This window comes from Streptomyces kunmingensis (genome assembly GCF_039533535.1).
GTDB lineage: Bacteria > Actinomycetota > Actinomycetes > Streptomycetales > Streptomycetaceae > Streptomyces > Streptomyces kunmingensis.
Genome location: NZ_BAAATS010000030.1, coordinates 416033 through 470939, shown reverse-complemented (window position 1 = coordinate 470939; position 54907 = coordinate 416033). Strand labels below are relative to the sequence as shown.

Genomic DNA, 54907 nt, shown 5'->3' with positions numbered 1-54907 from the left:
TCGACGGACCCCTCAGTCCCGCTCCCCACCCGCTTCCCGACCGCCAGCGCGGAGGTTCCGGCTCTTATGAAGCTCACCGTCGTCGGCTGCTCGGGGTCGTTCCCGTCCGCGGATTCGGCCTGTTCGAGCTACCTCGTCGAGGCCGACGGCTTCCGGCTGCTTCTCGACATGGGCAATGGCGCCCTCGGCGAGCTGCAGCGCCACTGCGGTCTCTACGACCTCGACGCGATCTTCCTCAGTCATCTGCACGCGGATCACTGCATCGACATGTGCGCGTACTTCGTCGTCCGCTACTACCGCCACGACGGCGGCCGTTGCGAGCCCATCCCGGTCTACGGACCCGAGGGCACCGAACAGCGGCTGACCACCGCGCACGCCGACACCCCCTCGGCCTCCGCCTTCAGCGAGGTCTTCGACTTCCACACCGTGAAGCCGGGCTCGTACGACATCGGGCCCTTCTCCGTCCGCATGGAGAAGGTCTGCCACCCCGTCGAGTCGTACGCGATCCGCATCGAGCACGGCGGCCGCACCCTGACGTACTCCGGTGACACCGGGCCGTGCGCCGCGCTGGACGAACTGGCCGCGGACAGCGATCTGTTCCTGTGCGAGGCGGCGTTCACGCACGGCAAGGAGAACATCCCGGCGCTGCACCTGAACGGGCGCGAGGCGGGTGACGCGGCGCAGCGCGCCGGCGCCCGCAAGCTGGTCCTCACGCACATCCCGCCGTGGACGGATCCGCAGGTGAACCTGGCGGACGCGCGGGACGTGTACGACGGCCCGGTCGAGCTGGCCGTGGCCGGAGCGACGTACGAACTCTGAGCCTGCCGGTGTGACACGGCGAAGGCCCCGGCGACCGGTGTGGTCGTCGGGGCCTTCGCCGTACGTGCGAACGCTACGGGGCTACTTGCCCTCGGCCTTCAGCAGTTCGGCCAGCTCCTCGTCGGACTCGCGGCCCGGCGTCGGCAGGTTGAACTTGGTGATCGCGAACCGGAAGATCACGTAGTAGAGGACGGCGAAGCAGAGGCCGACCAGGACCAGCATCCACGGCTTGGACGCGATGCCCAGGTTGAGGAAGAAGTCGACCGCGCCGGCCGAGAAGCCGAAACCGTCCTTCATGCCGAGGGCCCAGGTCAGGGCCATCGAGACACCGGTGAGGACCGCGTGGATCGCGTACAGGACCGGCGCGATGAACATGAACGTGAACTCGATCGGCTCGGTCACGCCCGTGACGAACGCGGTGGCCGCGAGGGAGAACATCATGCCGCCGACGACCTTGCGGCGCTCGGGGCGGGCGCAGTGCACGATCGCGAGGCAGGCCGCGGGCAGCGCGAACATCATGATCGGGAAGAAGCCGGTCATGAACTGTCCGGCGGTCGGGTCACCGGCCAGGAAGCGGTTGATGTCGCCGCTCTTGCCCTCGTACGAGCCCGCCTGGAACCACGGGAAGGAGTTGAGTAGGTGGTGCATGCCGACCGGGATCAGCGCACGGTTGGCGACACCGAAGATGCCCGCGCCCACGGCGCCCGAACCGACCAGCCACTCACCGAAGTTGTGCAGGCCCGTGCCGAGGATCGGCCAGATGTAGCCGAAGACGATGCCGAGGATCAGGCCCGCGAAGGCGGAGAGGATCGGCACGAGACGGCGGCCGCCGAAGAAGCCCGCCCAGGCGGGCAGCTTGGTCCGGTAGAACTTCTGGTACAGCAGGGCGACGACTATGCCCATCACGACACCGCCGAGGACCTTGGCGTCCACCGGGGCATCGACCATGACGACCTTGCCGTCGACGGCCGTGGCCACCTTCGGCAGGTTCTTGTCGGTGAACGTGGCCAGCACGTTCTTGAAGACCAGGTAGCCGGTCACGGCCGCGAGGGCGGTGGAGCCGTCCGACTTCTTGGCGAAGCCGATCGCGATGCCCACGGCGAACAGCAGCGCCATGTTGTCGAGGATCGCGTTGCCGCCGGCCGCCATGAAGCTCGCGATCTTCGTCACGAACGCGGGGAACGAGTCGCGGCCGAGCATGTCGTCATTGCCGAGGCGGACGAGCAGCGCGCCTGCGGGCAGCACGGCGACCGGCAGCATGAGGCTGCGGCCGATGCGCTGCATGACAGCCATCGCGCCGGCGCCCTTCTTCTTCTTGTCGGCCGCGGGCGCGGCACTAGCCGTGGACACAACTTCCTCCAGTAGGCAGGCGCCGCCTGGAGATAAGGGGGGGACGGCGGCGTCTCGGAAACGCGGCTCAGACGCACGCGTGGTCTACACCACCCAGTGGTGTAGACCTGTTGTAGCACGGTGAAGGCGAGATAAGGAACCCGCGGAATCTGTGGTGTGGAACATATGCGTCCGCTTCGGCTCATACGTGCCGAAGGGCCCCCGGACCTGTGGTCCAGGGGCCCTTCGGGCCGACGCACCTTCGAATACGAGGGGCGCGGCGGAGTGCTTGGGCCTACTTGGTGACGTCCTCGATCTCGTCCTCGGGCTCGCGCCCCGGCGTCTTCAGATCGAACTTCGTGATCGCGAACCGGAAGACCGCGTAATAGACGACGGCGAAACACAGCCCGATCGGAATGATCATCCAGGGCTTCGTCGCCAGGCTCCAGTTGATCAGGTAGTCGATGAGCCCGGCCGAGAAACTGAACCCGTCCTTGACGCCCAGCCCCCACGTCACCGCCATCGAGACACCGGTCAGCACCGCGTGGACCGCGTACAGCGCCGGCGCGATGAAGACGAAGGAGTACTCGATCGGCTCGGTGATCCCCGTGACGAACGACGTCAGCGCCAGCGACAGCATCATGCCGCCGACCGCCTTGCGCCGCTCCGGCCGCGCGCAGTGGTACATCGCGAGGCACGCCGCGGGCAGGGCGAACATCATGATCGGGAAGAAGCCGGTCTGGTAGATACCGGCGCTCGGGTCCCCGCTCAGGAACATGTTGATGTCACCGTGCACGGTCGTACCGTCCGGCTTGGTGTACGAGCCGAACTGGAACCACAGCGGCACGTTCAGGAACTGGTGCAGCCCGATCACCAGCAGCGCCCGGTTGGCGACACCGAAGATGCCCGACCCGATGGCACCCAGATCCTGCAGCCAGTTGGAGAAGTGCTCCAGGCCGTCACCGATCGGCGGCCAGATCCACAGGCACACCACCGCGAAGACGATGCCGACGAACGCCATGATGATCGGGACGAGCCGGCGGCCGTTGAAGAAGCCGAGCCAGGACACCAGCTTCGTCCGGTGGTAGCGGACCCAGAAGAACGACGCCAGGAAGCCCATGATGATGCCGCCGAAGACACCCGGGTTCTGGAACTCGAAGGCGGAGACCGTGTTGTCCGCCGCCTGACAGCCCACCACCACGGCCTTGGCCCCGTCGGCACAGTCCATGGGGAACGCGTGCAGCACACCCCGGTAGACGAGGAACCCGGCCACCGCCGCGAGCGCCGTCGACCCGTCGGCCTTCTTCGCCATACCGATCGCGACACCGATACAGAACAGCAGCGGCAGACCGAGGTCGGCGTCGAGCAACGCGCCGCCCGCGCCCGCGAAGACCTTCGCCACGTTCGTCCAGCCGAGACCGTCGTCGCCGAAGACGTCGGGCTGGCCGAGACGGTTGACGATGCCCGCCGCGGGAAGCACGGCGATGGGCAGCTGAAGGCTGCGCCCCATCTTCTGAAGCCCCTGGAAGAAGTTCCCCCAGGGGCTCTGCCGAGGTGTCGCGGCAGCGTTCGCGCTCATGGGCGTCCTCCGGAACAAGCCTCGTTTGGCGGTCGTTGGAAACTGGTGTAGACCAGTCGCGGGACGGTTCGGTCCACGTGCCGGTCATTGCTCGTCATCTTTCGTCACGGGTGGTGTCACCGCTCGCGAAGATGGGCCAACCGTGGGTTACCGTGACAAAGCGGCCCACACGGCGGGCCAGGGAACAACAGGGAGAACGAAATGGCCACCAAGGCTGAGAAGATCGTTGCCGGGCTCGGCGGCATCGACAACATCGAAGAGGTCGAGGGCTGCATCACCCGCCTGCGCACCGAGGTCAAGGACCCGGCGCTGGTCGACGAGGCCGCCCTGAAGGCCGCCGGCGCCCACGGCGTCGTGAAGATGGGCACCGCCATCCAGGTCGTCATCGGCACCGACGCGGACCCCATCGCCGCCGACATCGAAGACTTGATGTGAGCCGACGCCTCTGAGAAGGCCGCCGCCCTGGCAACCGGGGCAGGCGGCCTTCTGCGTTCTCTGGGCTGTCGGCCTTCCCGGCCTCCGCTCTTCCCGGCCTCCGGCCTTCCCAGCCTCCGGTCTTCTCGGCCCCCGCTCTTCCCGGCCTCCGGTCTTCTCGGGCTCCGGTCTTCTCGGGCTCCGGTCTTCTCGGCCCCCGCTCTTCCCGGCCTCCGGTCTTCTCGGGCCATCCCGTCGCCAGGCTCGCCAGCTCCGGGTTCTACGCGCCGCAGGCGCTACGCCCCGCACGGGTACATCGCCCTCGCGCGCTCCGGATAGGCTCGGACCCATGTCTCGCATCGACGGCCGCACGCCCGAACAGCTCCGCCCGATCACCATCGAACGCGGCTGGAGCAAGCACGCCGAAGGCTCCGTACTCGTCTCCTTCGGCGACACCAAAGTCTTCTGCACCGCCTCCTTCACCGAGGGCGTCCCCCGCTGGCGCAAGGGCAGCGGCGAGGGCTGGGTCACCGCCGAGTACTCGATGCTGCCCCGCTCCACCAACACCCGCGGCGACCGCGAAGCCGTCCGCGGCAAGATCGGCGGCCGCACCCACGAGATCAGCCGCCTCATCGGCCGCTCGCTGCGCGCCGTCATCGACTACAAGGCGCTCGGCGAGAACACCATCGTCCTCGACTGCGACGTCCTCCAGGCCGACGGCGGCACCCGCACCGCCGCCATCACCGGCGCGTACGTGGCCCTCGCCGACGCCATCGCCTGGGCCCAGGGCAAGAAGCTGATCAAAGCCGGCCGCAAGCCCCTCACCGGCACGGTCAGCGCCGTCTCCGTCGGCATCGTCGGCGGCGTACCGCTCCTCGACCTCTGCTACGAGGAGGACGTGCGGGCCGACACCGACATGAACGTCGTCTGCACCGGCGACAGCCGCTTCGTCGAGATCCAGGGCACCGCCGAGGCCGAGCCGTTCGACCGCGCCGAGCTCAACTCCATCCTGGACCTCGCCGTTTCGGGCTGCGACGAGCTGGCCGCCGCGCAGCGCAAGGCACTTGAGGACGCGCTCTCCTAAAAGGGTGCGCTCTTAAAAGCGGGAGCCGGGTAAAGAACTCCCCAAGTGCGGTGGCAACCACCAGGCCACCGCCTGCGTCACTACGGATGGGTGGACGGCACGCGCAAGCAACCGCCGCCCGCCCGTCCGTACTTCAGGGGAGGACCGTTCCATGGCCGCGCGCCGCCACCGCCGTATCGCCGTACTCGCGGCAGCCGTCGCACTGACCGCCGTCCCGGCCGTCGTCGGCTGCTCCGCCGTCGACAAGGCCCTCGACTGCGTCCAGACCGCCGACGCCATCGCCGACAGCGTCACCGACCTCCAGCAGGCCGTCGAGAACGCGGCGAACGATCCGGGCCAGGCGGACGAGGCCCTCGCCTCCATCGACAAGAACCTCGACAAGATCGGCGACAAGACCGACAACGCCGACGTGTCCAAGGCGGTCGGCGACCTCAACACGGCCGTGGACAACGTCCGTACGGCCATCAAGAACGGCGACGAGACCCCCGACGTCACCCCCGTCACCGACGCGGCGGGCGAACTGACCAAGGTCTGCACGCCGTAACGGGGGCTCCGGCGAGGGCGTGAATACTGGAGGCATGACCCGCCTCATCCTCGCCACCCGTAACAACGGCAAGATCGTCGAACTCCGCTCCATCCTCGCCGACGCAGGTCTGCCCCACGACCTCGTCGGCGCGGACGCCTACCCCGACATCCCCGACGTCCGGGAGACCGGCGTCACCTTCGCCGAGAACGCCCTCCTCAAGGCCCACGCCCTCGCCAAGGCCACCGGCCTGCCCGCCGTCGCCGACGACTCCGGCCTCTGCGTCGACGTCCTCGGCGGCGCGCCCGGCATCTTCTCCGCGCGCTGGGCCGGCCGCCACGGCGACGACAAGGCGAACCTGGACCTTCTCCTGGCCCAGCTCGGCGACATCGACGAGGACCGCCACCGCACGGCCCACTTCGCGTGCGCCGCGGCGCTGGCGCTGCCCGACGGCACGGAGCGCGTGGTCGAGGGCCAGCTCCGCGGCGTCCTGCGGCACGCGCCCGCGGGCACGGGCGGCTTCGGCTACGACCCGATCCTCCAGGTCGAGGGCGACACCCGCACATGCGCCGAGCTGTCATCGGCCGAGAAGAACGCGATCTCCCACCGGGGGAAGGCGTTCCGGGCGCTGGTGCCGGTGGTGCGGGAGCTGGTGGGCTGAGGTGCGGCCACGTACGACGAAGGGCGCTCCCGGTGGGAGCGCCCTTCCAAGTGCGGCTGGAGGGACTCGAACCCTCACGGGATTTCTCCCACGGGCACCTAAAGCCCGGGCGTCTGCCAAATTCCGCCACAACCGCAACAAAGCGGACATTCGCCCTTCTTGGTCGGGCCCGCATCGTCAGTCTACGGGGCGCCGTCCCGCAGGGGAGCGTGCGTACTGCCACGGCACCAAGTTCTGGTCAGTGCATGGCAGTTTGGGCACAGATAGCGCAGGTTCTCAGGCCGGTTGTCCAAACGGTCGGCGTTGATGTGGTCGACCTCCAGCACCAGCCGCTTCCCTTCCCAGAGGTCGCCCACTCCGCACCTGGCGCATACGTGCGGGACTCCGACCTCGTCGAGGGCGCGCCGGAGCAGGGCGGTGCGGGTTGGCTAGGAGCCTGCCGGGAGGCGTACGAGGACGTCCTGAGCGGTCTTGCGTTTCGGCGATGGGACCCCCACGCAGTGGCCCTGGCCGGTGAAGTGCTCGGTCGACAGGCCGTACTCGTCGATACTGCGCCGCGCCTTGGCGCGGGCCGCCTCGTTGAACGGCGGCAGGCCCAGGCGTCGCATCAGATCCGCCAGGCCGTGTGACGCGGCCACGGCCCGCGTGAACTCCACCTCTGGAAAGAACCCGCGATCGGCGGGCGCTCGTGGCGGAACGAAGTGGGTGGTGTCGATGGCGAACCGCTTCAGGCGCCGCTTCACGTGCTCGTACGGACCGTCCTCCGGAGGGATGCCCATGTGCAGGAACATGTCGCGAATGCTGGTGGAGCAGGCCGCCGCTTCGGTCAGGACCTCCTTGGAGTACGACCGCTTGGGACGTTCGGGCAGCGGCTCGTCCTGGAAGTGAGATGTATCGATGCCGCAATGGGCGAGTCGGTTCCGGAGGTAGCGACGGGGTTTGCTGCCCATGGGGGCACCGATCCGGCGCATGAGGTCGACCAGGCTGGTGGAGGTGGCCGCGGTCTCGGCGAGGAGCGTGCGCGGGTATTTGTTCACGCCTTCCTCCGCTTCCGGCCGCGGTAGGTGTCTGTCGTGGCATGGCAGTTCGGGCACAGCAGGCGCAGGTTCTCCCGCCGGTTGTCCCACCACTCGCCATTGACGTGATCAACTTCCAGCGGGATCGGCTCCCCTTGCCAGTTCGAGCGCTTGCATGCGGCGCACTGCTCTGGCGTACGCAGCCGTAGGAGTTCCTGGCGGAGGCGTGATCCGGGTACGCGCCCATCGGCCGGGGAGCGAAGGGACAGCGGGTTTCCGAGGGTGCCCTTGGGGCGTCGTTCCGGCTGTGCGAAGTGCGAGATGTCGATTCCGAGCACTGCAATCCGGCGGCTGATGTGTGCCTGGTTGCCGCCCACGTTATGGATGCCCAGGTGGCGTACGACGTCGTTGATGCTGCGTGATTCCGCGACGGCGGCGATCAGCCGTTCTCTGGTGTGCCGTACGCGCGGCTCCGCGAAGTGAGACGTGTCGATGCACGCCTCGTCCATCTTTCGGCGCAGATAGCGCCGACTCCCCACCGTCGGCTCACCCCCACACCACCGAACCGCCTCATCCCACGTCCGCGCGTTCCGAGCCGCCTCCTCCAGCAACTCCCGCGTGTACCTCTGCTCCGCCATCGGACCCCCTGATCGACCGCCAGTTCCGTTCTCGTACGGGCTAACGAACCGAAAATCGGACCGTCACGCATGAAATGCGGAACGGTCCGATCCGGGAAGCGGAGGGGAGGGGAGGGAGATGCAGGAAAGGAGTGAGAGGAGAAGGGGGGTCAGAACCTCGGGGCCGGGGCCTGGGACTCCACCATTTCTGCTGCTTCTTCCTGCGTCTCCACCGAGGGAGGGGAGCCGGCCAGGGGCTTCTGGGCCGTTTCCTTCATGCAGGCGACCGCGATGACGCCGACGAGGGCCGCCGCCATGGCGTAGTACGCGGGCATCATGTCGGTGCCCGTCCACGAGATGAGGGCCGTGACGACCAGCGGGGTCGTGCCGCCGAAGATCGACGCGGAGAGGTTGTAGCCGACCGAGAGGGACCCGTAGCGGACCTGGGTCGGGAAGAGCGCGGGGAGCGCCGCCGACATGGTGCCGAGCAGGCAGACCAGGGACAGGCCCAGCATCAGCATGCCGAGCGAGACCGCCCACAGGGCGCCGTTCTTCACCAGGAGGAACGAGGGGATCGAGGTGACGAAGAAGCCGAGCATGCCCGCCATCAGCAGCGGCTTGCGGCCGAAGTGGTCGGAGAGCTTGCCGACCTGGCTGATGATGCACATCAGGACGATCATCGTCGCGATGAGGATGAGGAGGCCGTGCGCCTCGGAGTAGCCCATCTCGTCCGACAGGTAGGTCGGCATGTAGGAGAGAAGCATGTAGTCGGTGATGTTGTACGCGCCGACCAGGCAGATGCAGAGGACCAGCGTCGGCCAGTAGTCGCGGAAGATCTTGGCGAGGTCTCCCTTGGCCGTCGTCTCGACCGTGGAGGCCGCCTCCGTCGCCTTGTGGGCCGACTCGTCCGCCAGCTTCTGGAAGGCCGGGGTCTCGTCCAGCTTCAGTCGCAGGTAGAGGCCGACGAGGCCGATCGGGCCGGCGACGAGGAACGGGACGCGCCAGCCCCAGGACTCCATGCCGTCGCTGCCGAGGACGGAGGTCAGGATCGTGACGAGGCCCGCCGCGCCGACGTATCCGGCGAGCGTGCCGAACTCCAGGAAGCTGCCGAAGTAGCCGCGCCGCTTGTCGGGCGCGTACTCGGCGATGAAGGTCGACGCGCCGCCGTACTCGCCGCCCGTGGAGAAGCCCTGGACGAGGCGGAAGAGGATCAGCAGGACCGGCGCCCAGAAGCCGATCGTGGCGTAGGAGGGGATGAGACCGATGGCGAACGTGCCTACCGCCATCAGGATCATGGTCATCGCCAGGACCTTCTTGCGGCCGATCTTGTCACCCATCGGGCCGAAGACCATGCCGCCGATCGGCCGGACGAGGAAGGACACGGCGAAGGTCGCGAACGACGAGATCAGCTGGACCGTGTCGTTCCCGGACGGGAAGAAGACGTGGCCGATCGTCACCGCGAGGTAGGAGTAGATGCCGAAGTCGAACCACTCCATGGCGTTGCCGAGCGAGGCCGCCTTGACCGCCCTCTTCACCGCCGCGTCATCGGTGACGGTGATGTCGGTGCGGCGCAGGGGCGGGTTCTTGCGCCGTCTGACGGCGCGGAACAGCGCCCGGTGACGCTTGACCGCCTCCGGGTCGGGCGACTGGAGCCCTTCCTCGGTGTCGGTGGACATGGCGATCCCTTCTCTGGACATACATCGCTTCCAAGGGGATCACTTGCTCGATGATGGCGCTCGCAAACGAAAGTCCCCGGGAGAGGGGACTTTCGTCACAGTGAAGCGGGGTACCCGGGCGGGCTGGAGTGGGTACCCGGGCGGGCTGTCCGGATGCCCGCGCGGATCGGATCGGCCGGCCGGGTCGGATACCGCGTCAGATACCGAGGTCCTTGATGATCTTCGCGACGTGGCCCGTCGCCTTCACGTTGTAGAAGGCGTGCTCGACCTCGCCGTCCGCGTCGACGACCACCGTGGAGCGGATGACCCCGGTGACGACCTTCCCGTACAGCTTCTTCTCGCCGAAGGCCCCGTACGCCTCCAGGACCTTCTTCTCCGGGTCGCCGACCAGCGTGACCTTGAGGTTCTCCTGCTCGCGGAACTTGGCGAGCTTCGCCGGCTTGTCGGGGGAGACGCCGATGACGTCGTAGCCGGCGGCCGCGAGCAGGTCGAGGTTGTCGGTGAAGTCGCAGGCCTGCTTGGTGCAACCGGGGGTAAGGGCGGCGGGGTAGAAGTAGACGATCGTCTTGCGGCCCTTGTGGTCGGCGAGGGAGACCTCGTTGCCGTCGGCGTCGGGCAGGGTGAAGGCGGGGGCGGTGTCGCCGGGCTGCAGTCGCTCGCTCATGTCGCTCGTGTTCTCCTCGCGGGTGGGTGGTTCCACGTGACTCCGGACGAGCGTAATAGGGGTGCCGTGGGGTGGTGACGGCCCTGAGCTGACAGACTGTCCCTCAGCCGTAACGCAGGACAGCGAGCGGATACGAAGCGACCACGGAGGCAGCGCGGTGTCGGACACGTCCAGCACGTCGGATTCGCCGGATACGCGGACGTCGGCGCAGATCGAGGCGGACATCAAGCGCCGCCGGGAGACCTTGGCCGAGACGCTCGACGAGATCGGGGTGCGTGTGCACCCGAAGACGATCGTCGGCGACGCGAAGGCCAAGCTCGCGTCGAACGTCGATCACACCCTCGGACGGGCGTACGTCGGTGCCAACCGGCTCGTCTCCGATGTGAAGGGGCAGTTCGTGGACGAGGACGGCGCGCCGCGCCTCGGACGGATCGTGCCGGCCGCGCTCGTCGTGGTCGGTGTCGTCGGGCTGCTCACGGTGGCCTCCAGGCGGCGCAAGAGCTGACCCGGGGGCGCCCGGACGGCGGCGGGGCAGGTAGGTTCGTCGCCGTGAGCCAGAAGAACCGTCACGACGATCATGACGACAAGTTGCCCATCCGCATGCTGCACGACCGCGTGCTCGTCCGGCAGGACACCGCGGAGGGCGAGCGGCGCAGCGGCGGCGGCATCCTGATCCCCGCGACGGCGGCGGTCGGCAAACGCCTGGCCTGGGCCGAGGTGGTCGCGGTCGGGCAGAACGTGCGGGCGGTGGAGCCCGGTGACCGGGTTCTGTACGACCCGGAGGACCGGGCGGAGGTCGAGGTGCGCGGTGTCGCGTACGTGCTGATGCGCGAGCGGGATCTGCACGCGGTGGCCGCCGACCGTTTCGAGGGCTCGGAGGATTCGACGGGTCTGTACCTGTAGCGCCCCGGACACTCCGTAGCGAGGGCTGGTGACCGTTGTCACCAGCCCTTTTGCGTGTCCTTTGCTACCTTGGAGGGACCCCGACGAGACGCGCCGTACCGGGACCTGGAAAAGACGACGCACCCCTGTTGAGAACCACTGACGGAGGTGCCAGTCATGGCCTGGATCCTGATCGTGATCGCCGGACTTCTCGAGGTCGCCTGGTCGATCGGCATGAAATACACCGAAGGCTTCACCCGGCTGTGGCCGAGCGTCTTCACCGGCGCGGGGATCGTCGCCAGCATGGTGCTGCTGTCCTACGCGGCCAAGTCCCTGCCCATCGGTACGGCGTACGGCGTATGGGTGGGGATCGGGGCCGCGGGCGCGGCGATCGTCGGGATGCTGGTTCTCGGTGAGCCGGCGACCGCCGCGCGGATCTTCTTCATCGCTCTGCTGCTTGTGGCCATCGTCGGCCTGAAGGCGACGTCAGGCCATTGAACGGGTCGATGGCGCCCTCGTCGCCGGTGACGCCGCCGGTGTCGGTGCCGCCGTTGTCCGTCCCGCCGTCGACGGTGCCGCCGTCCGTCGCGCCGCCGTCGGTGGTCGTTCCGCCGTCGCTCTGACCCTGGGTCGGGCTCTGCGTGTCTCCTTCCGTCGTGCCCTGGTCCTGGCCCTCGTCGGTGCCGCTGCCGGTCGTGCCGGTTCCGGTGCTGGTGCTGGGGCTGTCGGTGCCGGGTTCGTCGGGTGAGGTGGGCGCGGAGCCGGTGGCCGAGGGCCGGGTCGTCGAGGGGACCGGCGCCTGCTCGCTGACATCCCCTTCGAGGTCGAAGTCGGTGACCTCGGTACCGGCGAGGGCCGTCCTGGTGAACTGGGCCCAGATCTGGGCCGGGAACCCGCCGCCGTTCACCCGTGGCAGGCCCGCTGCGCCGTACAGCGAGGTGTGGGCGCCGGTTTCCGGGTCCTGGCCCATGACGGAGACGACGGTCGCCAGGTCCGGGGTGTAGCCCGCGAACCAGGCGGCCTGGTCCTCCTCCGCGGTGCCGGTCTTGCCGGCGGCGGGGCGGCCCGCGGCCTGGGCGGCGGTGCCGGTGCCGCCGTCGACGACGGAGCGCAGGACGGAGGTGGTGGTGTCGGCGGACTCGCGGCTGACGGCCTGCCGGACCCGCTGCTCGGGCAGGTCGAGTTCGGTGCCGTCCTTGCTGATGGAGGCGATGAGCGTGTACGTGCCGTGCCGGCCGTGGTTGGCGAGCGTGGCGTACGCCTCGGTCATGTCCAGGACGCTGGCGGTGGCCGGTCCGAGCGCGATCGAGGGGTAGGCGTTGAGGTCGGGGGTGTTCTCCGGCAGGCCCAGATCGATCGCGGTCCGCTTCACCTCGGCGGGTCCCACGTCGACGGCCATCTGGGCGTACACCGCGTTCACGGACTTGTCGGTGGCGGTGCCCACGGTGATGGGGCCGTACGAGACGTCGTCCTCGTTCGCCGGGGCGTAGTAGCCGCCGTTCCAGCCTTGTACGGGCCGCTTGTTCGTGCCGTCGTAGACGGTGTCCGGGGTGATGGCGCGGCCGTCCTGTGTCGTCGAGCCGTTCTCCACGGCGGAGGTGAACACGAACGGCTTGAAGGTGGAGCCGACCTGGTAGTCGCGGCGCGTGGCGTTGTTGACGTACTGCTTCGTGTAGTCGATGCCGCCGTACATGGCGAGGACCTTGCCGGTGGCCGGGTCGATGGCGGCGCCGCCCGCGCGGACGTTGCGGTCGGCCTTGCGGGTCTTCTTGTCGATGTGCGCCATCAGCTGGTCGTCGACGGCGTCCACGAACGCGTCCTGCTTCTTCTTCTGCAGGGTCGTGGTGATGCGGTAGCCGCCGGTGGCGAGGGTGTCCTCGTCGAGGATGCCGCCGCTGGTGATGGCGTCCTTCACGGCCTGGACGAGGTAGCCGCGCTGGCCGGACAGGCCCGCGGCCCCCTTGGCCTCGTCGGGGACGGGGAACTTCATCGTGGCCCGGTCGGCGGCGCTCAGCCACTTCTCCTTGACCATGCCGTCCATGACGTAGTTCCAGCGGGCCACGGCGCGTGCCTTGTTCTCCGGGTGTGCGACGACGTCGTACGCGCTCGGGGCGTTCAACAGGGCTGCGAGGTAGGCGCTCTGAGCGGCTGTCAGCTTCTCGACGTCGACGCCGTAGTACGCCTGGGCGGCGGCCTGGATCCCGTACGCGTTGCGGCCGAAGTAGCTCGTGTTGAGGTATCCCTCCAGGATGTCGTCCTTGGACTCCTCCCGGTCGAGCTTGATGGAGATGAAGAACTCCTTCACCTTCCGGGTGACCGTCTGCTCCTGGGCCAGGTAGTAGTTCTTCACGTACTGCTGGGTGATCGTCGAACCGGACTGCTTGCCCTTGCCGATGACCGTGTTCCAGGCCGCGCGCAGCATCGCCTTCGGGTCGATGGCGGACTCGCTGTAGAAGTCGCGGTCCTCGGCGGCGAGCACCGCGTGCTGCGTGATCTTGGGGACCTGGGCCAGTTGCACGTTCTCCCGGTTGACCTCGCCGTCGCGGGCGATCTGGGTGCCGCCGGCGTACAGGAACACGTTCGACTGGGCGGTCGCCGCCTGGTTTGCGGGCGGGATGTGCACCAGGAAGTAGCCGAGGGCGAACAGGCCGATGCAGAGCAGGACGAAACCGATCAACGTGCCGAGCAGCATCCGCCAGGTCGGGATCAGACGCCGCCATCCCTTGCGCTTGGGACGCTTGGCCTTGGCCTTGGTCTTGCCCTTGGCCTTGGTCCCCTTCGTGTCGGGTGCGGGCTCGGTCTCCGGCCCCGGTGCGGGGCCGGGTTGCGCAGGCTGGGGCGGCTCGTCGCTGCTCATGTCCTGGGGAACTCCTGATTCGCGTCGTACGTCACGAACGCCTCGTATGACACATAAGCCTCCTACATCACCCCGAAAATGCCTCGCAGGCGGAGCCCGCACTGACTAGGCTCCTGCGCTCGGGCCGATCGAGGGGGCGTACGTGCGAGTAATACGGCTCTACGCGGCTGTCGCCGCCGGAGCCTTCCGGCGTTATGCCACCTACCGCGGGGCCACCTTCGCGGGCGTCTTCACCAACACCGTCTTCGGCCTGATCATCGCCTGCACCTACATCGCGCTCTGGGACGAGCGGCCCCACCTGGGCGGATACGACCAGGCGCAGGCCCTCACCTTCGTCTGGGTCGGCCAGGCGATGTTCTCCGTGATGATGCTCGGCGTGCCCTCCGGCTTCGAGGCCGAGCTCGCGGCGCGGATCCGAACAGGCGACATCGCCGTCGACCTGTACCGCCCCGCCGACCTCCAGTGCTGGTGGCTCGCGCAGGACCTGGGCCGAGCCGTCTTCCAGCTCCTCGGACGCGGCGTCATCCCCATGGCTCTCGGTGCTCTCCTCTTCCAACTGGCGCTGCCCACCGACCTGTTGACCTGGATCGCTTTCCTCGTCGCGGTGTTCCTCGGGATGCTCGTCAGCTTCGCGCTGCGCTACCTCGTCGCGATGTCCGCGTTCTGGCTCATGGACGTGAGCGGCGTCGCCCAGATGTACGGCATCACCGCCACGTTCTTCTGCGGCATGCTGCTGCCGCTGAACGTCTTCCCGGGCGCCATCGGCGACATCGCCCGCCTCCTGCCCTGGTCGGCGCTGCTCCAGGTACCCGCGGACGTACTGATGGGCACCCACGGCGGCCGCGGAGTGCTCGGCAGCTACCTCTTCCAGGCCACCTGGGCAGCCGGACTGCTCGCCGTCGGCCGCCTCCTGCAAGCCACAGCGACACGAAGGGTGGTGGTGCAGGGTGGCTGACCACCTCGCACACATCGCCGGGGGAGCGCGCGCCTTCCGGCTGATCAGCGCCATGTGGATCCGCTCCACCCTCGCCTACCGCGCCTCCTTCGTCATGACGGCGTTCGGCAACTTCGCCCTCACCGGCCTCGAATTCGTCGGCATCCTGCTGATGTTCTCCCAGGTCGACCGGCTCGGCGGCTACACCCTCCCCGAGATCGCCTTCCTCTACGGGACCGCGGGCGCCGCCTTCGGACTCGCGGACCTCTTCGCCGGTTCACTGGGCCGGCTCGGCGACCGGGTACGGGACGGCACCCTCGACGCGTTCCTGGTCCGGCCCGCACCGGTACTCGCGCAGGTCGGCGCCGACCGGTTCGCGCTGCGCCGCCTCGGCCGGGTCACCCAGGGCCTGGCCGTCATGGTGTGGTCGCTGCTCGCCCTGGACATCACCTGGACCCCGCTGAAGGCGCTCCTCGTGCCGGTGCTCCTGGTCAGCGGCGCCGGGATCTTCTCGGCCGTGTTCATGGCGGGCGCGTCCTTCCAGATCGTGGCGCAGGACGCGGCCGAGGTGCAGAACGCGGCGACGTTCGGCGGCAACGCCATGCTCGCGTACCCGCCGACCGTCTTCGGCGACAACCTGCTGCGCGGCGTCACCTTCGTCCTGCCGCTGGCCTTCGTGAACTGGCTGCCGGCGCTCTACATCCTCGGCCGCCCCTACCCGCTCGACCTGCCGCAGTGGGTCGCTTTCACGCCGCCCCTCGTGGCAGCGGCGTGCCTGGGTGCGGCGGGCCTCGCGTGGCGGGGGGCGCTGCGCGCGTACCGCAGTACGGGAAGCTGAACTCCGAACTCGTGAAGGGATCCTGGTGGTTGAGGGCGAGACGTTCATCGAGGTGGACGGTGTCGAGAAGGTCTTCGACGTGCGGCGCAAGGTGGGCTTCATGCGGCGCGAGCGGCGTACGGTACGGGCCGTCGACTCGCTGAGTTTTACCGTTCCGCGCGGCGAGATGGTCGGGTACATCGGGCCGAACGGAGCGGGCAAGTCGACGACGATCAAGATGCTGACCGGCATCCTGACGCCGAGCGCGGGCCGCCTGAGGGTGGCGGGCATCGACCCCTCCCGCGAACGTACGCGGCTCGCGCACCGGATCGGGGTGGTGTTCGGGCAGCGGACGACCCTGTGGTGGGACCTGCCGCTGATCGACTCGTACCGGCTGATGCGGCGCATGTACCGGATCCCCGACCGGCGCTACGAGGAGAACCTCGCCCGCTGCGTCGAACTCCTCGAACTGGGCGAGCTGTTGGACGTTCCCGTACGCCAGCTGTCGCTCGGGCAGCGGATGCGCGGCGACATCGCGGCGGCGCTGCTGCACGACCCGGAGGTGCTGTACCTGGACGAGCCGACGATCGGCCTCGACGTCGTCTCGAAGGTCAAGGTACGGGGCTTCCTGCGGGACCTGAACGCGGAGAAGGGCACGACGGTCCTGCTGACGACGCACGACCTGACCGACATCGAGCAGTTGTGCCGCCGCGTCATGGTCATCGACCACGGGCGGCTGATGTACGACGGCGAACTGGACGGGCTGCACCAGGTCGGCGGCGGCGCCGTCGAACGCACCCTCGTCGTCGACCTGGAACGTGAACTGCCGCCGCTGGAAATCGAGTTCGCGCGGGTCGTGAAGGTGGAGGGGGCGCGGCAGTGGCTGGCGTTCCCGGCGGACCGGTCGGCGGCGCCGCTCGTCGCCGCGATCGCGCAGCGCTGCCCGCTGGTGGACCTCTCCGTCCGGGAGCCGGACATCGAGGCCGTGATCGCGCGGATGTACGTTCGGGACGCTTCCGTCCCGGGCCCGCGCCCGTAGGCTGAGTTGTATGACGGATGAATCGCTGCCCGAGCGCTCCGATGTGCCTGCCACACCCGATCTGCGGGCCTCCGACGCCGACCGCGAGCAGGTCGCGGAGCGGTTGCGGGACGCGCTCGCCGAGGGCCGGCTCGACATGGAGGAGTTCGGGGAGCGGCTCGAGGCCACGTACAAGGCGCGTACGTACCGCGAGCTGGCGCCGCTGACCCGGGATCTGCCCGGCGCCGGGGTGAGCGCTCCGGTGAACCTGGTGAAGGAGCCGCTGCCGGACGGGGCCGTCGACTGGCAGGCGCGGATCGGGGGCCGGGAGGCCACCTCGACGTGGGGTGTCGGCATCCTCTCCGGGTTCCAGCGCAAGGGGCGGTGGACGGCGCCGCGGCGCTTCAACTGCTTCGCGTTCTGGGGCGGCGGCGAGATCGATCTGCGCGACGCGAACTTCGAGGACCGGGAGGTCGTCGTCAACTGCGTCGCGATCATGGGCGGGATGAACGTGGTGGTGCCGCCCGGCGTCGAGGTCGTCGTGCGCGGCATCGGCATCATGGGCGGCTTCGACCAGAGCGAGGAGGGCGTGCCCGGGGACCCGGGGGCGCCGCGGGTCGTGGTGACCGGGTTCGCGTTCTGGGGCGGGGTCGGCGTGGAGCGCAAGGTCACCCGGGCGGAGCGGCAGCGGCTCAGGGAGGAGCGCCGCCGCGACAAGCTGGAGCGCAGGGCCGAGCGGCGCGGCGAACTGGAGGGCCGGCACGACCGGCACCACCAGCTGCACGCGGACCGCCTCGAGCGCCACCGGGAGCGCGTGGAGGACCACCTGGACCGTATGGAACAGAGGCGGGAGCGCCGCCGGGACCGTGACTGACGGGGTCCTGGCGGGCGCGGCGGGAAGGCTGTAGCGGGCCGGGGGCCGAAGGCCGGAGTTCGACCCCGGGGCCCGATCCGCCGCCCGGGCGCCGGAGGCTAGAGCTCGGCGCCCGTGGAGCCCTTCAGGGAGGTCAGGTCGAAGGACTCCGCCATCCGCTCGTACCCCGCGTCGCTGGGGTGCAGATGGTCGCCGGAGTCGTAGCGCGGGAGCAGCTTGCGCGGGTTGTAGGGGTCGCGGAGCGCCTTGTCGAAGTCGACGTAGCTGTCGTAGACCTCGCCGCCGCGGATCGCCGCGTTCACTCCCTGGCGGACGGCCTCGAGGTGCGGCTTGTACCCGCGGTGCCCCTGGAACGGCATGAGCGTCGCGCCGATCACGCGCAGCCCGCGGGTGTGCGCCTGCCGGACCAGCTCGCGCAGGCCCGTCGCTATCTGGTCGGGGTCGGTCTGCTGCGGGTTGCGCAGGATGTCGTTGATCCCGAGGTCGATGACGACGGCGCGGACCCCGGAGCGGCCGAGCACGTCCCGGTCGAAGCGGGACAGGCCGCTCGGGTTGTTGGCGGGCCGGCCGAGACCGTCGGACAGGACGCGGTTGCCGCTGATGCCCTGGTTCACGACGCCGTAGCGCGGGGCACCCGACTCCGTGCGCAGCCGGTCGGCCAGGAGGTCCGGCCACCGGACGTTGGCGCCCATCGTGGAGGTGATCCCGTCGGTCAGCGAGTCACCGAGAACGACGACGGTGCCCTCCGCCTCGTGGCTCAGCACGTCGAGCGCGGTCAGGTACCGCCAGTACGGGCTCTGCTCCGTGTACTGCGCGCCGCTCGGGTCCTCGGTGCGGTCGCCCTGGGCCACGTAGGACATCTGCCGGGCCTGCGGGTGGTAGGTGACCGGTCCGGACGGTGTCGGCGAGTACGTGGTGACGAGCATGTCCGCGTCGCGGGGGACCGCGAGGCGCGCGGCGTCGCTGATGACCTGCTGGCCGGCCGGGATGACGACCGAGGTGTTCCCGGAGAACGTCAGCCGGCGGACCGTCCCGGCCAGCGCCGTCGGGTTGTTGGGCGCCGAGGCGACGGCGACGGAGGCGTGCGTGATGCTGAGGGGCTGCTGCCCGTACAGGTTGGAGAGGGTGATGCGGGCACCGGTGCCGCCGATGCTGGTGTGCACGATGTTGCGGATGGAGCGGCCGAAGAATCCGCCCCCGGACTCCGTCCCGGAGGTGCCCCCGGCTTCCGTGCCGGGTTCGGCGCCCGCCGGGGACGCGGACCAGCTGCCCACCCAGGTACCGGTGGACGCGGGAGCGGCGGAGCCGTGCGGGTGGGCGCCGCCCGCCTGGACGGAGCTTTCGTCGTCGCGCAGAACGCCGGAGAAACCGACGTAGATGGCGGCCGAGATCACTACGACGATCGCGACGAGCGCGGCCAACAAGGCATAACCGTGACGCCTGGCCATGCGGTGTGTGTCTCCTCGGGCAGGGGGAGCCCGAGGCTCCGATGTGATGAACCCATGATGCGGCATGGGTCAGGACCGTCGAACAAGGGGGCCGACACTGCCCCCCTCCGCTCCATCAGACGCCGGGAACTTGTCGAACGTTCCGGGAGTAGGTCGTAAAGGGACAATGTGTGAGGGGAATGACAGTGACGGGCGTACGACGACGTACGGACGCGGAGCGGACGACGACCGGGACGGAGCAGGCCGGATGGCCGGTGGCGTAGAGAACGGCGCGGAGAGCGGCGCGGGGCGCGGCGCGGTGAGCGGTGCGGGTGAGACGGGCGGTTCGTCCGTGGCGGGTGGATCGGGTGAGCCGGCGTCGACATCGGCCGGATCGGGTGCGTCGGGGTCGCCGGGGCCGGGCGTGTCGGCGGGATCCGGCCCCGGGTCCGGGAAAGCGGGTGCGTCGGCCGCCGGGCGGTTCGCCCGGGCGGCCGCGGCGCAACCCCGTCCCGCCCGCCGCTTCACGGGTGAGTTCAGCCCGGCCGACGAGGAGAAGCAGCGCGGTGTGCGCCGGATGAAGCTGACGGCGACCGGCCTCCTGGTCCTGGTCGCGCTCATCTACGTACTGGCGACATGGGCGGGGCACTCCGGCGCGGGCGCCTGGGCCGGTTATGTCGCGGCGGCCGCGGAGGCCGGCATGGTGGGAGCGCTCGCGGACTGGTTCGCGGTCACGGCACTGTTCCGCCGACCCCTGGGCCTGCCCATCCCGCACACCGCGATCATCCCGACGAAGAAGGACCAACTCGGCGTATCTCTCGGCGAGTTCGTCGGGGAGAACTTCCTCTCCGGCGACGTCGTACGCGACCGGCTGCGCGCCGTCGGCATCGGCTCCCGGCTCGGCGCCTGGCTGGCGGAGCCCGAACACGCGGACCGCGTTACGGCGGAACTGGCGACGGCCCTGCGCGGCGCGCTCACCGTCCTGCGCGACTCCGACGTCCAGGCGGTGGTCGGCGAGGCCATCACGCGCCGCGCCGACAACGCCGAGATCGCCCCCGGCATCGGCAAGATGCTGGAGAAGGTCGTCGCCGACGGCGGCCACAAGCGCGTCGTCGACCTCGTCTGCACGCGCGCCCACGACTGGCTGGTCCTGCACTCCGACTCCATCACGGACGCGGTGCAGGGCGGCGCCCCCGGCTGGACCCCCCGTTTCGTCGACAAGCGGGTCGGGGAGCGCGTCTACAAGGAGCTGCTCCGCTTCGTCACCGAGATGCGGGACATGCCGGAGCACCCGGCGCGCGGCGCGGTCGACCGTTTCCTGCGGGACTTCGCGGGCGACCTCCAGTCCGACACCGACACGCGGGCCCGGGTGGAGCGCCTGAAGTCCGAGGTCATCGGCCGCTCCGAGGTACAGGACCTGATCGCCTCGACCTGGTCCGCGGTCCGCTCGATGATCGTGGCGGCCGCCGAGGACGAGCGCAGCGAGCTGCGGATGCGCGTACGGGCGTCGCTGCTCTCACTCGGACAGCGGATGGCGACCGACCCCAAGGTGCAGGCCAAGGTCGACGGCTGGGTGGAGGGTGCGGCGGTGTATGTCGTGACGACGTACCGCGCCGAGATCACGTCCCTGATCACGGACACCGTCGCCGGCTGGGACGCCGAGCACACCTCCCGCAAGATCGAGGCCCACATCGGCCGCGACCTGCAGTTCATCCGGATCAACGGAACGGTGGTGGGGTCGCTGGCGGGTCTGCTGATCTACACGGTTTCGAGGGGCTTCGGGGCGTAGGTGCCTGGCCGGCGGCGCGGTGGCCCTAGGTGGCCGGCCTTTTCCGTGAGCGCGGCCTCTCGATGGCCGAGTGCGGGGGCGTGGTCGAGTGCCGGTGCGTCGCGGCTGGTCGCGCAGTTCCCCGAGCCCCTTACGGGGCACACGTACGACGTCCATTTCCCTCAAAGAGGAGGGCGCTCATGTCCGTGCAGCACCAAAGGCCCCGCCCACCAGCCCCCGGCACGATCAGCACAGCCGTCCCCGCCCGCCTGGACCGCCTCCCCTGGTCCCGCTGGCACTGGACGGTCGTCATCGGACTGGGCACCGTCTGGATCCTGGACGGCCTCGAAGTCACGGTCGTCGGCAACATCGCGGGCCGCCTCTCCGAGTCCGGCAGCGGCCTGCCGATCTCGTCCGCGCAGGTCACAGGCGCGGCCGCCGCGCTGTACGTGGCCGGTGCCTGCATCGGAGCGCTCTTCTTCGGCTGGCTCACCGACCGGTTCGGCCGCAAGAAGCTCTTCCTCCTGACCCTGGCGGTCTACCTCGCGGCGACGGCCCTGACCGCGTTCTCCTTCTCCACCTGGTGGTTCTTCGTCTTCCGGTTCTTCACGGGCTTCGGCATCGGCGGCGAGTACGCGGCCATCAACTCCGCGATCGACGAACTCATCCCCTCCCGCTTCCGCGGCCGCGTCGACCTGATCATCAACGGCAGCTTCTGGCTCGGCGCGATCGGCGGTTCGCTGCTGTCGATCGTCGCGCTGGACACGAGCCTGTTCGCGAAGGACGTCGGCTGGCGCCTCACCTTCGGCCTCGGCGTCGTCCTCGGTCTGGTGATCCTCCTCGTACGGCGCAACGTCCCGGAGAGCCCCCGCTGGCTGTTCATCCACGGCAGGGGAGAGGAGGCCGAATCGCTGGTCACGGACGTCGAGGAGAAGGTACGTAGCGAACACGGCGGCCGCGAACTCCCGCCACCCGCCGGGAAGATCACCATCCGGCAGCGCAAGAGCATCGGCTTCGGCGAGATCGCGCGTACCGTCTTCCGCCAGTACCCGCGCCGCACCACCCTCGGCCTCGCGCTCTTCATCGGGCAGGCGTTCCTCTACAACGCGGTCACGTTCGGCTTCGGCGCCATCCTCACCACGTTCTTCGACGTGCCGACCGGCTCGACCGGCTACTACTTCGCGATCATCGCCGCCGGTAACTTCATGGGCCCGCTGCTGCTCGGCAAGCTCTTCGACACGGTCGGCCGCCGGGTCATGATCTCGTCGACGTACCTGCTCTCCGGACTGCTGCTGTTCGGTACGGCCTGGCTCTTCGACCGCGGGTCGCTGACGGCGACGACGCTGACGGCCTGCTGGTCGGTCGTCCTGTTCTTCGCGTCGGCGGGCGCCTCCAGCGCGTACCTGACCGTCTCGGAGATCTTCCCGATGGAGACGCGCGCGATGGCGATCGCCTTCTTCTACGCGGTCGGGACGGCGGCCGGCGGCATCAGCGGACCGCTGCTCTTCGCCGACCTCACCGCGAGCGGCAAGGTCGGCGACACGGTCCTCGCGTTCCAGGTGGGCGCCGCGCTGATGTGCCTGGCGGGCCTGGTCGCGGTGGCGTTCGCGGTGCGGGCGGAGCAGAAGTCCCTGGAGGACGTGGCGCGACCGCTGTCGGAGGTGTCGCCCAGCTCCCCCTAGACCCGGTCGATCACTTGGGCGGTAGCGGGCCGAGTGCTCCCGTGATCGATGCGCCCGCGGTCGATGCTCCCCCGGTCGATGACGAGCGAGAGCAGCGCCGCCACCGCGCACAGCACCCCCGCCCCCACCCACACCAGGTCGTACGAGCCGAAGACGTCCCGCACGGCGCCCCCGACGTACGCCACCGAGCCCGCCCCCACCTGGTGCGCGGCGCTGACCCAGCCGAAGACGACCGGGGCGCCGGTGCCGTAGTGCGCGCGGCACAGGGCGATCGTCGGCGGCACCGTGGCGACGTCGAGCAGTCCGAACGCGACGGTGAACGCGACGAGCGGCGGATCGACGGTCGCGCTCAGCAGCAACGGCAGCGCGAGCAGGCTGAGGCCGCGCAGCGCGTAGTACGCGGCGAGCAGCCGGCGCGGGTCGAGGCGGTCGGTCGCCCAGCCGGATCCGACGGTCCCGGCGATGTTGAAGATCCCGATGAGGGAGAGCAGCGACGCGGCGACCGTCGTCGGCATGCCGTGGTCGTGCGCGGCGGGCGCGAAGTGGGTCCACATGACGCCGTTGGTGGAGGCACCACAGACGGCGAAGGTACCGGCGAGCAGCCAAAAGGGGCCGGAGCGCAGGAAGTTGACGTTCCTGAGACTGTGGAGGGCTACGGGTGCCGCTCGCGGCTCGGGGTCGCGTACGGCCGCGTACACGAGAGGCAGTGCGCCCGCGACGGCGAACACGAGCCCGTAGGCGGCGGCCCGCCACCCCCACGCGTCGATCACCCACGACAGCAGCGGCAGGAACACGAACTGCCCCACCACACTCGCCGCCGTGAGCAGCCCCGCGACGAGCCCGCGCCGCGCCACGAACCACCGCTCGGTGACGGTCGCCGCGAACGTGGTGGCTGTCGCCCCCGTCCCGAGCCCGACCAACACCCCCCAGTAGAGGATGAACTGCCAGGGCGCGGTCATGGTCGTGGCGAGCAGCGCCCCGCCGCCGACGAGCCCGAGCGCGCCGACAGCGACCTTCCGCATGCCGACCCGGTCCATCAGCGCTGCCGCGAACGGTGCGGTGGCCCCGTACACCACCATGTTCACCAGCGACCCGAGCCCGACGGCCGAACGCGACCACCCGAGTTCCTCGTGCAACGGGCCCACGAGCAGCCCCGCCAGCGTGCTGAACGCACCGGCGACGACTATGGCGAGAGCGGCCCCGGCGGCGACGACCCACTTCGTGCTGTTCATGCCTACGACGATCCGCCGGAGGGCTCGGCCGGGACGACTGGCCAGACGGACACGATGTGAAAGAATCTGGCCATGAGCAGTCGTGGGCGTGGGAAGAAGACGTCGGCCTCGGGCTCGGCTTCGGTGGCGGTCCTGGTCAGGGACGGTGTCCTGCCCATGGAACTGGGCCTGGTCCACCAGCTCTTCGGCACGGCCCGCGATCCCGCGACGGGGGAGCGCCTCTACGATGTCCGCACCTGCGCCCCGCGCCCCGGCCGCATCCGCACGGACGCCGACTTCCCGATCTATGCGGAGCACGGCCTGGAGACGGTACGGCGTGCGGACACGGTCCTGGTCCCGGCCTCGCACGAGACGGACGAAGGACTCCGACCGGGCTCCCTGGACCCCGACTTGGCGGATGCCCTCCGGTCGGCGCGCGGCCGGGTGGCGTCGATCTGCACGGGTTCGTTCGTGCTGGCGGCGGCGGGTCTGCTGGACGGGCGCAGGGCGACGACGCACTGGATGTCGTCGGACCGGTTCGCCCGTTCGTTTCCGCAGGTGGCGGTCGACGCGGACGTCCTCTACGTGGACGAGGGCCCGGTGCTGACCTCGGCGGGCGAGGCGGCCGGCATCGATCTGTGCCTGCACATGATCCGCGCGGACCATGGTGCGGCGGTCGCGGCGGAGGTGGCGCGCCGCACGGTGGTTCCGCCGCACCGGGAGGGCGGGCAGGCGCAGTACATCCGGCGCCCGGTGGAGGAGCCCGGCGTGACGTCGACCTCCGGCTCGCGCGCCTGGGCCCTGGAGCGGCTGGCCGAGCCGCTGACCCTCGCCGAGCTGGCGGCGCGGGACGCGATGTCGGTCCGTACGTACAACCGCCGCTTCCGGGAGGAGACGGGCCTGACGCCGATGACCTGGCTGGCCCGCCAACGCGTCGACCGGGCCAGGGAATTGCTGGAGCGGACGGATCACACGGTGGACCGCGTCGCGGCGGAGACCGGTTTCGGCACGGGCACGTCGTTGCGCCAGCACTTCCAGACGGCGGTGGGTGTGTCGCCGAGGGCGTACCGGGCGACGTTCCGGGGACGATGAACCGCATGACTGAGATGAACGAAGCCCGCAGGGCCGTACCGAACGTGGCAGTGGACGGGGAGGAGTCCCTGGCGGCGAACCGTGCCTTCTACGGCGCGCTCGGCTTCGAGGAGGTCATGGATCTCGGCTGGGTGATGACGATGGCGTCGCCCACCCGGCCCACGGTCCAGATCAACTTCATCGAGCAGGGCGGCCCCGCCTTGGTCGTGCCGGACATGAGCGTGGAGGTGAGCGACGTCGACGCGGCGTACGCGGCCATGCTGGCGGCGGGCGCGGAGATCGTCCGTGACCTGCGGGACGAGGAGTGGGGCGTACGCCGCTTCTTCGTACGGGACCCGCAGGGGAAGGTGGTGAACGTGGTGGCGCATGCGGCTGCGCCGGGCGGTTCCTGACCGGGCCGGGACCGGGGCCGGGGCCGAGTTCAGGCGGCCCGGCGGTCCACCAGCACGTAGGAGGCGGCGGCCACGACCCCGGCCGCACCGAACACGGCCGGCCAGGCTCCGACCTTCTTGGCCAGCGGGTGCGACCCGGCGAACGCGGCGACGTACGCCCCGGTCAGCACCCCCGCGACCGTCCCGCCCGCGGTCCGCTTCCACTGGTGGCGGCGGCCGCTCCGGCGGCGGCGAGCACGACGCCGCCCAGCTGCCGCTTCTTGGTGAACCGTGCGGTCGCGTACCCGCCGACGAGACCGGCGGCGGCGATGGGGGCGGTAGGTATACGTGTGGCGGCCATGGAATCCTCCGGGCAGGTCGGCAATGTCGCCGCGGGCGTCCTTCGACGCCATTTGAGCGGCTATGAGACTACGGCGCTACGAGGCTACGCCGCGGGCCGCGGCACATGGCCGCGGCCCCACCCCTGCCCGCTGACGGTTGATGTTCGGCGTCCGCCGATCCGGTACTCAGCCGAACATGCCGGGCTCGTAGTCACCGGCGGGCGTCTGCGCGATGACGTTGAGCCGGTTGTAGGCGTTGATGACGGCGATCAGCCCGGCGAGCGCGACGAGCTGGTCCTCGTCGTAGTGCTTCGTGGCGTTGGCCCACGCCTCGTCGCTGATGCCACCGGCGGCGTCGGCGATCCGGGTGCCCTGCTCGGCCAGCTCGAGGGCGGCCCGCTCGGCGTCGGTGAAGACCTTGGCCTCGCGCCAGGCGGCGATGAGGTTGAGGCGCTGCGTGGTCTCCCCGGCGTGGGCGGCGTCCTTGGTGTGCATGTCGGTGCAGAACCCGCACCCGTTGATCTGGCTGGCCCGGATCTTCACGAGCTCCTGCGTGGCGTGCGGCACCCCGGCGTCGGAGACGACCTTCCCGGCGGAGTTGATGTGCCGCATGAACTTGCCCGCGAGCGCGTTGCCGAAGATGTTGAGTCGAGCTTCCATGGTGTGCTCCCTGAGCCGTCGTACGGCCCTGTACTGCGGCCGTTTCGTGGTTACACCCCTTTGACGGGGCGGCCCGGGAATGTGTGACAGGTGTGCGGGTGTGACCTGGGTCACGCGGGCTGGAGAGCTGCTTCTGGGTGAAGCTGCGGGTGGGGCTGCCAGACGACCGGCGGGTTGGCCTGCGTACGCGTCTCAGGGCTGCACTCCCGTGATCGGCATACCCCTGTCTCCTGCCCCCACGGCAACGGATCCCGGCACTTCGGACACTCGTAGACCCGCCGCCAGGCCCGCCTCCGCTCAGGCCGCTTACGCGTGAGCCGATCCGAGATGAGGCGGGCCGCCGAATACACCTTGCCTGGCAGCCCGGCCGTGACGGCATCCACGACCTCGGCGGCGGACGCCCCCCGCTCCAGCCACACGGCAACCTCGGGCACCAGCTCCCGCACCCCTCGCTCAGACAACCGCAACCGGGAATCGACGTCGGCGAGCCGCCGCAGGATGCGGGCACCTTCGGCGACGTGGGGGTTGTCGGCGTGCGGGTCGTGTGTGGGTGGGCGCAGGTCTGTGGCGGCCTCGGCGGTCGCGGCACCGGCGGGGGCGCTCGCGGGCGGGGCTGCCGGGGCGGGAGGGCAGGGAGGGTTCTTTTCCCCGTCCTTAAAGGAGTTCATCTTCCCGCCAGGGAAAAACGTGCCCGATTCCCCGGTTCCCACCCGCCCGGGAACCGGCTCACTGACAACGGGAGTTCGGGGACTCGGTGCGGCCCCCGGAACCTCGTACACATCAACGGAGGAGACGATCCGCCGCGTATCTTGCTCCCGCTCGGTCTGAGTGACCCAGTACCCGAACTCCCGCAGCTCCTTCACGGCCTTGGCCACGGCGATCCGCCCCTGCAAGAACCCATCGCTGAGGGTCCGCACGTTCACGGGCGCGCCGCTGGGCAAGGACAGGACGTAGACGAGGATGCCGCGCGCAGTATGAGACAGACGCGGATCGCGGAGGGCCTTGTTGTCGATGACGGTGAAGTCCCGCTCATGCCGAGGCATACGATGAATCTGCATGGGGAGTGTGGCTCCTTGTGCCGGACCCCCGGAGGTTGCAGCCTCGCGGGGGTCACCTGTGTGAAGTTCTATGCGCGTTCAGTGACCGCACTGTTGCGGAGAGTGGCACAGGTGGCCCGCTACGAGCAAACTCAGGCCAACGCTCCCAGCAGCCCCAACTCGGCCACTCGTAGCCAGACTTAAGAACCACAACCACAGAACAACCCGCACTCGCCCCACCACAGGGAGCGGCGCTGAAACCCGAAGAGCCTCTCCCCGCAGAGCCGACCCGTGCCCCTTCCACACACAAACCGCAACCCAAGAAAGTCAGCCCCCACCGGCGGAGAGCAAACTCCGAACCGGCGGCAGGCCACAGCAACCCACCACACCCACCGGCCACGCAATCCAAAACAGACACCCACCGTCCCGCACCCAACTTCGACTACCGCAACCACCCCACCGGCGCGAGCGCCGGACCCAAACCCCCACCACCTGCTCACCCGGCACCGAACCGCACCGGGGCACCCGCTCAGCCGCCCAGCGCTTAGCTCCATCTGCTCTGTCAGGACAGCTTGTACTCACTGTGCGGGACCGCGCGCTCCCACACCGCCTCGAAGGCAGAGGAGCACATGCGGACCAGAGCCGTGCAGGTCGCACGCTCCTCATCTCCGTCCGGCGACAGTTCGCCGTCGCCGCCGAAGTGAAGGAAGACCACAAGCTGATCGTCGAACACCCAGAAGTCGTTCCCCGGCATTGCGAGGTCCGACGCCCGTCGCCGAGGCAGCCACCGAACCTCCTCGCCGGCCCGAACGTTGGCATCCGTGACGTGATGCTCGAAGCGGACGTAATCCGACTCCGGAACAGAGCAGATCCGCGCCCGCCGCACCCGAACACCGCGCTCCATGGTCTCGGACATCAACCTCAACCACGTACGGACAGCCGGATCGTTGTCCTCGACCCGGTCGCGCTCACCGGCCCGCCAGGCCTGATAGCTCGGGTCGGACTGCATGTAGGAATCCCGCATCTCAAGGTGCACTGCGGACCGCTCGGCCAAGCGGAAGAGGTCACTGAACGTCGGCTCCGCCGTCACCATGCACCTCCGGGAAGAAGCTGACCATCTACTTCGAGGTCTAGGAAGCCGTTTGGAAGCCAGTCACGAAGTTGGCCCAGGCCCTCGCCCCGACGGTCAGTACTCCATCGCCTGCGCGCTTGGAATCCCGGACGAGTACGCCGCCACCGGATCCAACGGCGCACTCCAGGCACTCGCCCCCAGCGCCATTGCTGTAGGACGACTTGAACCAGTCACATATGAGGTCCTCCGAAGCGGTGCCGTACTGGGCGTGGTTCGCCGTCATCGTGTGTACTCCTTGACGATGTTCTTGATCAGTTGAAGTGAGCGTTGCGGGCTGAGAGCTGCTGCTCTGAGTGCGTCGAAGGCGCGCGTGTACTCGCGGACATGGTGCTCCCCTTCGAGATAGACCGCATCTGTGATGCCGTCCTTGTAGACGATGTCGGGATCTTCCTGGTCAGGAAACCCGAGGATCGTGAAGGGGCCGGTCACGGGCCGAGTTCCCGAGTCGAAGGGCAGCACCTGCACGGTGGTGGAGGGCAGCCCACTAGCGTGCACAAGGTGTTCCAGCTGGTCGCGCATGACTGCTTGATCGCCCACGACGTTGCGCAAGGAACCTTCGCTGAGGATGAACCAAGCGTCTGGCGCATCCTTCCGCGTCAGCATCTCCTGCCGCTCGATACGTACGCGGATCGCTCGCTCGGCGTCGGCGAGCGTCATGTGTGAGCCACTGACATGGAGCTCTGTGACGTACGTAGGCGTCTGCATGAGGCCAGGAATGACCTCGCATTGATACTGGCGGAACGAGGACACCTCCTGCTCCAAGCCGACGTAGATGTTGAACCACTCAGGCACGCCCGAGCCGTGAACTTGCCACCACCCTTTGGTTTTTGCCTGCCTGGCGAGGGACTTAAGGAACTCCCGCATCTCGTCGCTGGTCTCGTAGAGCCGACACAGCGCCTCGACGTCGGACGGCTGTACGCGCCCGTGGCCGGTCTCCATCCGATTCACCTTGGAACCGCTCCAGTCGACGGCCGCGCCCACCTGGGCGCAGGTCAGACCACTGGCCTCACGGAGCTTCTTCAGCTCGATCGAAAGCCGCCGACGCCGTGCGGTCGGAGATCCAGCCATGTCGCACCACCTCCCTGCTAGCGGCTCTCAGTCTCCGCGCCAAGACGTGGGCCTGCCAATCACTCGATAGTGGGAATCCCGTTCTGCAAATTGCACGAGGGGATCAGATGCGGTCACGCTGTGTTGCATGGGGTGGCGACGAACTCGTCTCCTCGAAGCGGGAGTTGTTGCACCTCTACGGAGAGGACGAGCCTGTGCTCCAGCAGAACTGTGTATGCCGAAAGCCCTGGGAGCTAGCCTTCACAGCCGAGCCCGAAGAACTGGCCGGCCTGCGCCGTATCGTGCGGTTGCACCTCATGAATTGGGGCCTGCACGATCTCGTCGACCACGCGCAACTGTGCGTGACGGAAATGGTCTCCAACGTCATCACGCACGTGGGCACCGGCACCCCCACCGAGCTGAGCATGTTGATGAACGGTGCCTTCCTCCGCATCGAGGTCCAGGACCCGGATCTGCGGGCGCTTCCCACGCTTCTTCACGCTGCGGACGACGATGAGAGCGGGCGGGGCATGAGACTGCTCGATGCGGTGTCTGTCCGATGGGGCGTACTGATCAAGGCCGACCGCAAGGTGACGTGGTGCGAGCTGGCCGCTGGGATTGATGCCCCGGAAGGGCACGTTCGCAACGCCGCTGTGGACAGAGCCGAAGAGCTGCTTCAGATGTATGGAGTGGCTGGACTAGTAGATGCGCGGTCGGAAACGCGTGTGGACAAGTTGGTAGCGGTCGCGTTGATCACGGACCTGCTCTGCTGGGCTAGTGCCCACGGGTACGACGCGGACGAGGTTCTGGAAAGCGCCGAGGCTCGTCTTGGTCGAGAAGGGCCGCGTCGATGAGGTGATGAGCCGCTGACTCTAATGGAGTTGAGGGAGGGCGCTTGGCGGAAGCCTGCTGGGGCCGCCCGTTGGCCATGCGACGTGTGACTGTCCATTAGGTGCCATCCATATATGGGCAGTTGTCGCATGTGGTGTCAGTGGCCGCCTTTACAGTGCACCTATGCCTAGACGACTTGCCTCCGGCCTCTACGAGCACATCGTGACCAATGAACTCGATCGAAGTACGGTCGAGGCAGCAACTGAGGGCCGGGTGCAGCGCGAACCGCTGGACCCGGAAGACGCCCCTGAAATCTTGGGCCGCTATGTCGGGGAGCTGGTCCGTCGAACGCTGCGGGCGCACGCTAAGCAGAGGGGGCCCGATGGGGCTGCTCAGAGGTTGGCGGACCAGGTCGAAGCGGTCAATAGGATCGTTGAGGAGCTGGGGCGCCTCTTGCCGGAGCAGGCAGGAGATGAGGCTGCAGTTGCTCAGACGAAGGACTTGCTCCTGGCTGTCGCAGACCGAGCGCCCTTGCCTGGCGAGAAGGCATTCCCTGAGCGACCGCATGTCCCGCTGGCGACCAGTGCACTCTTTGCCAATCGCTCACGAGAGAGCGTTGGACATGCGCTTCAGCGGGAGTTGGAATCTGCCGACCGCGTCGATCTGATCTGCGCCTTCATAAAATGGTCGGGTCTGAGGCTCTTGTTGGGGAGGCTTAGTGACGTCCGCCGTCGGAACAAGCGTCTGCGCGTTATTACGACGACGTACATGGGGGCAACAGATCAGCGGGCCGTTGACGCCCTGGCTGAACTCGGCGCTGAGGTGCGGATCTCGTACGAGACGCAAGCGACGCGGCTGCATGCCAAAGCGTGGCACTTTCATCGTGAGAGCGGTACTTCAACCGCCTATGTGGGCTCGTCCAACATGTCGAAGGCCGCGCTCGTCGACGGACTGGAGTGGAACGTTCGCCTTTCGCAACTAGAGTCCCCAACCCTCGTCACGTCGATCACGGATACGTTCGAAGAGTATTGGCAGGATCCAGCATTCGAGCCGTACGACCCAAGAAGCGACCGAGACCGCAATCGGCTCGCTGATGCGCTGAGCACCGAACGTAGCGGTCCGACTCAGCTTCCCATCGAGCTTGCCTCGTTCGACATCCAGCCTCACCCACATCAGCGGGAGGTCCTGGACGAACTGCAGGCACAGCGGGAGCTTCACGAGCACCATCGCAACCTCGTCGTCATGGCGACCGGTACTGGAAAGACCGTGGTCTCCGCCCTCGATTATCGGGCACTGCGAAGGGCAGGGAAGGTTGAGAGTCTGCTGTTCGTTGCGCATCGAGATTCGATCCTCAAGCAGAGCCGATCTGTCTTCCGACACGTGTTGAAGGACGGGGCCTTTGGGGAGTTGTACGTCGGGGGCGAACGTCCTAGCGAGTGGCGTCACGTATTTGCTTCGATCCAGTCCCTCACCAGTTCTGGTTATGAGCGACTGCACCCGGAACACTTCGACATGGTGATCGTCGACGAATTCCACCACTCAGGGGCCCGCACATATGCGGAGCTTCTCGCGCACATTGCTCCGAAGGAACTGCTTGGTCTCACAGCCACCCCGGAGCGCACCGACGAGTACGACATCACGCGGTGGTTTGAAGGCCGTACTGCAGTCGATCTCCGATTGTGGGAAGCCATCGAGCGCGGCCTGCTGGTGCCCTTCCACTATTTTGGCATCAACGATGAGACTGACCTCAGGAGCTTGCGCTTCAGTCGCCGGACCGGTTACCAGACGCGTGAACTTGAGCAGCTGTACACCGGGGACGATGCCCGAGTACGCATCATTCTGAACGAGATTCACGAGAAGGTCCTTGCCCCCCGGGAGATGCGAGCACTCGGGTTCTGCGTGTCTGTCGCCCATGCCCGCTATATGGCAGACAGGTTCACCAAGGCTGACCTGCCGTCCTGCGCGCTGACCAGTGAGTCAAGTCCGCAGGAGCGTGAGCAGGCGGTGACGGACCTCAAACAGGGGCGCATCAAGGTGCTGTTCACTGTGGACCTGTTCAACGAAGGCGTTGACATCCCTTGTGTGGACACGCTCCTGTTCTTGCGTCCCACAGAGAGCGCCACGGTCTTCCTACAGCAGCTCGGCCGTGGTTTGCGCCATGCGGAAAACAAGACCAGTTTGACTGTCCTGGACTTCATCGGGGCCCAGCATACGGATTTCCGCTTCGAACCCTCAATGCGTGCTCTGACAGGAGCTAGCCACCGCCAGGTGGCTCGGGAGGTTGAACAGAGGTTTCCTACGCTCCCCAGCGGCTGCGCTGTCCAACTGGACCGCGTGGCAGAGGAGTACGTGCTTGACAACCTTCGGCGCACGCTGAAGCCGCGTTGGATGCAGTCTGTCGCCGAGCTGAGGAAGCTGGGCGATGTGTCACTGGGTGCGTTCCTTACGAGCACGGGTGCCGAGGTCGAGGACGTGTATCGACCCACACGAGGTACGTGGAGCGAACTCAGGGAGGACGCAGGCCTGCCCGTACCTTCGCCCGGTCCGGCCGATACAGAACTCTCTAAGGCGCTCCGTCGCTCCCTGCACATAGACGATCCCGAACGCTTGGCCTACCTCGGCATACTGTCTAGGGCTGAGAGCCTGAGCGGGCTCGATGCGGACGTGAGTGACTGGCCCGCGGAGCGCTTGCGACGGATTGCAGCTATGGCAAACAGTGTCCTGTGGGGCAACGCTCTACGGGCCAGTCCTGCTGAGGCTGCATTGGAAAGAATGCTGATAGAGCACCGGCGCAGGTCGGAGCTGCAGCAACTTGTACCTGAACTCCGTGGGCGCCTGCAGCGGGTCACCCGTCCCCTCGAACCCGGTGGGAACAACCCTCTACACGTCCACGCCCACTACACCAGGGCAGAGGCGGAAGCGGCGTTCGGTGGCGAGTACAAGGGGCAGCCCACGGGGGTGAAGTGGTTCGAGGACGAGCAGGCTGACGTGTTCTTTATCGACCTGGTCAAGTCCGAGAAGCACTTCTCCGAGACGACCAGGTACGAGGACCGGGTGATCAGTCCGCGGCGTTTCCAATGGGAAACCCAGAGCCGCACATCTGAACGTTCTGACACCGGTGTTCGCTATATGAAGCACCAGGAGCGCGGTAGCAGCCTGCACTTGTTCGTCCGTGAGACGAAGAAGGCTGACGGTCTGCTTGGCGCACCCTCGTATGTCTACGTGGGCCCGGCCACTTACCTGACTCATGAAAATGACCGCCCGATGCGGCTCACTCTGGAACTTGAGCACACGCTTCCGGTGGACCTCTACCGTCGTTGGTCACAGCTCTCCGGGTAGCCAATGCTGCGTATGGCGCGCCGTCGCCGCAATGATGAGACCTGGCGCCCGAACCCGTTTCGGTGCCAGGCCCATTCCATCGGCGGCGAGCTGATCGTGTTCTCCGACCGGCGTTCCGGCAGCTCGGCCAACTGCGCCTTGGACAGGCCGCGCTCGCGGCTCCGGTGACGGACGAGGACCGCAGTGTCCGTCACCGGGACGCGTCTTTGTCGTAGCGCGGCAAGGTGGCCGTGTCGATCTTCCAGCCTTGCACGGTCACGGTGTCGCCGAACTCGTAGTGCCGCTGATTGTCGTAGGCCGGTGCCCCAGTTCGTGTGGTGGGTGCCCAGTAATGGACGGCCGTTCCGTCGCGCGGGTCCACGATCAGATAGTGCGGGATGCCCATCGCGGGATAGTCGCGGAGCTTGCCTTCGTAGTCGTTCGCCGGGGCGAAGAGGGAGACGACTTCGATGAGTAGGTGGCAGTCCTTCGGGGGCATGGCGTCGGCGGCTGTCGGCTCGAAGTCTGCGTTGACTACGGCCATGTCCGGTACTCGCAGGACACCGAGTTCAGGGTCTTCCAGGTCGGTTGCGACGTAGAGGGCGAGGCTCGGCGCGAGCTGTGGCTCCAACTGCGTGCGCAGGCGGTGCGCGACTCGCTGATGTCGGGCCTTCGGGCTCGTCATCACGAGGATCTGGCCTTGGCTGATCTCGGACCAGTGCGCCGCCTCCGGCTCGCCGCCGATGCCTTCGCGAAAGGTGTCGCGGAATTCGCGAAGGCGGCGGTAGGTCGTCTCCTCGGTCATCCCGTCACCGGACGCGAGGAGTTTGTGACGCGGCTAGTTCAGGCCGTGCGGCCATGGCACTCCCCGTACAAGTTCCCCGACCCACACCAGCACCCAGCATCCTGCTCCGGCGGCCAAGCCACCGCCCGCCCCCGCGCAGCCAGCGTCGTCGCGTACTGCGGGAGCAGCGACGCGTCCTCGGGGGACGAGGCCTCTGAGGCGGCGAAGGCCTCGTAGGAGGGGACCGTGCCCGTGACGATGCCGAGGTTGCCCGTGCCGGAGGCGGAGAGTTCGCGTAGCGAGGACTCTGTTGACGCCAAGTGGGCCTCGTACGACGGGTATTCGGTGCTCAGAGCCGGATAGGCGGTGAGGAGTTCCGTGTACTCGCCGGCCGGCCAGTGCAGGACCGCCACCGGGAACGGGCGGGACAGGGCCTCCCGGAAGGAGCCGAGTTCCGCGTGGAGGCGGTCGATCTCGGCGCGGAGTTCCGCCGGGTTGTTGGAGCCGAGGGCCCACAGGCGCTTCGGGTCGTGGAGCTCGTCGAGGGAGACCGAGGTGCGGTTGACGCGGTCGGCCAGGGCGTCCCACGCGTCGTGGTCCGCGCCGAGGAGACGGCGGACGCGGTGGCGGCCGAGGACGAGGGGGTGCTTGGCGTACACGAGGTCGGCCGAGTCGCGCTCCGAGGGAGGGACGAGGAGTTCCAGGGCCTCCGTGAACGTCTCGTGCGCCGGTTCCAGCTCGTCGTGCGCTTCGAGGGACTCGGCGATGATCACCCAGGGCGCCGGGTCACGCGGGGCCGCCGCCCGCAGGCCCGCGATGATCGCCTGGGCCTCGGCCTCGTGGCCGTACTCCCAGAGGTTCGCGGCCTTGAGCGCGCGGATCAGGGCGGGGTCGTGTACGTCCGCCGAGGCCAGCAGGGCGTCGTAGTGGGCCGTGGCGCGTTCGCGGGCGTCGGCCAGTTCGTAGTGGGCCGCGGCCTGGAGGAGCAGCGCTTCCGCGTCCTCGGGATACATGGCCGCAGTGCGTTCCAGGCGCTCGGCTTCCGCTACGTGGTCGGCGTGCTCGTTCTCGGCGGGCGTGGCAGGCGTGTCGGGGCGCATGGAGGACACGGTACTGCCGGACGGCCCGGCTGGGACCGCCCCCGTCGGACGGCACCGATCGGGTGCGAGCGTGTCGGCCTCCGCCGGCGGCGCGGGACGCTCCCGGGTCAGTAGCGCCAGCTCACGTACTCCCTGAGGTGGTTCAGGACGTACGCGAGCCGCCAGATCACGACGATCAGCGTGCCGGCCCACAGCGTGATGCCGACGCACACGCCGGTGACGGCCTGCCGGTGGCGCGCGTCGGAGTCGAGAGCGGCCAGTTCCGGGTGGGCCGGATCGAAGCGGACGCGGACCCGCGCGCCCTCCGGAAGGGCGCGCGCCGGGGCGTCGTCGGGCAGGGCGCGTTCGTGCGCGGTGCCGTCGGGGGCCGTCCAGGAGACGACGGGGTGGAGGGTCGCGTACGTGGCCTCGCGGGAGGCGACGTGACCGGTGACCGTCGCCTCGATCACGTTGCCGGTGGTGCGGCGGAGGATCTCCGTGACCAGTTGGACCGCGTACGTGGCTGTCACGGCCAGACCGGCGAGGAACGGGATCAGGGCCAGCAGCCAGGCAGGACTCATGAGCCGCAGCGTAACCATGTGCTGCGGCCCACCATCCCGTCCCGCAGACCGGCAGTTGCGTTGTCGCACTGGTCAGTTGAAGCCACCCGATCTATCTTGCGCGCGTGCTGCAGTTACTGCGTAGCGGGAGTCGGCCTCAGGTCGTGGTGCAGGGGCGGCGGCCCCGTCGGCCGCCGCTGCGGCGCGTGCTCTGGGGTGGTGCGGAGGTCGCCGTCACGCTGGGGGTCGTGCTGCTCCTGCTCGTCGTGCATCAGCTGTGGTGGACGAACCGGCAGGCCAGGGCCGGAGCCGAGCGGAAGGTGCACGCGCTGGAGCGGGAGTGGGAAGGGGGAGGGGGAGGGGGAGGGGGAGATGAAGGGGGGCGGGGCGCTGCGGACGCGTCGCCGGGTGACGACGGGGCCGTTCCGGACGATGATCCGGCCGTCGGCGATGACACTCCCTCCGGCTCCTCGACCTCCTCCGGTTCCTCCAGGGCCTCCGGCGGACGCGGTGGCGCCGCGCAACCCCGCTGGGACCAGGCCTACGCCATCCTCGACGTCCCCCGCCTCGGTCTGCGCGCGCCCGTCGCCCAGGGGATCAGCAAGGCGAAGGTTCTCAATCGGGGATACGTCGGTCACTACCCGGGCACCGCGCAGCCGGGCCGCGCCGGGAACTTCGCGCTTGCTGGGCACCGCAACACCCACGGCGAGCCGTTCCGGTACATCAACCGGCTGCGGCGCGGCGACACGCTCACCGTGCGGACCGAGGAGGCCACGTACACGTACGTCGTCGACAAGAAGGTCGCCCAGACCTCGGCGGGGGACGGCGGTGTCATCGGGGCGGTGCCGAGGAGCCGGGTCGTGCCGTCCGCCGGGTACAGCGAACCCGGGTACTACATCACCCTCACCACCTGTACCCCGGAGTTCACGTCCAAGTACCGGCTCGTGGTGTGGGGGAAGCTCAGCCGGATGACGCCCCGCTAGGCTCGACGCCCGTGATCAACCGACCGCGTCCGTGGGCTCGACGGCCCCATCTGCTCTGGCTCCTCGCGCCCTTCGTCCTCTACATCGGCGCGCTTCCGTTCGTGAACCGCGTCGAACCCGTGGTGCTCGGGCTGCCGTTCCTGTTCGTGTGGCTGCTGGCCGCGACGCTGCTCACGCCCGTCGCCGTATGGCTGACGTGGCGCGGGGACCGCAAGCTGCGCGAGAGGCGGCAGGAGTCATGAGCGACGGAGCTGTGGCCAGCACCCTCTTCGGTGCGTTCATGGTCGTGACGCTGGTTCTCGGGCTGCTCGCCGTACGCGGCAAGGGCAAGGGCGGCGGGCTCGCCGAGTGGTCGGTGGGCGGGCGCTCGCTCGGGGCGGTGTTCATCTGGGTGCTGATGGCGGGCGAGGGGTACACCAGCTTCAGTTATCTGGGTGCTGCTGGTTGGGGGTACAACTTCGGCGCTCCCGTCCTCTACGTCGTCGCCTACATGTCCTGCGGATACGCCGTCGGCTACGTCGTCGGACCGATGCTCTGGGCGTACGCGCGGCAGCACGGACTCGTCAGCATCACGGACATGGTCGCCCACCGGTTCGGGAAACCGTGGCTGGGCGCCGCCGTCGCGGTCCTCGTCACCGCGTTCCTGCTGCCGTACATCCAGTTGCAGATCACGGGGATGGGCGTGGTCGTGTCGACGATCTCCTACGGCGCGATCAGCCTCAACTGGGCTTATTTCATCGGCTTCGCCGTCACCACCGTCTTCGTCGTGGTGAGCGGGCTGCGCGGGAGCGCGTGGGTGTCGGTGCTGAAGGACGTGCTCGTCATCGTCACGCTCGCGTTCCTGGCGATCTACGTGCCCCTGCACTACTTCGGCGGTTACGGGGACTTCCTCGGGCGGCTCGTCGAGGAGAAGAGCGCCTGGCTGACGCTGCCGGGCAGTGGCGGAAGCCCGTACGGGACCGGGTGGTTCGCCACGACGACCTTCCTGAACGCGCTCACCGTCGTCATCTTCCCGACCACCGTCGCCGGGTATCTCGGGGCCCGCAACGCCGACGCGCTGCGGCGCAACGCGATGTGGCTGCCCGCCTACAACATCCTGCTGTTCGTACCGATGCTGCTCGGCATGGCCGCGCTGTTCGTCGTGCCGGGGCTGACGGGGGCCGAGTCGAACCTCGCGCTCCTCAAGCTCGTCGTCGACTCGTTGCCGGCCTGGGCGGTGGGGATCATCGGGGTCGCGGCGGCCTTGTCGTCGATCGTGCCGATGGCGGTGTTCATGCTGGTCATCGGCACGATGTGGGGGAGCAGTGTGTTCTCCCTAGTGCCTCGGTGGCGGGGCTCGTCGCAGGCACTGAAGGCGTGGTCGCAGGTCGTGGTCGTCGTCGCCGGGTCGGTCGCGCTCCTGCTGACGTATGCCGCGCCCAACACCCTCGTGCGGCTCTCTCTGATCTCTTACGAGGGCATGGCGCAGCTCGTACCGATGCTGCTGGTGGGGCTGTTGTGGCGGCGGTTGAGTCTGGTGGGGGCGTTGAGCGGGCTCGCGGTCGGGGTGGCTGTCGTGTGCGGGCTGGTGTTCAGCGGGCGGGATCCGGTGTTCGGCGTCAATGCGGGGGTCGTTGCACTGGGCTGCAATGTGGTGGTGGCGCTCGGGGTGACATTTGCCTGGCCGGCGGATCGGGATGGGCGGGCGGATGAGGACGTTTTGGCCGGGGATTCTGTGGGGGTGGGTGGGTAGAGGGTGGGTTCGTTTGTGGGTGCGGCGGGGTTGGTGTGTTTGCGCAGTTCCCCGCGCCCCTGGGGGTGTGTCGGGTGCTGTCGGTTTTTGGGTGCGGCGGGGTTCGGGTTTTGCGCAGTTCCCCGCGCCCCTGAACCTGAGCGTCTGCCAGGTTCTGGCTCGACCCGGACCCCGCCGATCCGGTCAGCCGGGCGCTGCTCGGACCCCGGCGCATGCTTCAGCCCGTGGTCACCGAGCCTGTATAACTGGCAGGACGCATACACGTACAGCACAGGCATCGGCAGCACGCGAGACACCGCCGGGCCCGCCACGACGAAAGGAGAAAGCCGCATGTTCCGCACGAGCACCTGGTCCACGACCCTGCGCCCGGCCGTCCTGCTGCTTCTCCTGATCGTCCAGACCGTCCTGGTCGACACCGGCAGCCTCGCCGGAGCCGTCGCGCTCGCCGCGACCGCCGCCGCGGGCTCCGCCCTCGCCGCCTGCGCCGTGCTCGCCGCACGCTGCGCGCCGGCCGTGCCGCGTCACCGCGTACGCACAGCCATGCGCGACCGTGCGCAGCGCACCGCGTTCCTGCCGCAACGCGATCCCGATGCCTCGGGACGCACCAGGCCCCGAGCGCCGGGCCGTCTCGCCCCGACGGCCTGCTGACACCGACACCGGCTCTCTCCGTACCAGCTGTACCAGCTGTACTAGCTGCACCAGCTGCACCAGCTGTACTAGCTGCACCGGGTCCGCAGTCCGTCACGCCGAAACCCCTTGCGTTTCCGGCCGACGAGACCCCCGGAGGGCTCACCCATGTCGTCGTTCATGTCCGTTTTCGCCAGCCTGGTCGAGCATTTCGCCAGCATGCTCGAGCCGCTGTTCCACGCCTCGGCCACGGCCGCGGCGATCATCCTGTTCACCGCGTTCGTACGCCTTCTCGTCCACCCCTTGTCACGCGCCGGAGCCCGCGGCCAGCGCGACCGGCTCAAGTTGCAGCCGCGCATCGCCGAGTTGCGCAAGCAGCACAGGAAGAACCCTGAGGCGCTACAGAAGGCGATCATGGACCTGCACCGCGAGGAGAAGGTCTCCCCGCTGTCGGGCTGCCTGCCCATGCTGTTCCAGATGCCGGCGTTCTTCCTGCTCTACCACCTGTTCTCCAGCGGCAGCATCGGCGGCACCCCCAACGCCCTGCTCGGCCACACCCTCGGCGCCGCCTCCCTGAGCGGCAACTTCAAGGACGCCCTCGCGCACGGCGGGCTGTTCGGGGCGCAGGGGCTGGTGTACGTGGCGCTGTTCGCGCTCGTCGCGGCCGTCGCCACCTTCAACTACCGGCGCACCAAGCGGCAGATGGCCCTGTCGGCGGCCGCGGCACCGGCGCCCGCCGCCGACCAGCCGCAGATGCCGGGCATGGGTGCCATGACGACGATGAGCAAGTACATGCCGTTGATGTCCTTCATGACGCTCTTCTCGGTGGCGTTCGTGCCGCTCGCCGCCGCGCTGTACGTCGTCACGTCCACGACGTGGAGCGCGATCGAGCGCGCCGTCCTGTACCGGGACATGCCGTACGGGGCGGGAGCCGCGATGCCCGCGATCTGATCCGGGGCGGGGCGCGGGCCCGGAGGGTGCGGGCCGGGCGGCCGGGTCCACTCCGTGAACGGGGTATTGCGGAGTGGACGCCGAACTTGGAGGATCGACCAGACCTCCGATGGCTGCAGGCCGCACCGGGCCATGGAGGCTCCTCCTAGAACAGAGGGAGTTACCCATGAAGCTGCTGCGAGTCGGTCCGGCCGGAGCCGAGCGCCCCGCGCTCCTCGACGCCGACGGCACCCTGCGCGACCTGTCGGGCCTGGTGCCGGACATCGACGGGGCGCTGCTCGCGGACGACGACGCGCTCGACCGGGTCCGTACCGCCGCTGCCGCCGGCGACCTGCCCGCCCTTGACGCCGCGGGGCTGCGTGTCGGCCCGCCGGTGGCCCGTATCGGCAAGGTCGTGTGCATCGGGTTGAACTACCACGACCACGCCGCCGAGACCGGGGCCGAGCCGCCCGCCGAGCCCGTCGTCTTCTTCAAGGCGGCGGACACGGTCGTCGGGCCGCACGACACGGTGCTGGTGCCGCGCGGCTCCGTCAAGACCGACTGGGAGGTGGAGCTGGCCGTGGTCATCGGACGTACGGCCCGCTACGTCGACTCCCAGGAGGCGGCACTCGCGTGTGTCGCCGGGTACGCGGTCGCGCACGACGTGTCGGAACGCGAGTTCCAGATCGAGCGGGGCGGCACCTGGGACAAGGGCAAGAACTGCGAGACGTTCAACCCGCTCGGGCCGTGGCTGGTGACCGCGGACGAGGTGGCGGACCCGCAGGCGCTCGGCCTGAAGCTGTGGGTCAACGGGGAGCTCAAGCAGGACGGCACCACCGCCGAGCAGATCTTCCCGGTGGCCGAAGTGGTGCGCTACGTAAGCCAGTTCATGACCCTGTACCCGGGCGATGTGATCAACACGGGTACGCCTGCCGGGGTGGCGATGGGGCAGCCCGAGCCCAAGCCGTATCTGCGGGCCGGGGATGTGGTGGAGCTGGAGATCGAGGGGCTGGGGCGGCAGCGGCAGGAGCTGAAGCCTGCGTAGGGCTCCGCCGGGGGACTGGTTACGCCTTCACGCCGTTGCCGGTCGGTGTTTCTCGGGCGGAGTGCGCGCCGTCGTGGCTGGTCGCGCAGTTCCCCGCGCCCCTGGGGGTTGCGCACTTCGTGCCGCAACCCCCAGGGGCGTCGGTCAGCTGCCCGCCGTGAACCGTTCCAGCGCTTCGATCACCAGCGCGTGGTCCTCGATCTGGGGGAGGCCGGAGACGACCACCGTGCCCACTACTCCCGCGCCCCGTACGGAGATCGGGAAGGCGCCGCCGTGGGCCGCGTACGTGTCCGGGTCGAGGCGTGAGGAGTCCTCGAACGTCGTGCCCTTGGCGCGGAAGCGGCTGCCGACCAGGTACGAGGAGGCCTGGTAGCGCTCGACGACGCGGCGCTTGCGGGCGATCCACGCGTCGTTGTCCGGGGTGGAGCCCGGGAGCGCCGCGTGGAACAGCTGCTGGCCGCCGCGCGTGATGTCGATCGCGACCGGTGCCTGCCGTTCCCGGGCCAGTGCGACGAGGAGCGAACCGAGGTCCCACGCGTCGTCGTACGTGAACGTGGAGAGGGCCAGGCGGCGCTCCTGCTCCTCCAGCGTCGCGATGTCGGGGGCGGCGGCCTGCTGTCCGGCGGCGCTCACAGGGTCACCGTCACACCGTCGCGGGCGGAGCGGCGCGCCGCTTCCAGTACGTCGAGGGCGTCGGCGGCCTGCGTGGCGGGCACCGGGTTCGGGCCGCCTTCGCGCAGGGCCGCGGCCACAGCGGCGTAGTACGCGGGGTAGTCGCCGTCGAGGGTGGGCTGCGGGCGGCCGCCGCCGGTCAGCGGGGACTCGCCGGATCCGACGCGGCCCCACAGCGATTCGGACTCCACGCCCCACGGCGTGCCCGGCGCCGGGCGCTTGCCGTCGCGCAGCGCCGCCTCCTGCGGGTCGAGGCCGTACTTGACGTAGCCCGCCTGCGAGCCGAGGACGCGGAAGCGCGGGCCGAGCTGGGCCGTCGTAGCGGAGACGTAGAGGTGGGAGCGGACGCCGTTCGCGTGGGTGAGCGCGATGAACGTGTCGTCGTCGGCCTCGGCGCCCGCGCGGCGCACGTCCGACTCCGCGTACACGGAGACGACCGGGCCGAACAGGACCAGGGCCTGGTCGACGACGTGGCTGCCGAGGTCGTAGAGGAGACCGCCGATCTCCTGCGGGTCGCCGGACTCGCGCCAGCCGCCCTTGGGCTGCGGACGCCAGCGCTCGAAGCGGGACTCGAAGCGGTAGACGTCGCCCAGCTCGCCGCCCTTGAGAAGGGATTCGAGGGTGAGGAAGTCGTTGTCCCAGCGGCGGTTCTGGAAGACGGAGAGGAGCAGGCCGCGCTCGTCGGCCAGCGCCGCGAGCTCGCGGGCCTCGGCCGCGGTGCCCGCCACCGGCTTGTCGACGACGACCGGCAGGCCCGCCTTCAGAGCGGCCGTCGCGATCGATACGTGCGTCTTGTTCGGGGAGGCGATGACGATCAGGTCGAGGTCGTCGGCCCGCTCCCACAGCTCGTCCGGGGACGCCGCGAAACGCAGACCGTCGCCGTGCTCGGCGCGGGCCTGGGCCTGCCGCTCCGGGTTCGACGTGACGACCGTGTCGAGGACGAGGCCCTCGGTCGCGGCGATCAGCGGGGCATGGAAGACGGAGCCCGCCAGGCCGTAGCCGACGAGGCCCACCTTGAGCGGGGAGCTGTTACCAGTCATGCTCCCACTTAAGCAACGGTGTTGCCAAAGTGCAAGCGCGGGGGACAATAGGCTGGTGAACACCGATGCACGGCCCACCGCGGGCGCCAACCTGACCGCCCTGCGCGGGCACAACGCGGCCCTCGTCCTCGACCTGCTGCGCACGGCCGGGGAGAGCGGGATCAGCCGCCTCGAACTCGCCGAGCGCACCGGTCTCACCCCGCAGGCCGTCAGCAAGATCACGGCCCGGCTGCGGGGCGAAGGGCTCGTCGTCGAGGCGGGACGGCGGGCCTCCACCGGCGGCAAACCACGCACCGTGCTGCGCCTGGTCGCCGGCGCCGGGCACGCGGTCGGCCTGCACCTGGACCGCGACGAACTGCGGGCCGTCCTCACCGACCTGGCCGGCACCGTGGTCGCCGCCCGGCGCTCCCCGCTCGACCTGGGCGCGGGCGCCGACGCGGTACTCACCGCCACCGCCCGCGAGGTGGACACGCTGCTCGACGACGGCACGGGCGGCCGTTCCGCGCTCGGCGTCGGCGTGGCCGTGCCCGGACCGCTCGACCACACCGACGGGGTGCTGCACCGGGTCACCGGGTTCCCGCAGTGGGACGGATTCCCGCTGCGCGACGCGCTCGCCGAACGGCTGGGGCTCCCCGTCGTCGTCGACAAGGACACGAACGCCGCCGCGCTGGGCCTCGCCCTCGACACCGACGGCGAGCGCTCCTTCGCCTACCTCCATCTCGGCACCGGGCTCGGCGCGGGACTCGTCCTCGGCGGCGCGCTGTATCGCGGGGCGCGCACCGGAGCCGGTGAATTCGGCCACCAGGTCATCCAGTTGGACGGCCCGCGGTGCGACTGCGGCAGCCGCGGATGCATCGAGGCGCTGTGCCTCGCCGCTGTCGCCGACGGCGGCGAGAGCGGCCTCGACGAGGCGGCGCGGGTGCTCGGCGAAGGGGCCGGAAATCTGGTGAGCCTCCTCGACATCGACGCCGTGCTGCTCGGCGGGCGGGCCGTCTCCGCCGCCGAGGAGCGGTTCGTACGAGGAGTCGCCGGGGTCCTCGAAGCGCGGGCGCGACGCGGGGGCGGCGGGCCCGCGATACCGGTACGGGCCGCTCCCGGCGGGGCCACCCTCGTCGTCGAAGGCGCCGCACAACTGATTCTGGCCCCGCTGTTCGGGCGCGGGAACGCGGCGTATCCCTCGGCGGGGGCGGCGGGAAGCTAGGGGAGGGCGCGTCTCCTGCTGAGCCGCCGGCGGACCCGGCCGGGAACGCGCGCACATTCTGCTGAGCCGCCGGCGTACCCGGCCGGGAACGAGATCGATCAGGATCAACCGGGATCAATCGGTATCGGGACAGAAGTGGCCTGATCGTGGGGACTTCGACGGCCATGGGGCGGTACGGGGCCGTGTCGCGGCGGCCGGGCGGCGGGTGCGTGGCAGATTCCTGGGCCACGGCCGTCGTGCCCGCGGGTCCGCGAGGGTCGTCCGACCCAGCGACCAGCAAGGCTCCCCACCAGCAAGGCTCCCCACCAGCAAGGTTCTCCACCAGCAAGGTTCTCCACCAGCAAGGCCCTTCACCAGCAAAGGCTCTTCATGCGACTGTGCCGCACGATCGCCCTCGGTATGACCGCCACCGCCGCCACCCTTGTTCTCTCAGGTCCTGCAACGGCGACAGCGGCGGGGGAGGGCCGGCACTCGACGGGCGGGGCCGCCCGGGCCTGCGCGGCCGCGTCGGACCGCGGCGAGTTCCCCATCACCAGCCGGATCCACGAAGGGCCGGCCGCCTACTACCCGGGCGACGAACACCGGTACTGGTCGCTCGACCTCACCAACACGACCGACGCCGCCTGCACCCCCCTCCACCCCGTCCTCGTCCTGGTCGACCAGCGGCGCACACTGCGGTCCGCGCAGGTCGGGCTGGAGTTCTTCGACGGGGAGCGCTGGCGGCCGGTGCGGTTCGAGAAGACCGGCCAGGGCGACCACGTAGGCGTCTTCGACGACGGGTTCCGGGGGTTCTCGGCAGGCCCCGGCAAGACGGTCACCGTACGGGTCCGGCTCGCGTTCACCCCGGACACGCTCTCCGACCACGTCGTCGCCAGCGCCGCACTCGTCCAGCGGCAGGGGGACGACGGCAACTGGGTGGGGGAGTCCGAGGACTACCCGTTCGACATCGTCGCGGACGGCACCGCCCCCGACGACGGAACCGGCACCGGCACAGGGACCGGCGACGGCTACGGCTACGGCTACGGCTACGGCTACGACGACGGTGACGGCCGGGGCACGACCTCCGCCGATGAACTGGCCGCGACGGGCCCGAGCGACACACTGCTCGGCCTGGCCGTCGCCGCCGCCGCGTTCCTCCTCGGCGGCGGCATCCTCATGGCGGGCGCCCGCCACCTCCGCGCGGGGCGCCGCTGACGGGAGGGACGCCGCCGACGAACCCTGCGGTCGCTCCTCCAACACAACAAGGCGACGGCAAACGCCTGTTGACGAAGTTCGCCGCACGGGCGCCGACCAGGTGGCCACGGGTGCCGACCAGGTCGACGGCTCCGGCAACGCGGCCAGGACGTTCCGATCAGGCCGGGCGGGTCAAGATCAGCCGATCCTGACTAGGCTGATGGGCGTCGGCACAGAGTCGTCCCGGCGCCCCTCCAGGTCACTGGAACCACAGCTGTCGCAGCGAACCGCAGGAGTGCACCCCATGGCAGAGCGCAAGCCCATCGATTCGTGGCTCACCGACATGGACGGGGTGCTCATCCACGAAGGAGTGCCGATCCCCGGCGCCGACGCCTTCATCAAGCGGCTCCGCGACTCCGGCAAGCCGTTCCTGGTGCTGACCAACAACTCCATCTACACCGCCCGCGACCTCCAGGCCCGCCTCACCCGCATGGGCCTGGAGGTCCCGGTCGGCAACATCTGGACGTCCGCCCTGGCCACCGCCAAGTTCCTGGAGTCGCAGCGGCCCGGCGGCACCGCGTACGTCATCGGCGAGGCGGGCCTGACCACGGCCCTGCACGACATCGGGTACGTCCTCACCGACCACGAGCCCGACTACGTGGTGCTCGGCGAGACCCGCACCTACTCCTTCGAGTCCATGACCAAGGCCGTCCGCCTCATCAACGGCGGAGCCCGCTTCATCTGCACCAACCCGGACGAGACCGGCCCCTCCACCGAGGGCCCGCTGCCCGCCACGGGCGCCGTCGCGGCGCTGATCACCAAGGCGACGGGCAAGCAGCCCTACTTCGCGGGCAAGCCGAACCCGCTGATGATGCGCACCGGGCTGAACGCCATCGGGGCGCACTCCGAGACCAGCGCCATGATCGGCGACCGGATGGACACCGACGTGCTGGCGGGCCTCGAAGCGGGTATGCAGACGTTCCTCGTCCGGACCGGGCTGACCAGCGACGCCGACATCGCGAAGTACCCGTTCACGCCGTCGCACGTCGTCGACTCCATCGCGGACCTCGTCGACCTGGTCTGACCCGGGCGGACCCGGCCCGACCCGCGCCCGGACGCTCTCAGGATGCGGAAAGCGGCCGGACGCGTGAACCTGCCAGTATCAGGAGGTTCACGATGCGTGCTGGTCCGCTTGCTCTGAGTGCCGCCTCGGCGGCCGTCGTCCTGGTGGCCGCTCCGGTCGCCACCGCGCAGGCCGCCGACCACGGCGGATCCGTCTCGGTCAGCCCGTACTCCGCGGCGGCGGGCACCGAGGTCGATCTGCGGGTGAGCGGCTGCGACGGCCGGGCGGGCCGCGCCCACTCCGACGCCTTCGTCTCGCCCGGCGTCCTCGCGCCCTCCGCGGACCGGCCCACGCTGTTCGCGGAGGCCCGCGTGAAATCGTCCGCCACCCCGGGCGACTACGAGGTCGAAGTGGCCTGCGACGGCGTCGACGCCAAGGTCAGGGGCACCGTCCAGGTCCTCGCGCACAGCGCCTCACCCTCCCCGGCCCCGACTCCGACGGCGCTCGTGCACGCCGGAGGCGGCGGCGCCGCGGCCCACCTCGCCGCCCCGCACTCCTCCCCGCGGGCGGACGTCACCGAGGGGCCCGGCACCCGGCACGCCGTCATCGGCCTGGTGCTCACCGCCGTCGCCGCGGTCGCCGTGGCCTTCCGCAGTGTCCGGCGCCGCCGGTCCTCGCGGTAGCGGGGTGTGTCATGAGTGACCGCTCGCACGGTCTGGGACGTCTGATCACCGGTTTCGCCTGGGCGGTGCTGCTGCTCGGCCTGTGGCTGTGGGGCCGCGGCATCACCGATCTGAACCTGTCGTCGCCGACCACCGGCGACGCGGCCGCCGTCGGCCGTCCCTTCGCCGTCCGACTGCCCGGCGCCCACCCGCCCGTCCAGGCGGCGAAACCGCAGCGCATCGACATCGCCGCACTGCACATCCAGGCCCCCGTCGTGGCCCGCGGCCTGGACGGCGGCGGCGCCATCGACCCGCCGCCCTACGAGCAGGCGGGCGTCGTCGGCTGGTACGGCAGCGGGGCCCGGCCCGGTGAGCGCGGCACGGCCCTGTTCGTCGGGCACGTCGACACCGAGAGCCGGCCCGCCGTCTTCTACCACCTCAGCGAGGCCACGTCCGGCGACAAGGTGCGCGTGGTGCGCGACGACGGCTCCGTCGCGGAGTTCACCGTCGACGACGTCCAGGTCTTCTCCCGCAAGACCTTCGACCCGGACAAGGTGTACGGGCAGCACCGCGCAGAGCGTGCCGAACTACGCCTGATCACCTGTGGCGGCACCTTCGACAGAACGTCGCGTACGTACACGGCGAACGTCGTCGTCTCCGCCTACCTGACCGGTGTGACGGGCGTGAACGAGGCGCCGAAGCACGCGCGTTGACATATGCGCCACCAACCCGGCCGGCGGCCCGCTCCCCCCGGAGCCGCCGACCGGGCCGGTCCTCGACCGCGCGCGCAGCGGATTGCGGGAGTAACCCGGCGTCGGCGCGGGAGGTTCGAGAAGTCCGTCCGGTCCTATGGAACCTGCGGGCCGAGGTCTGGGGCCACGGGACCGACTTTAGAACGGATGAGCCGTCCAGCCTAGAGGGCGTTTGACGCCAAGTGCGACTCCGGTAGCGCTGCGTGGTCATCGCAGGTGGTGGCCGGTCCCGTAGCGGATCCGTAAGGGCCGGGGCGTGACTGCCGGTGGGCCGCGTTCCGTTGGATCACGTCCGGTGCGGTGGGGCCCGGAGGGGGTCGTTCTCTGTGTGCGCACTGCCGTGACCTCGTGAAGGACGCGTTCCGCGTACACGGCCGGTGTCCGGCTTGCCCGTCCTTTGCCGGTTCGCTCCGCGCACGGCTGGCAAGTGCCCCTTGCAGCTGCCCCTTCTTCTCCCTGTACTGGGCGTGAGCATGCGGCCCCCGCCATCCCGCGCCGGCCACGCGACGGGAGTCTGTGCGATCGCCAATCCCCGCCGGGCGCCGGGCGGTTCGAGCCCTGGTGGGCCGCGCTGTAACAGGTCCTGGACAAGCGACGTCCGGCCTCGTGACCGGCGCGGGACGTATGTCACGATTGGAGGCCAGGCAGTGCACCCAAGGGGGAGTGGATGTACCGGAAACTGAGGGCCGGGGCAGTCGTCGTGGGGGCGGCGCTGCTCGTGTCCGCGTGTTCGGGAGGCGGGGACGGTGAGGACGGGGAGAACTCCTCGAACGCGCCGGTGAAGCAGCAGCCGAAGAGCGCCGACCCGTTCTGGGTCAACCCGGACAGCAAGGCCGCGCAGGCCGTCGCGGACCTGGAGAAGGACGGCAAGAAGGACGAGGCCGACGCGGTCCGCAGGATCGCCGGACAGCCCAGCGGCGAGTGGATCGTGCCGGAGAACGCGGAGAGCCAGGCACGCGGCTACACGGAGGCCGCGGAGAAGGCGGACCGGGACGCGCTGCTCGTCCTCTACAACATCCCGCACCGCGACTGCGGCCAGTACTCGGGCGGCGGCGCCGCCGACGGCGACGCGTACCGGGAGTGGATCGACCAGGTCGCGGCGGGCATCGGCGAGCGGCACGCGACGGTCATCCTGGAGCCCGACGCGGTCCAGCACATGGTGGACAACTGCACGCCGGAGGAGTTCCACGAGGAGCGCTACGACCTCCTCAACGGCGCGATCGGCACGCTCAAGGGCCTGAAGAACACCACGGTGTACCTGGACGCGGGCAACGCGGGCTGGGGCAAGCCCGACGAGATCTTCGAGGCGCTCCAGCGCTCCGGCATCGACCAGGCCGACGGCTTCTCGGTGAACGTGTCGAACTTCTACACCACCGACGAGTCCGTCCGGTACGGCAAGGAACTGTCGGCGAAGGTCGGCGGCAAACCGTTCGTCATCGACACGAGCCGGAACGGGAACGGGCCGTACACGGGCGGCTCCGCCGACGAGCGCTGGTGCAACCCGCCGGGGCGGGCACTGGGCGAGGCCCCGACGACCAAGACCGGCGACCCGTTGGTGAAGGCGTACCTGTGGGTCAAGAAGCCGGGTGAGTCGGACGGCACGTGCAAGGGCGGCCCCAAGGCCGGCGAATGGTGGGGCGAGTACGCGACGAAGCTCGCCGAGGCCGGTAACTAGGCAACTGGGCAACTGGGCAGCCGTTCGAGAACAGGGGCGCGGGAGTGGACTGGCCAACTCCCGCGCCCCTGGCCGCTGTTACGGCACGTGCACCCACTGTGCCTGGCTCGGCGTGCCCTCGTCGTCCGTCACGAACAGCATGTACCAGCCCGATTCGACCAGCGACCGGTTCTTCGGCACGGTCACCGTGACGGAGTCGGCCGACTTCTTCAGGTCGAGGGCGATCGACGTCTGGTCGACGTCGGTGACGTGCGTGGACGCACTGGGCCTGATCAGCCGGGCCGTCGTGATCGCCGACGCGTGGTCCGTCTTGTACGTCGCCGACGCGCCCCGCCGGATCGTCTTCTCGCCGCCCTCCAGGGTCGGGCGGGAATTGCGGTACAGATACGGCGGCGTGTAGATCTCCAGGCGCTGCTCGAACTCGCCGGGCTTGGTGTTCGCCTTGTCCGAGTAGAGCGAGTCCGAGCCGAAGAACAGCACGCGCCCGTCGGGGAGAAGCAGCGAACCGGAGTGGTAGTTGCGGCCCACCAGCGGGTCGGCGACGCGCTTGAACGAGTTGGTCTTCGTGTCGTAGAGCCGGGCCTGGCGGATGTTGGAGTCGCCGCGCCCGCGGTAGTCCTCGGAGCCGCCGGAGACGAGCACCGAGTCGTCGGGCAGGACCGAGGCCTGCGGGTAGCGCGTGCCCTTCTCCAGCTCGGGGCCGTCCACGAACTCCGGGCTCTGGGCCTGGAGGTCGACGATGCGCGTCTTCTTGCTGGACAGCTTGGACTCGCCGACACCGCCGCCGCCGATCACCATGTACTTCTGGTTCTGCGCGGGCGGCAGTTCGACGGTGTTGGCCGTCTCCAGCATGTCGGCGTCGGAGAGCCCCGGGATCTTCTGGAACTTGTTGGTCCTCAGGTCCCAGATGCCGGGCTTGCGGCCGACGTTGTCCGGGCCGTAGCCCGCGTTGGCGCCCGAGTAGAAGATCTTGCCGTTCTCCATCTGGAACAGCGCCGGGTACGTCGGGAACTGGCGGACGTCCTTGAGGTACGTCCACTTCTTCGTCTTCGGGTCGTACACCTCGTTCTTGCCGGGCACGAGCTGCCCGATCTCGTCGAGGCCGGAGACGGAGAGGACCTTGCCGTCCGAGAGCGTGGTCAGCGTGGGGTACCAGCGCGCCTCGTTCATCGGGTCGACCTTGATGTACTTCTCGGCGATCGGATCGAACTCGAAGGAGTCCTTGATCCCCTGGAAGTCCTTCTTGTCGAGGGCGAGTTTCTGCGCGATGCCGTACACGTTGCGGGCGTCGGAGCCGGTCAGGCCCTGCACCCGGTAGTTGTCCTGGGTGCCGGTCTCGTACTTGGCGCCGGACTTCTGCGCCTCTACGTAGACGCGGCCGATGCCCGGGTCGTTGCGCAGGAACCTGCCGGTCGCCGGGTCGAAGACCTTCTTGGCGCGCTCGACCGTGATGTTGATGTCGGAGACGAACGTCTTGCCGTTCTCCTTGCCGGTGAACCTCGTGCCGGCCTTGATGGTCTTGGGCGCGTCCGGGTCCTCGTTGTGGACGATCATCAGGCCGCCGGCCTTGGTGACGTCGCCCTTGAGCTTCTCGTACTTCTTGGTGCCGCCGGCGATCAGCAGGTTCCCGTTCGCCAGCTGCGTGTGTCCCGTGCAGAACAGGTCGGCGGGCGTCGGAATCGTCTTGATCGTCTTCTTGACCGGGTCGTACAGACGTGTGTCGAACTTCTTCGCGTCGAAGTTCTTCTGGTTGTTCCCGGACCCGGCCACCAGCAGGATCTTCCCGGTACGGAGCAGCGCCGCGTGGATCGTGTTGAGGCGCATGTCCTCGGGGAAGTCGATGACGTCCCACTTGCCGTTGTCGGCCTTGTACTCGGGTCTGTTGATCTTGTAGTCGTGGTACTTGGCCGACCCGAAGCGGTACAGCCAGGGTCCGTTCATCCCGGCCAGCGCCAGTACCACCACCGTGCCGATGGCTATGCGTCGGGCACGGCGGCGGCTCGCACCGTCTTTCACTTGTTACGTCCCCCCAGGGAGATCTGCATGGTCTGTTCGTTGTCCCCGGCGGCCCGGTCCGAGGCCCAGGTGGGCTTCGGCTGCGGCACGCTGTGCGGCGGCCCGGCCTGCTGAGGCGGCTGCGGCGTCCCGGGGGCGTCCGCGGCGGGCGGCTTCGGCTTCTTCTTCTCCTGGCGCAGCATGTACCGCCAGGCGAACATCGGCAGCGCGGTGATCAGCAGCGCGAAGCACGCCCAGGTGATCATCGCCGGGTGGGAGTGGCCGAAGTAGAAGCCGGCGCCGATCGATCCGGCGAAGATCAGGATGAAGTACCAGTGGTAGCGGAACGTGCCGAACCAGCGGTCGGGGCTGGCCGAGTCGCCCTTGGGCGTGACCACGAACTTGCTCTTGCGGCGCAGCAGCGAGTCGATCAGCGCCTTCGCGTACAGCGGCGCGGACAGCGCGGACATGACCATACCGGCGACGCCGCCGGAGCCCTCGGGCTCGTGCGGCGACACGTTGTGCCGGCGGTTCCAGATGTAGAGGCCGATCTGCAGCGCCGACGCGTTGCCGTAGAGCATCAGCCAGATGGTCGGGTCGATGTTCACACCCGAGGCGCCCAGACCCAGGAACAGCGCACAACTCATCGCCGCCAGGATCCAGTTCATCGCGGCCATCGGGTAGAAGATGATCATCATGGTGTAGTTGAAGAGCTTGCTCGGCGGGAGCGTGAAGAAGCCCTTCCAGTACTGCTTGAGGATCGTCTCGTACGTGCCGCGCGACCAGCGCATCTGCTGCGTGAAGAAGTCCGTCCAGGCGCTCGGGCCCTCACCGACGGCGAGCACGTCCGGCGTGTACACGGACCGCCACTTCTTGCCGGTGGCCGGGTTCTTGTGGCGGTGGATCTCGAACCCGGTAGCCATGTCCTCGGTGATCGAGTCGTAGAGACCGCCGATCTGCTTGAGCGCGCTGATGCGCACCGCGTTCGACGTGCCGACGAACATGGGGGCGCCGTAGCGGTTCCCGGCGCGCTGGATCAGCGCGTGGAAGAGGAACTGCTGGGACTCGGCGGCCTTGGTGACGAAGTTGTCGTAGTTGCCGTAGACCTGCGGGCCGATGACGAAGCCGACGTTCGGGTCGCGGAAGAAACCGAGCATCCGCTCCAGGTAGTTGGGCATCGGCACGTGGTCGGTGTCGACCGAGGCGAAGAAGTCGTAGTCGCTGCCGTGCGCGTCCAGCCAGGCGTTGTAGTTGCCGTGCTTGGTCTTGGCGCGGTGCGGGCCCTTCGGCTGATTCCACTTCGCGACGCCCTTGCGGGAGAAGTGGTGGACGCCGAGCCGCTCACAGACCGCCTTGACCTCGGGGTCGTCGCCCTCGTCGAGGAGCCAGATGTGCAGAAGGCCCCGGTGACGCAGCTTGACCGCCGCCTCCAGGGTCTTCGTGACCATCTCGATGGGTTCTTTGCCGGGCACGAACGAGGTCAGGAACGCGACTCTCGTGCCGGTCTCCGGCACCACGGGGACGGGGTCGCGGGCGACCAGCGTGGCGTGCGCGTTCGACAGGACGTTCATGCAGCGGAAGAACTCGATGAGGCCGATCGCCACCAGCATCACGATGTCGAGCGCCGGCAGGAAGTCGTACTTCACGTAGTCGCGCTCGGTCCAGTGCTCGGGCTGGAGCAGCCAGAACAGCAGGACGAGCGAGAGCAGCGGGGCGGCCCCCAGCATGAGGGCCGCGCGTATCCGGTGCGGTTCCTGCGAGAGCAGCGAGCGGTACTGGACCTCGTACGGCTTGTTCGGGTCGGGCTGCGTGAGGGGTCCGGCGAGCCGGCTGTAGTGCTCGTAGTCGTACCGCGGCAGCGACTTCTTTATGCGTCTGAAGCCGCCGGTGCGGTGCGGTGGCACACGCAGCTGGGTCGTCTCGGACGGATCGAAGTCTTGCCGGGCGCCCGTCGGCGTCGACGTCATGAGTCATCCCCCCGCACGCGAGTCACCGCGTGGTCGTCGGTCATCGTCCGGCGCCGGTCCCCCTAGACCATTCCCGGACGTATCAGTGGCAGGCCACCGTCCCACCCTCTCTAAGACTGGAACGACAGCCTTCCGGTTGCATGATGCCCCCCTCGGCATCGCTTCGTGAACAGGGCCCCCATCCCCGTCCCTCCGGCAACCGGATCGTGCCCTCTTCTACCGAAATGCGCTTTCGGTGCGGCTGTTGTGCCGGCTGCAACTGCCGTGCCCCGAAAGCCTCATTGGAGCCATAGCTCCAAGATAGGGTGCTGCGCCCCGCATCATGATCGCAAGGGCGATACGCAGTGAAACATGGCGTTTACCGGTCATGCTGTGGGGTTGCGATCAGTTGCGGTCAATCGGAGCCGGATGTTCCCGAAGTGATCACGTATGGCACGCTCCGCCCGGATCACCTCTCCGGACCGCACCGCGTCCAGGATCTCCCGGTGCTGACGGCACGTCACGCCCGGATCCTGCGGCACGTCCACGAGGTCGGTGCGCACCCGGTGGAACGCCTCCCAGAAGGCTTCCATCACCTCGACGAGCAAGGGGTTGCCGAGGCCCCGGTACAGCGTGGCGTGAAACGCGCGGTCCGTGGCGGCCGCGACCGTCCCGTCCGGGGACGCGGCCTCCTTCTCCATCTGCCCCACCAGGGCGTCGAGTTCGGCCAGGTCCGCATCGGGTACGCGGCCCGCGAGCCGCGCCACGAGCCCGGTCTCCACGGCCTCGCGCAGTTCCAGGAGTTGCAGGAGGCTGTCCTCGCCGCGGTAGTGCCCGGCGACGGTGCGGAAGGCGAGGCCCTCGGCCATCGGGGCCATCGACATCGGCCCCACATACGTCCCGAAGCCGTGCCGGATCTCTACGATGCCCATCGCCTGGAGCGCCTTGAGCGCTTCCCGGACGGAGTTCCGGCTGACGCCGAGGAGCTCCATCAACTCGGGCTCGGTGGGCAGCGAGGCCCCCGGGGGAAGCCGCCGGTCGACGATCAGCTTCTTGATCTGCTCCTGAAGGTCACGCGCCATGCGCTTACGTTAGCGGCCCGGCCGTGTCCGAGTGCCGACCCGCCTCGACCCCACAGGAATCTCAAAGGTGCCTCACAGGGAGGTCTCCGGCTCCGTCGAGGGGCCTCTCGCTGTTCGGGGGTGTGGGTGGCGGAGCCCCCACAACGCGTGGCGCAGCCGCGCAAAAACAACGGTGGCGGGATGGTTCGCGCTTTCCGCGAACACGTCCCGCCACCGACAACGTGC

General features: G+C 69.1%; 53 protein-coding genes, 1 tRNA gene, 2 pseudogenes and 1 riboswitch. Of the genes and pseudogenes, 31 read left to right on the top strand and 25 right to left on the bottom strand.

Annotated features, from left to right (window positions below; genetic code table 11):
- The first annotated feature begins 66 nt into the window (after nt 1-66).
- On the top strand, nt 67-819 hold the full coding sequence (locus ABD366_RS35475) for an MBL fold metallo-hydrolase (protein ID WP_324770082.1): 753 nt from the start codon (nt 67-69) through the stop codon (nt 817-819).
- Nucleotides 820-900: 81 nt separating this feature from the next.
- Here ABD366_RS35475 and ABD366_RS35470 read toward each other — a convergent pair whose 3' ends face one another.
- Together ABD366_RS35470 and ABD366_RS35465 are read right to left on the bottom strand one after the other, a co-directional pair.
- Nucleotides 901-2169, bottom strand: a complete 1269-nt coding sequence (locus ABD366_RS35470; protein WP_324770083.1) for a PTS transporter subunit EIIC — start codon at nt 2167-2169, stop codon at nt 901-903.
- Nucleotides 2170-2443: 274 nt separating this feature from the next.
- On the bottom strand, nt 2444-3727 hold the full coding sequence (locus tag ABD366_RS35465; RefSeq protein WP_324770084.1) for a PTS transporter subunit EIIC: 1284 nt from the start codon (nt 3725-3727) through the stop codon (nt 2444-2446).
- A 201-nt stretch (nt 3728-3928) separates the two neighbouring features.
- Here ABD366_RS35465 and ABD366_RS35460 point away from each other — a divergent pair, with 201 nt between their 5' ends.
- From ABD366_RS35460 to rdgB, 4 genes are all read left to right on the top strand, one after another.
- The gene (locus ABD366_RS35460; RefSeq protein WP_019056711.1) at nt 3929-4162 is read left to right on the top strand and encodes a PTS sugar transporter subunit IIB; all 234 of its coding nucleotides are present in this window, start codon (nt 3929-3931) and stop codon (nt 4160-4162) included.
- A 328-nt stretch (nt 4163-4490) separates the two neighbouring features.
- Nucleotides 4491-5225, top strand: a complete 735-nt coding sequence (gene rph, locus ABD366_RS35455) for a ribonuclease PH (RefSeq protein WP_324770085.1) — start codon at nt 4491-4493, stop codon at nt 5223-5225.
- Between the two features lie 151 nt (nt 5226-5376).
- Entirely contained in the window at nt 5377-5769 is a 393-nt protein-coding gene (locus ABD366_RS35450) for a TrbJ/VirB5 family protein (protein ID WP_324770087.1), read from the top strand.
- 34 nt (nt 5770-5803) lie between these two features.
- Nucleotides 5804-6409, top strand: coding sequence for an RdgB/HAM1 family non-canonical purine NTP pyrophosphatase (gene rdgB / locus ABD366_RS35445; protein WP_324770088.1), 606 nt, complete (start codon nt 5804-5806; stop codon nt 6407-6409).
- 51 nt (nt 6410-6460) lie between these two features.
- Here the strand turns inward: rdgB and ABD366_RS35440 are convergent.
- The 6 genes from ABD366_RS35440 to bcp all read right to left on the bottom strand — a co-directional run bounded on the left by ABD366_RS35440 (nt 6461) and on the right by bcp (nt 10382).
- Nucleotides 6461-6545, bottom strand: a tRNA-Leu gene (locus tag ABD366_RS35440).
- A gap of 46 nt (nt 6546-6591) precedes the next feature.
- A complete protein-coding gene (locus ABD366_RS35435) occupies nt 6592-6822 on the bottom strand; it encodes an HNH endonuclease signature motif containing protein (RefSeq protein ID WP_324770153.1) in 231 nt (76 codons plus the stop codon).
- 15 nt (nt 6823-6837) lie between these two features.
- Nucleotides 6838-7446 carry an HNH endonuclease gene (locus ABD366_RS35430; RefSeq protein WP_324770089.1) on the bottom strand — a complete coding sequence of 203 codons (609 nt, stop codon included), beginning with the start codon at nt 7444-7446 and terminating at the stop codon, nt 6838-6840.
- Complete coding sequence (locus ABD366_RS35425; protein WP_324770090.1) at nt 7443-8063, bottom strand: HNH endonuclease; 621 nt, start codon at nt 8061-8063, stop codon at nt 7443-7445. The genes ABD366_RS35430 and ABD366_RS35425 overlap by 4 nt, the downstream gene beginning before the upstream one ends.
- A gap of 149 nt (nt 8064-8212) precedes the next feature.
- Nucleotides 8213-9739 carry a glycine betaine/L-proline transporter ProP gene (proP, locus tag ABD366_RS35420; protein ID WP_411293732.1) on the bottom strand — a complete coding sequence of 509 codons (1527 nt, stop codon included), beginning with the start codon at nt 9737-9739 and terminating at the stop codon, nt 8213-8215.
- Between the two features lie 175 nt (nt 9740-9914).
- Nucleotides 9915-10382, bottom strand: a complete 468-nt coding sequence (gene bcp, locus ABD366_RS35415; protein WP_324770093.1) for a thioredoxin-dependent thiol peroxidase — start codon at nt 10380-10382, stop codon at nt 9915-9917.
- A 157-nt stretch (nt 10383-10539) separates the two neighbouring features.
- On the opposite strand from bcp, the gene ABD366_RS35410 reads away from it, so the two are divergent.
- The 3 genes from ABD366_RS35410 (at nt 10540) to sugE (ending at nt 11762) form a co-directional block, all read left to right on the top strand.
- Entirely contained in the window at nt 10540-10887 is a 348-nt protein-coding gene (locus ABD366_RS35410) for a DUF3618 domain-containing protein (protein WP_324770094.1), read from the top strand.
- A 95-nt stretch (nt 10888-10982) separates the two neighbouring features.
- Nucleotides 10983-11285: a GroES family chaperonin gene (locus ABD366_RS35405; RefSeq protein WP_411293736.1), complete on the top strand. Its 303-nt coding sequence runs from the start codon at nt 10983-10985 to the stop codon at nt 11283-11285.
- Between the two features lie 53 nt (nt 11286-11338).
- A riboswitch (guanidine-III (ykkC-III) riboswitch) is annotated at nt 11339-11409 on the top strand.
- A 32-nt stretch (nt 11410-11441) separates the two neighbouring features.
- Nucleotides 11442-11762 carry a quaternary ammonium compound efflux SMR transporter SugE gene (gene sugE, locus ABD366_RS35400; RefSeq protein WP_324770096.1) on the top strand — a complete coding sequence of 107 codons (321 nt, stop codon included), beginning with the start codon at nt 11442-11444 and terminating at the stop codon, nt 11760-11762.
- Here the strand turns inward: sugE and ABD366_RS35395 are convergent.
- A complete protein-coding gene (locus ABD366_RS35395; RefSeq protein WP_324770097.1) occupies nt 11707-14121 on the bottom strand; it encodes a transglycosylase domain-containing protein in 2415 nt (804 codons plus the stop codon). The two genes, sugE and ABD366_RS35395, sit on opposite strands and share 56 nt — an antisense overlap.
- A 151-nt stretch (nt 14122-14272) precedes the next feature.
- On the opposite strand from ABD366_RS35395, the gene ABD366_RS35390 reads away from it, so the two are divergent.
- From ABD366_RS35390 to ABD366_RS35375, 4 genes are read left to right on the top strand one after another with little or no spacing between them, the layout of a single operon-like run.
- Nucleotides 14273-15076 (top strand): ABC transporter permease, encoded by an 804-nt coding sequence (locus ABD366_RS35390; protein ID WP_324770154.1) that lies wholly within the window; start codon nt 14273-14275, stop codon nt 15074-15076.
- A gap of 52 nt (nt 15077-15128) precedes the next feature.
- Nucleotides 15129-15893, top strand: coding sequence for an ABC transporter permease (locus ABD366_RS35385; protein ID WP_324770155.1), 765 nt, complete (start codon nt 15129-15131; stop codon nt 15891-15893).
- Nucleotides 15894-15918: 25 nt separating this feature from the next.
- The gene (locus ABD366_RS35380; protein ID WP_324770098.1) at nt 15919-16911 is read left to right on the top strand and encodes an ABC transporter ATP-binding protein; all 993 of its coding nucleotides are present in this window, start codon (nt 15919-15921) and stop codon (nt 16909-16911) included.
- A gap of 10 nt (nt 16912-16921) precedes the next feature.
- Nucleotides 16922-17764: a DUF1707 SHOCT-like domain-containing protein gene (locus ABD366_RS35375; protein ID WP_324770100.1), complete on the top strand. Its 843-nt coding sequence runs from the start codon at nt 16922-16924 to the stop codon at nt 17762-17764.
- A gap of 98 nt (nt 17765-17862) precedes the next feature.
- Here ABD366_RS35375 and ABD366_RS35370 read toward each other — a convergent pair whose 3' ends face one another.
- On the bottom strand, nt 17863-19212 hold the full coding sequence (locus ABD366_RS35370; protein ID WP_324770101.1) for an SGNH/GDSL hydrolase family protein: 1350 nt from the start codon (nt 19210-19212) through the stop codon (nt 17863-17865).
- A gap of 556 nt (nt 19213-19768) precedes the next feature.
- Between ABD366_RS35370 and ABD366_RS35365 the strand changes: the two genes are divergently transcribed.
- Together ABD366_RS35365 and ABD366_RS35360 are read left to right on the top strand one after the other, a co-directional pair.
- Entirely contained in the window at nt 19769-20980 is a 1212-nt protein-coding gene (locus tag ABD366_RS35365) for a DUF445 domain-containing protein (protein ID WP_324770156.1), read from the top strand.
- Nucleotides 20981-21159: 179 nt separating this feature from the next.
- Nucleotides 21160-22641 carry an MFS transporter gene (locus ABD366_RS35360; RefSeq protein ID WP_324770102.1) on the top strand — a complete coding sequence of 494 codons (1482 nt, stop codon included), beginning with the start codon at nt 21160-21162 and terminating at the stop codon, nt 22639-22641.
- On the opposite strand, the gene ABD366_RS35355 is transcribed toward ABD366_RS35360, so the two are convergent.
- On the bottom strand, nt 22638-23873 hold the full coding sequence (locus ABD366_RS35355) for an MFS transporter (protein ID WP_324770103.1): 1236 nt from the start codon (nt 23871-23873) through the stop codon (nt 22638-22640). The two genes, ABD366_RS35360 and ABD366_RS35355, sit on opposite strands and share 4 nt — an antisense overlap.
- A gap of 72 nt (nt 23874-23945) precedes the next feature.
- On the opposite strand from ABD366_RS35355, the gene ABD366_RS35350 reads away from it, so the two are divergent.
- Both ABD366_RS35350 and ABD366_RS35345 read left to right on the top strand, forming a co-directional pair.
- Entirely contained in the window at nt 23946-24944 is a 999-nt protein-coding gene (locus ABD366_RS35350) for a GlxA family transcriptional regulator (protein ID WP_324770104.1), read from the top strand.
- 14 nt (nt 24945-24958) lie between these two features.
- The gene (locus ABD366_RS35345; RefSeq protein WP_324770158.1) at nt 24959-25336 is read left to right on the top strand and encodes a VOC family protein; all 378 of its coding nucleotides are present in this window, start codon (nt 24959-24961) and stop codon (nt 25334-25336) included.
- 29 nt (nt 25337-25365) lie between these two features.
- Here the strand turns inward: ABD366_RS35345 and ABD366_RS35340 are convergent.
- From ABD366_RS35340 to ABD366_RS35315, 6 genes and pseudogenes are all read right to left on the bottom strand, one after another.
- Nucleotides 25366-25676, bottom strand: a pseudogene (locus tag ABD366_RS35340) (hypothetical protein).
- Between the two features lie 166 nt (nt 25677-25842).
- Nucleotides 25843-26316, bottom strand: a complete 474-nt coding sequence (locus ABD366_RS35335) for a carboxymuconolactone decarboxylase family protein (RefSeq protein ID WP_324770105.1) — start codon at nt 26314-26316, stop codon at nt 25843-25845.
- Nucleotides 26317-26426: 110 nt separating this feature from the next.
- Nucleotides 26427-27374: a hypothetical protein gene (locus ABD366_RS35330; RefSeq protein WP_324770107.1), complete on the bottom strand. Its 948-nt coding sequence runs from the start codon at nt 27372-27374 to the stop codon at nt 26427-26429.
- A gap of 541 nt (nt 27375-27915) precedes the next feature.
- The gene (locus tag ABD366_RS35325) at nt 27916-28446 is read right to left on the bottom strand and encodes a DUF6879 family protein (protein ID WP_411293733.1); all 531 of its coding nucleotides are present in this window, start codon (nt 28444-28446) and stop codon (nt 27916-27918) included.
- A gap of 37 nt (nt 28447-28483) precedes the next feature.
- Nucleotides 28484-28708: a DUF397 domain-containing protein gene (locus ABD366_RS35320; protein WP_324770109.1), complete on the bottom strand. Its 225-nt coding sequence runs from the start codon at nt 28706-28708 to the stop codon at nt 28484-28486.
- Nucleotides 28705-29553, bottom strand: a complete 849-nt coding sequence (locus ABD366_RS35315) for a helix-turn-helix domain-containing protein (RefSeq protein ID WP_324770110.1) — start codon at nt 29551-29553, stop codon at nt 28705-28707. The genes ABD366_RS35320 and ABD366_RS35315 overlap by 4 nt, the downstream gene beginning before the upstream one ends.
- A 194-nt stretch (nt 29554-29747) precedes the next feature.
- Between ABD366_RS35315 and ABD366_RS35310 the strand changes: the two genes are divergently transcribed.
- The gene (locus ABD366_RS35310; RefSeq protein ID WP_324770112.1) at nt 29748-30386 is read left to right on the top strand and encodes an ATP-binding protein; all 639 of its coding nucleotides are present in this window, start codon (nt 29748-29750) and stop codon (nt 30384-30386) included.
- Between the two features lie 199 nt (nt 30387-30585).
- Nucleotides 30586-33702 carry a DUF3427 domain-containing protein gene (locus ABD366_RS35305; RefSeq protein WP_324770113.1) on the top strand — a complete coding sequence of 1039 codons (3117 nt, stop codon included), beginning with the start codon at nt 30586-30588 and terminating at the stop codon, nt 33700-33702.
- 190 nt (nt 33703-33892) lie between these two features.
- Here the strand turns inward: ABD366_RS35305 and ABD366_RS35300 are convergent, their stop codons facing one another.
- The 3 genes from ABD366_RS35300 to ABD366_RS35290 form a co-directional block, all read right to left on the bottom strand.
- Nucleotides 33893-34486, bottom strand: coding sequence for a Uma2 family endonuclease (locus ABD366_RS35300; RefSeq protein WP_324770114.1), 594 nt, complete (start codon nt 34484-34486; stop codon nt 33893-33895).
- 38 nt (nt 34487-34524) lie between these two features.
- Entirely contained in the window at nt 34525-35565 is a 1041-nt protein-coding gene (locus tag ABD366_RS35295) for an SEC-C domain-containing protein (RefSeq protein WP_324770115.1), read from the bottom strand.
- Nucleotides 35566-35672: 107 nt separating this feature from the next.
- Entirely contained in the window at nt 35673-36125 is a 453-nt protein-coding gene (locus ABD366_RS35290) for a DUF3592 domain-containing protein (protein WP_324770117.1), read from the bottom strand.
- 104 nt (nt 36126-36229) lie between these two features.
- Here ABD366_RS35290 and ABD366_RS35285 point away from each other — a divergent pair, with 104 nt between their 5' ends.
- From ABD366_RS35285 to ABD366_RS35255, 7 genes and pseudogenes are all read left to right on the top strand, one after another.
- Complete coding sequence (locus tag ABD366_RS35285; protein ID WP_411293734.1) at nt 36230-37087, top strand: class E sortase; 858 nt, start codon at nt 36230-36232, stop codon at nt 37085-37087.
- Between the two features lie 11 nt (nt 37088-37098).
- Entirely contained in the window at nt 37099-37329 is a 231-nt protein-coding gene (locus ABD366_RS35280) for a DUF3311 domain-containing protein (RefSeq protein WP_324770118.1), read from the top strand.
- A complete protein-coding gene (locus ABD366_RS35275; RefSeq protein WP_324770119.1) occupies nt 37326-38819 on the top strand; it encodes a sodium:solute symporter family protein in 1494 nt (497 codons plus the stop codon). Before ABD366_RS35280 ends, ABD366_RS35275 begins: the two co-directional genes overlap by 4 nt.
- 158 nt (nt 38820-38977) lie before the next feature.
- A pseudogene (locus tag ABD366_RS35270) lies at nt 38978-39064 on the top strand (winged helix-turn-helix transcriptional regulator); the annotation flags it as partial.
- 85 nt (nt 39065-39149) lie between these two features.
- Complete coding sequence (locus ABD366_RS35265; RefSeq protein WP_324770121.1) at nt 39150-39467, top strand: DUF6412 domain-containing protein; 318 nt, start codon at nt 39150-39152, stop codon at nt 39465-39467.
- Nucleotides 39468-39614: 147 nt separating this feature from the next.
- Complete coding sequence (locus ABD366_RS35260; RefSeq protein WP_324770122.1) at nt 39615-40397, top strand: YidC/Oxa1 family membrane protein insertase; 783 nt, start codon at nt 39615-39617, stop codon at nt 40395-40397.
- A gap of 166 nt (nt 40398-40563) precedes the next feature.
- Nucleotides 40564-41421 (top strand): fumarylacetoacetate hydrolase family protein, encoded by an 858-nt coding sequence (locus tag ABD366_RS35255; RefSeq protein ID WP_324770123.1) that lies wholly within the window; start codon nt 40564-40566, stop codon nt 41419-41421.
- Nucleotides 41422-41565: 144 nt separating this feature from the next.
- Here the strand turns inward: ABD366_RS35255 and ABD366_RS35250 are convergent, their stop codons facing one another.
- Together ABD366_RS35250 and ABD366_RS35245 are read right to left on the bottom strand one after the other, a co-directional pair.
- Nucleotides 41566-42054 (bottom strand): heme-degrading domain-containing protein, encoded by a 489-nt coding sequence (locus ABD366_RS35250; RefSeq protein ID WP_324770124.1) that lies wholly within the window; start codon nt 42052-42054, stop codon nt 41566-41568.
- Entirely contained in the window at nt 42051-43133 is a 1083-nt protein-coding gene (locus tag ABD366_RS35245; RefSeq protein WP_324770126.1) for a Gfo/Idh/MocA family oxidoreductase, read from the bottom strand. The genes ABD366_RS35250 and ABD366_RS35245 overlap by 4 nt, the downstream gene beginning before the upstream one ends.
- A 52-nt stretch (nt 43134-43185) precedes the next feature.
- Between ABD366_RS35245 and ABD366_RS35240 the strand changes: the two genes are divergently transcribed.
- From ABD366_RS35240 to ABD366_RS35215, 6 genes are all read left to right on the top strand, one after another.
- Nucleotides 43186-44334, top strand: coding sequence for an ROK family transcriptional regulator (locus tag ABD366_RS35240; protein ID WP_411293737.1), 1149 nt, complete (start codon nt 43186-43188; stop codon nt 44332-44334).
- Between the two features lie 399 nt (nt 44335-44733).
- Nucleotides 44734-45528: a hypothetical protein gene (locus ABD366_RS35235; protein WP_324770128.1), complete on the top strand. Its 795-nt coding sequence runs from the start codon at nt 44734-44736 to the stop codon at nt 45526-45528.
- Nucleotides 45529-45727: 199 nt separating this feature from the next.
- Nucleotides 45728-46591: an HAD-IIA family hydrolase gene (locus ABD366_RS35230; RefSeq protein WP_425577005.1), complete on the top strand. Its 864-nt coding sequence runs from the start codon at nt 45728-45730 to the stop codon at nt 46589-46591.
- Nucleotides 46592-46683: 92 nt separating this feature from the next.
- Nucleotides 46684-47253: a hypothetical protein gene (locus tag ABD366_RS35225; RefSeq protein ID WP_324770130.1), complete on the top strand. Its 570-nt coding sequence runs from the start codon at nt 46684-46686 to the stop codon at nt 47251-47253.
- A gap of 11 nt (nt 47254-47264) precedes the next feature.
- Nucleotides 47265-47945 (top strand): class F sortase, encoded by a 681-nt coding sequence (locus ABD366_RS35220; protein ID WP_324770131.1) that lies wholly within the window; start codon nt 47265-47267, stop codon nt 47943-47945.
- A gap of 706 nt (nt 47946-48651) precedes the next feature.
- Nucleotides 48652-49659: a glycoside hydrolase family 6 protein gene (locus ABD366_RS35215; protein ID WP_324770132.1), complete on the top strand. Its 1008-nt coding sequence runs from the start codon at nt 48652-48654 to the stop codon at nt 49657-49659.
- Between the two features lie 78 nt (nt 49660-49737).
- Here ABD366_RS35215 and glxA read toward each other — a convergent pair whose 3' ends face one another.
- From glxA to ABD366_RS35200, 3 genes are all read right to left on the bottom strand, one after another.
- The gene (gene glxA, locus ABD366_RS35210; protein ID WP_324770133.1) at nt 49738-51675 is read right to left on the bottom strand and encodes a radical copper oxidase GlxA; all 1938 of its coding nucleotides are present in this window, start codon (nt 51673-51675) and stop codon (nt 49738-49740) included.
- Nucleotides 51672-53621 (bottom strand): glycosyltransferase family 2 protein, encoded by a 1950-nt coding sequence (locus ABD366_RS35205; RefSeq protein ID WP_324770135.1) that lies wholly within the window; start codon nt 53619-53621, stop codon nt 51672-51674. Before ABD366_RS35205 ends, glxA begins: the two co-directional genes overlap by 4 nt.
- 365 nt (nt 53622-53986) lie before the next feature.
- The gene (locus ABD366_RS35200) at nt 53987-54682 is read right to left on the bottom strand and encodes a FadR/GntR family transcriptional regulator (protein WP_324770136.1); all 696 of its coding nucleotides are present in this window, start codon (nt 54680-54682) and stop codon (nt 53987-53989) included.
- Between the last annotated feature and the right edge of the window lie 225 nt (nt 54683-54907).

Excerpts from the sequence above, each read along its gene's own strand:
- ABD366_RS35450 (WP_324770087.1), top strand. The coding sequence starts at position 5,377 with ATGGCCGCGCGCCGCCACCGCCGTATCGCCGTACTCGCGGCAGCCGTC.
- ABD366_RS35395 (WP_324770097.1), bottom strand. The coding sequence starts at position 14,121 with ATGAGCAGCGACGAGCCGCCCCAGCCTGCGCAACCCGGCCCCGCACCG.
- ABD366_RS35315 (WP_324770110.1), bottom strand. The coding sequence starts at position 29,553 with ATGGCTGGATCTCCGACCGCACGGCGTCGGCGGCTTTCGATCGAGCTG.
- ABD366_RS35255 (WP_324770123.1), top strand. The coding sequence starts at position 40,564 with ATGAAGCTGCTGCGAGTCGGTCCGGCCGGAGCCGAGCGCCCCGCGCTC.
- ABD366_RS35460 (WP_019056711.1), top strand. The coding sequence starts at position 3,929 with ATGGCCACCAAGGCTGAGAAGATCGTTGCCGGGCTCGGCGGCATCGAC.
- ABD366_RS35425 (WP_324770090.1), bottom strand. The coding sequence starts at position 8,063 with ATGGCGGAGCAGAGGTACACGCGGGAGTTGCTGGAGGAGGCGGCTCGG.
- ABD366_RS35350 (WP_324770104.1), top strand. The coding sequence starts at position 23,946 with ATGAGCAGTCGTGGGCGTGGGAAGAAGACGTCGGCCTCGGGCTCGGCT.
- ABD366_RS35360 (WP_324770102.1), top strand. The coding sequence starts at position 21,160 with ATGTCCGTGCAGCACCAAAGGCCCCGCCCACCAGCCCCCGGCACGATC.
- ABD366_RS35345 (WP_324770158.1), top strand. The coding sequence starts at position 24,959 with ATGAACGAAGCCCGCAGGGCCGTACCGAACGTGGCAGTGGACGGGGAG.
- ABD366_RS35475 (WP_324770082.1), top strand. The coding sequence starts at position 67 with ATGAAGCTCACCGTCGTCGGCTGCTCGGGGTCGTTCCCGTCCGCGGAT.
- ABD366_RS35205 (WP_324770135.1), bottom strand. The coding sequence starts at position 53,621 with ATGACGTCGACGCCGACGGGCGCCCGGCAAGACTTCGATCCGTCCGAG.
- ABD366_RS35355 (WP_324770103.1), bottom strand. The coding sequence starts at position 23,873 with ATGAACAGCACGAAGTGGGTCGTCGCCGCCGGGGCCGCTCTCGCCATA.
- ABD366_RS35335 (WP_324770105.1), bottom strand. The coding sequence starts at position 26,316 with ATGGAAGCTCGACTCAACATCTTCGGCAACGCGCTCGCGGGCAAGTTC.
- ABD366_RS35320 (WP_324770109.1), bottom strand. The coding sequence starts at position 28,708 with ATGACGGCGAACCACGCCCAGTACGGCACCGCTTCGGAGGACCTCATA.
- ABD366_RS35200 (WP_324770136.1), bottom strand. The coding sequence starts at position 54,682 with ATGGCGCGTGACCTTCAGGAGCAGATCAAGAAGCTGATCGTCGACCGG.
- rph (WP_324770085.1), top strand. The coding sequence starts at position 4,491 with ATGTCTCGCATCGACGGCCGCACGCCCGAACAGCTCCGCCCGATCACC.
- ABD366_RS35225 (WP_324770130.1), top strand. The coding sequence starts at position 46,684 with ATGCGTGCTGGTCCGCTTGCTCTGAGTGCCGCCTCGGCGGCCGTCGTC.
- ABD366_RS35260 (WP_324770122.1), top strand. The coding sequence starts at position 39,615 with ATGTCGTCGTTCATGTCCGTTTTCGCCAGCCTGGTCGAGCATTTCGCC.
- ABD366_RS35330 (WP_324770107.1), bottom strand. The coding sequence starts at position 27,374 with ATGCAGATTCATCGTATGCCTCGGCATGAGCGGGACTTCACCGTCATC.
- ABD366_RS35375 (WP_324770100.1), top strand. The coding sequence starts at position 16,922 with ATGACGGATGAATCGCTGCCCGAGCGCTCCGATGTGCCTGCCACACCC.
- ABD366_RS35465 (WP_324770084.1), bottom strand. The coding sequence starts at position 3,727 with ATGAGCGCGAACGCTGCCGCGACACCTCGGCAGAGCCCCTGGGGGAAC.
- ABD366_RS35325 (WP_411293733.1), bottom strand. The coding sequence starts at position 28,446 with ATGGTGACGGCGGAGCCGACGTTCAGTGACCTCTTCCGCTTGGCCGAG.
- ABD366_RS35370 (WP_324770101.1), bottom strand. The coding sequence starts at position 19,212 with ATGGCCAGGCGTCACGGTTATGCCTTGTTGGCCGCGCTCGTCGCGATC.
- sugE (WP_324770096.1), top strand. The coding sequence starts at position 11,442 with ATGGCCTGGATCCTGATCGTGATCGCCGGACTTCTCGAGGTCGCCTGG.
- ABD366_RS35290 (WP_324770117.1), bottom strand. The coding sequence starts at position 36,125 with ATGAGTCCTGCCTGGCTGCTGGCCCTGATCCCGTTCCTCGCCGGTCTG.
- ABD366_RS35235 (WP_324770128.1), top strand. The coding sequence starts at position 44,734 with ATGACCGCCACCGCCGCCACCCTTGTTCTCTCAGGTCCTGCAACGGCG.
- rdgB (WP_324770088.1), top strand. The coding sequence starts at position 5,804 with ATGACCCGCCTCATCCTCGCCACCCGTAACAACGGCAAGATCGTCGAA.
- ABD366_RS35220 (WP_324770131.1), top strand. The coding sequence starts at position 47,265 with ATGAGTGACCGCTCGCACGGTCTGGGACGTCTGATCACCGGTTTCGCC.
- ABD366_RS35275 (WP_324770119.1), top strand. The coding sequence starts at position 37,326 with ATGAGCGACGGAGCTGTGGCCAGCACCCTCTTCGGTGCGTTCATGGTC.
- ABD366_RS35230 (WP_425577005.1), top strand. The coding sequence starts at position 45,728 with ATGGGCGTCGGCACAGAGTCGTCCCGGCGCCCCTCCAGGTCACTGGAA.
- ABD366_RS35295 (WP_324770115.1), bottom strand. The coding sequence starts at position 35,565 with ATGCGCCCCGACACGCCTGCCACGCCCGCCGAGAACGAGCACGCCGAC.
- ABD366_RS35245 (WP_324770126.1), bottom strand. The coding sequence starts at position 43,133 with ATGACTGGTAACAGCTCCCCGCTCAAGGTGGGCCTCGTCGGCTACGGC.
- ABD366_RS35215 (WP_324770132.1), top strand. The coding sequence starts at position 48,652 with ATGTACCGGAAACTGAGGGCCGGGGCAGTCGTCGTGGGGGCGGCGCTG.
- ABD366_RS35365 (WP_324770156.1), top strand. The coding sequence starts at position 19,769 with ATGAAGCTGACGGCGACCGGCCTCCTGGTCCTGGTCGCGCTCATCTAC.
- proP (WP_411293732.1), bottom strand. The coding sequence starts at position 9,739 with ATGTCCAGAGAAGGGATCGCCATGTCCACCGACACCGAGGAAGGGCTC.
- ABD366_RS35265 (WP_324770121.1), top strand. The coding sequence starts at position 39,150 with ATGTTCCGCACGAGCACCTGGTCCACGACCCTGCGCCCGGCCGTCCTG.
- ABD366_RS35300 (WP_324770114.1), bottom strand. The coding sequence starts at position 34,486 with ATGACCGAGGAGACGACCTACCGCCGCCTTCGCGAATTCCGCGACACC.
- ABD366_RS35385 (WP_324770155.1), top strand. The coding sequence starts at position 15,129 with ATGTGGATCCGCTCCACCCTCGCCTACCGCGCCTCCTTCGTCATGACG.
- ABD366_RS35405 (WP_411293736.1), top strand. The coding sequence starts at position 10,983 with ATGCTGCACGACCGCGTGCTCGTCCGGCAGGACACCGCGGAGGGCGAG.
- bcp (WP_324770093.1), bottom strand. The coding sequence starts at position 10,382 with ATGAGCGAGCGACTGCAGCCCGGCGACACCGCCCCCGCCTTCACCCTG.